Origin of the sequence: Micromonospora sp. DT227 (assembly GCF_049841835.1) — a bacterium.
Taxonomy (GTDB): domain Bacteria; phylum Actinomycetota; class Actinomycetes; order Mycobacteriales; family Micromonosporaceae; genus Micromonospora.
Genome location: NZ_JBNCLA010000001.1, coordinates 583119 through 639242 on the forward strand (window position 1 = coordinate 583119; position 56124 = coordinate 639242).

The following is a 56124-nucleotide window of genomic DNA, read 5'->3' on the forward strand; positions in this document are numbered from 1 at the left end:
CCGGCGACGGGCCCAGCGGGCGGCCTCGAACAGGCCGGTGACCGCCACCGAGATGCCGATGCCGGCGAGCAGCCCGGTGACCGGGTTGTGCTCGAACGCCAGCCCGCCGAAGTAGCCGAGCAGCCCGCAGTAGATCCCCCAGGTGCCGCACGCCAACGCGTCGTAGAGCAGGAACGAGCGCAGCGGATAGCGGACCGCGCCCATGGTGAGCGTGACCGCGGTGCGGCCGCCGGGCACGTAGCGCGCGGTCGTCAGGATCATCCCGCCGCGCCTGTCGACCGCCCGGCGGGCCCACTCGGAACTCGCCCGCCGCCGGCTGTCGGCGGGCAACCGGGCCAGCCGGTGCGCGCCCCCGCCGCGCCCGATGGCGTACGAGACGTGGTCGCCGACCAGTGCGCCGAGCGCGGCGGTCACGATCACCGCCACCAGGTGCGGCTCGCCGCTCGCCGCGAACACGCCGGCGGTGATCACCACGGTTTCACCCGGTACCGCCGGGAAGAACGCGTCGACCGCGGTGACCGCGACGATCACCAGGTACACCCACGGCGAGGTCACCGTCTGGTGCAGCAGGTCGAGCACGTCCCCCATGCCCCCATGCTCGACGCTGGGCGTTAAGCGGGGGCCCTTCCTATACAAAATGCGTTAACAAGGGGCCCCTCCTTCTCCTCAGCGGTGGGGCCGTGCGACGTCAGCAGCACGGGGGCGCGGAGCGCCTCCGACACGGCTGCCGGCCAGTCGGTGGGCGACTCGTCCAGCACCGGCCGGGCAAGCATCAGCCGGGCGGTCAACGCCGCCTGCCGGTCCAGGTCCCCGGGTGGGCCGGGCACGAGTCGGTCGAGCCCGTCCGCGTACCGCCGGCACATGCGCAGGTGAGGGCCGGCCAGGTCGAGGTGGGTCAGCGCCAGCCCGTCCACGCCGCCCGCCACGTCGAGGGCGTACCGGTGGGCGACGGCGTCGAAGTGCCCGAACCGGAACCGGCCCTGCCATTCGTTCGTCGGGTTGCGCGGGTCGGTGAACGGCAGCGCCGGGTCCTCGGTGACGAGCGGGCCGGGGCCGTGCCGGGTGGTGGTCACCCGCAGCACCCCGAGCCGCTGCGCGGTCCCGGCCATCCCGGCCTCGGCGAGCAGCGTCTCGGCGTTGGCGAACGTCGTGGTGCTCCACGTCGTGTACGGGTGGAAGCCGTGCCACTCGTCCAGCAGTACGCCCTGCGCGCCCTCGAACACGCAGGTGCCGGCGCGCAGCGCCCCGGCGAGCCAGCTCCGGTCGACGATCGCCACCCGGTCGGCGAACGCCGCGTACGCGGGCAGGCAGTCGTCGACCGGCGGCGCGTCCAGCGCTCCCAGTTCGGCGGTGAGCCGGTCGCGCAGCGCGGTGAGCCGGCGGCGCAGCACCGCCGGCCGGCGGCAGTCCGCGACCCGGGGCGCCTCGTCGGGGTGGGCGAGGCCGTACGCGACCGCCTCGCCCACCCCGAGCCCGCAGGAGCCGTGCCGGTCGGCTCCCCGGGCGATCTCCCGGGCCCGGTTGGCGGCCCGGTGGTACGGCGTGGCCAGCAACGCCTCCCCGTCCACGGTCAGCCGGTCGAACGCGTCGGGCACGCCGACCGACGCGAGGTGGTCGGCCTCGGCGGCCAACGCCAGCGGGTCGACCACCACGTGCCGCGCCAGGTGCGTCCGCACCCCGGGACGGAACGTGCCGGCACCGAACTGCGCGAACGTGTGCGCCCGCCCGTCGCGCAGCACCACGTTGTGCGCCGCCTGTGCGCCGCCGTTGAAGCGGACCACGGTGTGCACCGGCCGGGTCGCGCAGAGCGCGTCGACGACGGTGCCCTTGCCGGCGTCGCCGTAGCCGAGGTCGACCACCAGCACGTGGTTCACAGCCGGGTGACCCCGTTCCCGCCGTCGGTCGGGGCGAACGGCAGCGCCGCGACCGCGCGCCGGCCACCGCCGAGCCCGGCGAGTGCCCGGGAGACGGTCCGGGCGGCGGTCGAGCCGGCCCGGTCCAGGTCGCTGAGCCCGGCGTCCAGGTCGATGGCCTGTTCGCCGAGGCCGACGGTGAGCGCGATGGTCTCGCAGACCGCGTCCAGGTCGTCCAGCTCGACCGCGTTCTGCCCGAGCAGGCCGCGCCAGAAGTCGAGCACCTTGCGGTTGCCGGCGTAGTGGCTGCCGGCCGGGAGCAGGTAGTAGGTGTCCCACCGCGCGGTCACCTCGTCCACCACCTGCCGGATCGGCAGGTCCTCGGCCAGGCCACCGCCGATCAGCCGGGTCACCTCACGCGCCTTCACCCGGGGGTACGCCAGCTCGTCGCCGATGATGAACAGGTAGCCGCGTCGGCCCCGCTTCTCCCAACTGTCGGTGGCCGTGTGCCGGGCCATGAAGTGCAGCGCCAGCTCGTACGACTCCATCATCTGGCCGCCCCCGCCGCCTTCCAGCACGATCCGGCCGAGGTCGTCGTCCATCCGGTTGTCGGACTCGAACTGCCCGATCTGGAGCGGCACCCGGTCGCAGGTGGCGTCGCCGATCGCGCCGAACAGCACCTGCGGGTCGCGGGCGTACCCCTGGCGGAGCAGCAGGCCGAGCAGTTGCGGCAGCTTGCGTTGGAGCACCCGGGGCACGTGTCCCATCGAGCCGGTGACGTCGAAGAGCACCGCGATCGGCGTCGACTGCGGGTGTTCGGCGGAGTCGCGGCTCTCCCGCGTCGCGTCGCGCGGGTCGAGTGCGGGGTGCACCTGCCGGGCCCCGCTGTCGCTGTAGGAGAACGCGCTCTTGCCGGTCCGGCGCCGGTAACGGTCGGCGGCGTCGTACACGTCGGTGGACCAGATTCCGCTGCCCATGGCAGCCTCCCTAGGGGTTGAGGGTGAAGGGTCGGAAGGTGCGCGGCCCGTAGAGCCGCTCCAGCACCTCGTCGAGTTCGCGGAGCAGCCGCCAGGCGTCGTCCGGCCGGGCGGTCAGCGCGGGTTGCCGGCAGCCGGCCGCGAACGCGCGCAGCTCGCGTGGCGCGCGGTCGGCCATCAGCCAGTCCAGGCAGCGGGCCGCCAGCGCGATGTCGGTACCGGGGCCGCAGGGCCGCTTCCCGGTGACCTCCGGCGGGTACCAGTCGGCCATGCCGGTGACCAGGGCCGGCACCAGCCCGCCGGGCTCGGTGGAGAAGCACCAGTCGACGAGCACCAGGCCGTGCGCGTCCGGCTCGATCAGCACGTTCCGGGGGAGCACCGCGCCGTGCACCACGCCGGCCCGGTGGGCCAGGCCGAGCGCGACCAGCAGCCGTCGCCACATCCAGGCCGCGTCGCGGGGGTCGACCCCATCGGGGTACGCCCGGCGCACGTCCTCCAGGCTGTGCAGCCCGGGGACCGTCTCCAACTCGTTGACCAGCAGTTCCGCGCCGGTCGCCGGGTCACGCACCGGGTAGGAGTCGACCAGCCGGGGCACGTACGCCAGGTGGCGGGCGTCGCCCCGCGCGGCGATCCGTCGCAGCGCGCGTGCCTCGCGGGCCATCAGGTCGTTGTCGCTCGGATGCTGCGGCGCCTTGAGCTGCCGGTGATAAGCGGGGGCCCCGCCTCTACCGGAGGCGTTAAGCGGGGGCCCCTCCTTGCACCTCATCGGATGGATTCCTCGCGGGCGGGGCGCAGCAGGGCGGGGTGCAGGAGGCGGGCGTCGCCGGGGCGGTAGAGCTTGGCGCGCGGGCCGCCGCGTGCGCCGCCGCGCTCGGTGCTGGCGCCGGTGCTCTCCACGAAGCCCGGCACGGAGAGCACCTTGCGGTGGAAGTTGCCGGCGTGCAGCGGGTGTCCCCAGACCGTCTCGTAGACCGCGCGCAGCTCGGTGACGGTGAACTCGGGGGCGAGGAACCGGGTGGCCAGCGGCGTGTACTCCAGCTTGGACCGGGCCCGCTCCAAGCCGTCGTCGATGATCCGGCCGTGGTCGAAGGCGAGCTGCCGGCTGGTCAGCGCCGTGACCGGCAGCCAGATCGCCTCGTCGGCGTCGCTGTCGGCGACCGGGTCGGGCAGGTCGGGCGCGAACGCCAGGTGGGCGACGGAGACCACCCGCATGCGCGGGTCCCGGTCGGGTGCGCCGTAGCTGCCGAGCTGCTCCAGGTGCACCCGGCGCAGCCGTTCGCCGCCGAGCCCGGTCTCCTCGGCCAGCTCGCGTCGCGCGCCGGCGGCCAGGTCCTCGTCGGGGTGGACGAAGCCGCCGGGCAGCGCCCAGTGCCCCTCGTACGGCGGCGCGCCCCGGCGGATCAGCAGCAGGTGGAGCGCGTCCTCGCGGATGGTCAGCGCCACCACGTCGACGGTGACCGCGACCGCCGGGTAGTCGCGGGGGTCGTATCCGGCGAGGAAGTCCTGCTCGTTCACGGCGCTCACTCTCTCAGGTTGAGAACAACTCAATCTGAGAACAACTTAACGCACGAGAGAGGGGGCCGGCAAGCCCCCTCTCCTCAGCGGACGGTGCCGACCAGGTGCGGTCGTCCGTCCCGTGCGCCGTGCAGCCCGAAGTCCCAACCCGCGCCGTCGGCGGCGGCCCGGAACGCCACCGTGGACGGCAGCGGCACCGGCAGCTTGAACGCCACGTCCACGGTGTATGCATCCGGCAGCCGGGCCTCCAACGCGGCCAGGCAACGCGCCTTGCTCCACATGCCGTGCGCGATCGGGCGCGGGAAGCCGAACAGCCGGGCACCCAGCTTCGAGGTGTGGATCGGGTTGTGGTCGCCGGAGACCCGCGCGTAGTCCGTACCGACCCGCGGCGTCACCCGCCACTGCGCCGTGGTGGCCGGCGGCGTCGGGCGGTCACCACGGTCGCGCCGCGGGCCACCGCCGGCCGCACGCTCCTTCCCGAGGTACGTCGACACGCCGCGCCACACCTCCTCCCCGCCGATCGAGCCGACCAGCACCACGTCGAGCTGCCGGCCCCGCTCGTGCGGACGCAGGTTCTCCGCGTACGTGTGGAAGTCGACGGTCTCGCCGACCCGGGCCGGTCGGTGCACGGTGATCCGATTGGCCACGTGCACCACGCCGGTGAGCGGGATCGGGAAGTCGGCGGCGGTCATCAGCCGCAGCGACACCGGGAACCCGAGCACGTGCAGGTACGTGGCCGGCAGCCGGTCGGCCAGCCGGAACCCGCAGACCCGGTCGTAGGCGGCCAGGTGCGCCGCATCCACCGGCACCCCGGCGACGGTCAGCTCGACGGCCGGCAGCTCCCGCCCCCGCCCCCGCCGCCCGCCCAGACCGGGCACCGCCCCCAGCAGCGCCCGCCGGTACAGCCCGCCGGCCGCCGGCAGCCGCCCCAGCACCTCCTGACGTCGCCCACCCGGCCCCCCACCCGGCTCCCCACCCGGCCCCCCACCCGCCCCGCCCGGTTGATCATGAAGTTGGCTGCCTTGTGGATCTCCTGAAGTGCCGTCAACTTCATGATCGTCGGAGTGGGCCAGCGCGGCGGCGCGGGCCGAAGTGAGGTCCCGGGTGGGGCCCTCGATCAGGTCGGGGAGGGTCAGGTCCTCGCGGTCGTGGTCGTGGGGTGCCATCACGCCCCCAGCAGGCTCTGGCCGCAGACCCGGACCACGTTGCCGCTGACCGCGCCGGTCGCCGGCCAGGAGAGCCAGCCGATCGTCTCGGCCACGTCCACCGGCAGGCCGCCCTGGGCCATGCTGTTCATCCGGCGTCCCGCCTCCCGGATGGTCAGTGGGATGCGCGCGGTCAACCGGGTCTCGATGAACCCGGGCGCGACCGCGTTCAGGCTGATCCCGCGCTCACGCAGCACCGGGGCCAGCGAGTCGACCAGACCGATCACGCCGGCCTTGCTGGTCGCGTAGTTGGTCTGCCCCCGGTTGCCGGCGATCCCGGCGATCGAGGAGACCGCGACGATCCGCCCGCCGGTCGGGATCAGGTCGCGTTCCAGCAGCACGTCGTTGATCCGTTCCTGACTGGACAGGTTCACGTCGATCACCGAGTCCCAGCGGTCGGCGTCCATCCGGCCGAGCGTCCTGTCCCGGGTGATGCCCGCGTTGTGCACCACCACGTCGACCCGGCCGTGCCGGGACGCCAGGTGCTCGGCCAGCCGGGCCGGCGCGTCCGGCGCGGTCAGGTCGAGCTGCACGGCGCTGCCGCCGACGTCGTTGGCCACCGCGGCCAGCTCGTCGCCGGCCGCCGGCACGTCGAGTGCCACCACCTGCGCGCCGTCGCGGGCCAGCACCTTCGCCAGCGCCGCGCCGATGCCCCGGGCCGCGCCGGTGACCAGCACCACCTGCCCGTCCAGCGGCCGGTTCCAGTCGGCCGGCACGACGGCGGTGCCGGTGCCGACCCGGACGACCTGCCCAGAGACGTACGCGGAGCGACCGGAGAGCAGGAAGCGCAGCGTGGACTCCAGGCTCACCGGGGTGCTGGGGTCGCGGTGCCGGGTGACGTACACGAGCTGGGCGGTGACACCCCGGCCGAACTCCTTGCCGATGCTGCGGGTCAGCCCCTCCAGCGCGCGCTGGGCGGTCGCCTCCCGGGGCGAGTCGCACTCGGCCGGCGGCGTGCCGAGCACGATCACCCGACCGCTGGGCAGCAGCGACCGGGCCTGCGGATGGAAGAAGTCGTAGAGCTGGCGCAGCCCGGTGGAGTCGGTGACGCCGCTGGCGTCGTACACCAGGGCGGCGAAGCGGCTGTCGGCGGCGGTGGCGGCCGGGTCGGCCAGCTCGACCCCGGCGGCGGCCAGGCGTTGGCGGACCGGCTCGGTGAGCTGGCCGCCGGTCGAGGAGCCGAGCAGGACCGGCCCGGGGGCGAGCGGGTCGCCCGGCGTGTGCCGGCGCAGTCGGGGCGGGTCGGGCAGCCCGAGGCGCTTGACCAGCGCGCGACCGGCCCCTGTCTGGACGAAGCTCGCGTACCTGTCGGTCATAGGCGTAGCCTACTGGCGAGTAGGGTTCGGCGACAGCTTCGAGGAGGCCGATCGTGCAGAGTGTCCGGCGGGTCGCAGTGGTCGGCGGCAACCGCATCCCCTTCGCCCGGTCCAACTCGCGCTACGCGCACGCGTCCAACGCCGACATGCTCGGCGCGGCGCTCGACGGGCTGGTCGCCCGGTTCGGGCTGGCCGGCGAGCGGCTCGGCGAGGTGGCGGCCGGTGCGGTGCTGAAGCACTCCCGGGACTTCAACCTCACTCGTGAGGTGGTGCTCGGCTCCCGGCTCGACCCGCACACCCCGGCGTACGACGTCCAGCAGGCGTGCGGCACCGGGCTGGAGGCCGCCATCGGTGTCGCCAACAAGATCGCCCTCGGGCAGATCGACGTCGGCGTGGCCGGCGGCGTGGACACCACCTCGGACGCGCCGCTGGCGGTCAACGAGGACCTGCGCCGCACGCTGATCCAGCTCAACTCCGCCCGGACCCTCGGCGAGCGGCTCAAGCTGGCCACGAAGCTGCGCCCGCTCCAGCCGTTCAAGCCGGAGATCCCGCGCAACGCCGAGCCGCGTACCGGGCTGTCCATGGGCGAGCACGCCGCCCGGAGCGCGCTGCGCTGGAACATCGACCGGGCCGCCCAGGACGAGTTGGCGCTCCGCTCGCACCAGCGGCTCGCCGCCGCGTACGAGGACGGGTTCTTCGACGACCTGATCACCCCCTACCTGGGGTTGACCCGCGACCAGAACCTCCGCCCGGACACCTCCCTGGAGAAGCTCGGCTCGCTCAAGCCGATCTTCGGCACCACCGGCCCGGACGCCGACCGGGCGACCATGACCGCCGGTAACTCCTCGCCGCTCACCGACGGCGCGTCGACCGTGCTGCTGGCCTCGGAGGAGTGGGCGCGGGCGCACAACCTGCCGGTGCTCGCCTGGTTCGCCTGGTCCGAGACGGCCGCAGTCGACTTCGTGCACGGCGACGAGGGGCTGCTGATGGCCCCCGCGTACGCGGTGCCCCGGATGCTGTCGCGGGCCGGCCTCACGCTCCAGGACTTCGACTTCTACGAGATCCACGAGGCGTTCGCCTCGCAGGTGCTGGCCACCCTGGCCGCCTGGGAGTCGCCGGAGTTCTGCAAGGAACGCCTCGGCCTGGACGCGCCGCTCGGCCCGATCGATCGGGACAGGGTGAACGTCAACGGCTCCTCGCTGGCCGCCGGGCACCCGTTCGCCGCCACCGGTGGCCGGATCGTCGCGTCGCTGGCCAAGCTGCTCGACCGGAAGGGGAGCGGACGCGGCCTGATCTCCATCTGCGCGGCCGGTGGGCAGGGCGTGACCGCCATCCTGGAGCGCTAGCTCGATCAGGTAGCTAAACGGACAAGTCCTCATATTAATGCCGAGAACCTCTCAGGATGGATCGTACTGATCCAGCCTAATTTGGAGGTTTTCGGTGAAAACACGCCGTTGGTTGCTCGCCCTCGTCTCCGGGGCGGCATTCGTTCTCGCACCCGGCGCCGCCCAACCGGTCGGTGCGGTCGCCGCCACCACGCTCGCCGCCCGGACGGTCGCCCTCGCCCCGGCCGGCGACGCGTCCGAACGGCCGCAACCCCCACCCACCCAGAGCCTCTGCCGGCCGGGCACCCCGCCCACCGCGCCGCCGACCACCGAGTTCTACGACAACAACCCGATGCTCGGCCCGGCCACGCTGCCCACCGCCTCGCCGGTCGGGCCGCTGCTCGCCGGCTACCAGCGGTTCGGGGCGCTGACCGAGAGCGAGTTCCTGGCGCAGTACACCACCGGGACCCCGGCGGCGTACGTCTACCCGCCGGCCAACGGGTTCGTCATCGCCCCCGACGGCCGCCCGCTCAAGCAGGCGCAGAGCCTGCTGGCCGGCTACCGGCTCGACCGCTTCGGCTTCACCGGTGGCGCGTTCCTCGCACCGCTCGGCACGCCGTTCAGCTCGCGCGCGCTCACCCCGCAGAGCCTGAACACACCGGCGAACGCGCCGCTGGCCAACTACCACGTCTACTGCGTGGTCAAGCCGTTCACGGTCGACTCCGGCCCGATCGCGTCGTGGTTCGCCCAGCCCGGCATGGGCACCCAGTTCCAGCTCAACCCCGCGTACCTGCCGCAGGCCGGGGCCACGCTGACCGTGCAGTGGCTGCTCGACAACGGTTTCCTGGTGGAAGAGGATCTGACCGCCGGGGTGTGAGCACAGGCCACGGCCTTGACACGAGACGGGAGGTCGGGCGTGGACCGGCACCAGGTACGCGCCGCGCTGCTGGCGGCCGGGCTGTCCCCGGACGCGTTCGCGCTGGAGGGCGTGCACGAACACGTGCCGGTCCCGCCCGACTTCTGGTTCCTGCGCCGGGCCCGCGCCGGCGGCTGGGAGATCGGTGCCTACGAGCGCGGGACGTACGACGTCCGGCAGCGCTTCGACACCGAGGAGGAGGCGGGCGACGGGCTCTGGCGCGCACTCACCGGCCGGCCCGCGCCGTGAGCCGTCCGGGGCGCACTGATGCGGCATCCGTGAGCCGGGCAACCTGATCGGTCCCGGCTTCCGTCCCCTGGGCATGAGGCGAGCGACGGGTGCTGTTCCGTGACCGGGCGCGACGACGAGTTCCGCGACTACGTGTCCGCCCGGCTGGAGCCGTTGCGCCGTACCGCGTACCTGCTCTGCCGGGACTGGCACACGGCGGACGACCTGGTGTCGATCACGTTGAGCAAGCTCTACCGGAACTGGCGGCGGGCCCGCGACGCGGACAACCTCGACGCGTACGTCCGGGGGATGCTCACCAACGCCTGGCTGGACGAGCGGCGACGGCCGTGGCGGCGCGAGCGCAGCACCGACGACGTGCCGGACCGGGCGGACCTGGCTGCCGGGGAGCCGGACGTCGGTGAGCGGGAGGTGCTGCTCGACCTGCTCGGGCGGCTCGCCCCGCGGCGACGCGCGGTGGTGGTGCTCCGGTTCTACTGCGACCTCTCGGTCGAGGAGACCGCCCAGGTGCTCGGCGTCAGCAGCGGGACCGTGAAGAGTCAGGCCGCCCGGGCGCTGGAGACGCTCCGCCTGCTCGCCTCGAAGGACTCGGCAGTGGAGAGCGGGAGGCAGAGATGACGTACCGGCAGATCTTCGACGAGGCGATCGGCGCGGCACCACCGACGGCAGTGGACGTCGACACCCTGGTGACCCGGGAGGGCCGACGGCGCCGACGGCGCACCACCGCGTACACGGCCTCGGCGGCGACCGCGGTGCTGGCGCTGGCGCTCGGCGCCGGCACACTGGTCGGGCCGGGCTCGGCCACCGGGCCCGCCCCCGCCTACTCGGCGGCGTCCGCCACGGCGGTGGACCCCGCGGGGCGCCTCCGCTCCGCGATGCTGGCCGCGCTCGACCGGGAGGCGCCGGACCTGCGGTGGGTACGCGGTGCCGGTCCGGTCACCGACGGGGCCACCTGGGGCGGCCCGCTCACCGGCACGCCCCAGTGGTCGGTGCAGCCGTTCCAGTGGGAGTCCATGACCGGCTGGTCCGGGGTCGGCGTGGCGGCGCGCGGCGACGTCCGCTCCTACCTGGGCGTCTTCGTGGGTCGACCCCGGCCCGGCCAGACCGCCGGTCCGCAGCGCTGCACCCCTGGCCCGCTGAAGTGCCGATCCTTCACCGGCCCCGACGGCGAGCGGGTGGTCGTGGCGGACTTCGAGGGCCGGCGCACCGTGCCGGGGCCCGTCGTCCGAATCGTCGAACGGTTCGTGACAGTCGTGCGCACGGACGGGACCTGGGTGCAGGTCGAGACGCACCCGGCCGCCGACCGGCACCTGCTGACGGCCGAGGAGATGATCGGCGTCGCGCTGGACCCGGCGATCCGGCTGTAGTCGACCGCCCGCCCCGGCCCGTTCATCCGGGCCGGGGCGGCTCTCGTGAGGCCAGCGCGAAGGATCGTATTGTTCCAGGTGGAGGTGCGCCGGAGTCCCTCAGGCACGGGGCGGCGGCACCTCCGGTGGGACGAGTCGGATGACGGCGCCTTCGGGCAGGCCGACCGAAGGCGGTACGTGCCACTCGTCGAAGCCCTGGAAGCCGAGTTCGTCGAGTCGTCGCGACACCCCTGCCGGGTTGAGCCCGGTCGCCTCGGCGGCGAGCACGAGGCGACCGAGAGAGAGCGGCGCAGCCGGGTCCACCCACGGTGGCTCGCTGGCAAGGGACTCGCTGACGAGCACGACGTCCTCGGCCGAGACGTAGTCCGGCAGGGAGTGCTCGGGCGGCGTGTGGCCGAGTTCCCGGAGCCGCTCCGCCACCCGGGTCGGGGTGAGGCCCGTGCGGTGCGCCGCGGCGACGAGGTGGCCGACCGGCACCGTGCTCTCCACGGCGAGCCAGGGAGGATCGCCGTCCAGCACGAGACTGAGGATGATCAGATCCGCCGACGTGGTGTCGTCGGGCGGAAGGTCGGCCCGGGTGGTGAGTCCGAAGCGCTGAAGTCGTACGTACACCTGGGCCGGGGTGAGCCCGGTCCGTCGCGCGCCGAGCAGGATGTGTCCGGGCGGGACGACGGCTTCTTCGTCCAGCCAGGGCGCGTTCCCGTCCAGGTCCCGACTGAGCAGGGCGAGATCCGTGAGGGTGATGGCGTCCGGGAGCGACCGTGCCGAGATCGAGTAGCCGTACTCCGCCAGCCGCGCTGCCGCCTGCGCGGGAGTCAGCCCGACGGCGCGGGCCGCGACGAGGAGATGAGAGGACGGGACGGCGGTGTCCTGATCCCGCCACGCCCGCTGCCGGTCGCGGTCCCGGCTGAGGAGACGGAGATCGTCCGCGGCCACGGCGTCGGGAAATCTCCAGCCCACTATCTGGTAGCCGAGCTCCCGTAACCGTTCGGCGGCCCGGCGCGGGCTCAGCCTGCTACGCAATGCGCCCCCGACGAGCGCATACGAGCTGACAGGCTCGGACACGTCCAGTAGCGAGGCACCGGCGTACCGGCGATAGCGCCAGTCGATTCCGGCAGGGAGAAGTCCCTTCGACTCCTCCGCCTCGTCCCAGCGGCGCCGCGGGACGTCGGCGGAGGAAAGTAGTCTCATCTCCACATCGGCAGGCAGGTCGCTGGGAGGTGGCACCGCCGCGACATACCCGAGCCGTCGCAGCCGATCGACGACGTTCTCGGCGGGAATGCCGGCCACACTCGCAGCGACGAGGACGTGTCCACCGGAAGCTGTCTGGCCTGGCCGGAGCCACGGACGCTGACCATTCACGTGCAGGCTGGCGAGGAGAAGGTCGATCTGATCGAGTCCGCCCGGCGGTACGGCGCGAACGGCGAAGCCGAGCTGGCGGAGCCGGCCCGCAGCGGAGTCGACGTCGATGTCCGCCTTCGCCGCCACCGTCGCGACATGCCCGACCGGAAGTTCGTCGTCCTGGCTCAACCAGGGCGCCCTCCCGTCGAGGTCCTGACTCAACAGCACCCGATCGGTCGGATTCGTCAGGTCGGGCAACTCGTAGTGGGGCGCCGGATAGCCGAGCGCGACGAGTCGTTCGACGATGGTTTCCAGGGGGAGGCCGTACTCGTCGGCCACCGCGATGAGGTGACCGATAGGCACCGGTCGGGTTGGATCGAGCCAGGAGCTTCCGTCGTCGTTGGAGTGGGTGAGGATCGCGTCACTCGGCCTCGCCCGGACGATTCGCGCGGCGGACACCTGCAACTCGGTGCCGTGGAAGCCTGCGGCTATCCAGGCGACCAGCCGCCAGGTATCCACTGGATGGCTGAGCGTCGTGCTGTCGGGCTCCAGCCCTTGGTCCTTCGGGCTGATCGGGAAAATGTCCCATCTGGTATCGCCCGGGTAGCAGCCGACGGTGAGCAGTTCGTTCGCCAATGTGCTCCCTGGCCAGGTCGTCCGGCCGGCGTCGAGCGCCAACTCGAACACCGCATCCGCCACCGCCGGCTGGTGCGTGGCCAACTCCGCGATCCAACCGTGGTCGAACAGCGGGCTGTCGGCCGCGCCCGCGGCGGTGGCCGCCTCGTGGAGGAGCGCAATCACCGCCTTCGACTCGTCGTCGAGTATCTGGGTGCGGTTGACCGAGAGTCGCGGCGACTGTCTGCCGGACAGGTTGACCACGGCGGTGACGTCCGCCCCCTGCAGCCAGATGCCGTCCACCAGGACTGCACCCGACCGATCACACCACCACACCGGATGCGGCTCCGCGCTGACCACGACCGGATCCGGGTTCGCCCGGCGTGGTTCGCTGGCCACCTCCAACGGCGCACCGCTGCCCAGCGGAGCGGTCGTCGACAGGGCGCGCGGTTCCCACATCGCGACCTCACTGCCGTGCGTCACGGTGGTCCGGAACTCCGCCACCCAGAGGAGCCGTCGGAGGAAGTCCAACGCGGAAAGCTCCTCGGTGTCCTTCCGAAGGTAGAGACGGACTCTCGTACCGGCGCTCCGGCCGGGCCCGAGCTCCCGGATCCGGAACAGGTTGCCCGGTCCGGCGATGGATACCCATAGGCGGCTGCCGGGACGCCCCTCCTGACCGAATCGGCAGGTCTCCACCGTGATCTCGTCGGCGAGCATGAAGTAGCTCAGCACGCCGACCCCGAAGCGGCTGTTCGGGAAGAACTCGATCGGCGGTGCCAGGCGTGCCCACCGCGACTGTTCCTCCACGAACTCGGACGTCTCGACGAAGCGGGTGCCGGCTTGTGAGAACACGTCGGTCAGCTCCCGGACCCCCATCCCCACGCCGTTGTCCGTGCACTCCAGGTAGGCGCGGCCCTGCTCGTCCCGGCCCTGGACGAAGTCGATCCGGCCCTCCCACGGCGGCAAGGCCCCGTCGGTACGCCTGAGGTACTCGTTCCGGGCGGCTCGGTAGCGGCACGCGTCGAGCGCGTTCTGGTAGAGCTCCCTGATGGCCAGCAGCGGATCACCGTAGAGCTGCTCACCCATGAGCAGTTCCTGGATGCGGTCCTCGGCGAGGTGGAACCGCACCCCGGCGGACTGGTAGGCCCGTCCGTCCGGTCCCTCGCTCGGGCGGACCTGGTCCGCGGAGGCGTGTGCCGGCAGGGCCGAGAGCGGGTGGAGGTGGGTGTCCTCGGCGGCGGCGTCCTGGATCTCGACCAGGAGCGTGTCGAAGAACTCGACGTGGGCCCGCAGGGCGATCTCGATGGCCGGGTGGGCGCAGGTGGTGCGCAGTACCCGCACTGGCCCGCGGGATTCCCACTCCACTGCGTCGATGGAGGCGTGCAGTTCGTCAGGTGACACCGGGTCGCTGATCCCCATGTGCTCGACGACCACCTCGGGTAGCGCGGGGGCCTCGATGGCCATGGCGCGTCCCGCGGCCAGGAGGTAGGCGACCAGGCGCTCCCGTACCGGTTGCTCGTCGGCGGTTCCCGCGCCGACCGTGCGGCGGCTCCGGAGCCGTCCGGGCCGGTCGGTGCGGGTGAGGAAGCCCGGACCACCGCGCAGGCTCCGGATCAGCTCGATCACCCGGGGTTTCTCGAAGACCCGCGCGGACAGGTGCAGTGACGCGACGCCGAGCGGAATCAACTCGGCGACGTCGTCGTCCGACGAGTGGGTCAGGGACTGCCGGGCGATCCAGCGGTGCAGCAGCCACCAGCCGATCTGCCCGGCGACGTCCGGGTGCTGCGCCTGGCTGTTCAGGCGGCGCGACAGCCGCGGAAAGCTCTGTGCGAAGCGCCGGTAGGAGTCGCTGTCGGGATCGGGCTGCTCGGGCGCGGGCCAGGTGGCCGGATCGACGTGGGCGGCTCGGGCGGCGCGCAGCGCCCACCACGTGTCGTACAGGTACGGGCCGGCGACCAGCAGCGCGGCCTCGGCCGCGGACAGGTGCAGCTCGCCGTCGGGGGTCGCGCCGGGAAACGCGAGAAGGCTCGTCAGGAACTCGACCCGACGACTGATGCGCGTGGCGAGGTCCGGCTCGTGCCACGGATCACGCGTCAACTCCCGGGCGGCGTCCCGGCGCAGGCGTACCACGTGCTCGACCAGGCTGACGGTGGAGGCGCGAAGCTCCTCGTTGACCAGCGACGGGGTGACCAGTTCCCAGGCCCGGTGGGACTGCGCCTGGGCCACCCAGTCGAACGAACGCCGCGTCGACCGGCGCGACGAGATCGGGAAGGGGGTGATCTCCACGCCGGCCGGCTCGACGTGGGCGGTCTGGACCCGCCGGCCGTGGGCCGCCGCCAGCTCCCGCATCTGCTCGTTGAGCGCGGCGACGAGGTCGTCAAGGGTGTGGCCGGTCTGACCGTTGACCAGGATCTGTTGCCACGCCCGGGAGAAGACGCTGAAGGAGTCGGCGGTACCGGGAACGAACTGGGCCTTCTCCCCGGGCCCGCAGGCGAACAGGAAGGCGATCCGCTGCTGCGCCACGTGGTCGATTCGCCCGGTGCTCCACCGCTGTAGCTCCACCGCCATGGACTGCTGGTCGAACCCCTCCCGGCAGGCGTCCACCACGAAGAGCACCTGCCCGGCGCGGCTGCGCTCCAGCGCACCGGCCCAGTAGTTGAGCGGGACCATCGACTCCCGCAGCGGGATCCGCAGGTCCGCCTCGGACGGCACCAGGTAGTCGACGCCCTCGGTGTGGGCGCCGTGCCCGCTGAGATAGACGAGCAGGCTGTCGTTCGGGCGGGCGTCGCCGAGAAACTGGCCCACCTCGGCGCAGATCTTCGGCCGGCTGAGCCGGCCACCGTCGAGCGTTCGGACGCGGTATCCGGTCTCCTCCAAGGCCACGCTCAGCGCGCCGATGTCGTTCGGGACGAAGGGCAGCGGCACGATCTGCGGGTCGTCGTACTCCGCGACGCCGAGCAGGAGAGCGCGGAAGGCGGCCACGACGGCTACTCCCGGAACGTCAGCGTGACCGTGCCCTTGGAGCCGATCTCGGTGGTGCCGACCAGGTTCAGGCCGCCCTTGGCCGACACCTCGAAGCTGAACTGCGCCTCGGCGAGCCGGAGCCGCCCGGTCTCCTCGGTCACCTCGTCGAAGACCGTGCGCAGCGCGGCCACCGTGTGCCGGACGCTCTCCCGGAGCACGGCGATCGGGATGTTCCGGACCGCCACCTCGCGTTCGCCCTTGCGGAACAACCCCATGGTGTCCGGGTCGTCCGACACGTCCACGGACACCAGAAAGGGCAGAGTGTCGACATCGGTTACGGGTTGGGACATCGGGGACGCCTTCCCGGATCGAGGATCATTGACGGAGGGCGGACAGCATATCCGTGGAATTCGCGCCGGAGCGTGACTGTCGCATCGTCGACATCCCGTCGGAACGGCCGCCGGGACCGGCCTGATGGCCAGCCGTCCGGGGCGTACGAAAGAATGCGGTACGTGACGACGATCCCGAACGTGCTCGCGAACCGTTACGCCTCGCCCGAGCTGGTCGCCCTCTGGTCGCCGGAGGAGAAGGTGCGGATGGAGCGCCGGCTCTGGCTGGCGGTGCTCCGGGCCCAGCGGGACCTCGGCGTGCCGGTGCCGGACGGGGTGGTCGAGGCGTACGAGCGGGTGGTCGACGAGGTCGACCTGGCCTCGATCGCCGCTCGGGAGCGGGTCACCCGGCACGACGTGAAGGCCCGGATCGAGGAGTTCAGCGCGCTCGCCGGGCACGAGCACGTGCACAAGGGGATGACCTCCCGGGACCTCACCGAGAACGTCGAGCAGCTCCAGATCCGGGCGTCGCTGGAGCTGATCCGGGACCGGGTGGTCGCCACGCTGACGCGGCTGGCCTGGCACGCGGGTGAATACTCCGGCCTGGTGCTGACCGGCCGGTCGCACAACGTCGCCGCGCAGGCCACCACGCTGGGCAAGCGCTTCGCGTCCGCCGCGGAGGAGTTGCTGATCGCGTACGAGCGGTTGACGGACCTGATCGACCGCTACCCGCTGCGCGGGATCAAGGGGCCGGTGGGCACGGCCGCCGACCAGCTCGACCTCTTCGACGGCGACGCCGACAAGGTGGCCGAGCTGGAGCGTCGGGTGGCCGGGCACCTGGGGTTCGCCCGGGTGCTGGACAGCGTCGGGCAGGTCTACCCGCGTTCGCTGGACTTCGACGTGCTCTCCGCGCTGGCGCAGGTGGCCGCCGCGCCGTCGTCGCTGGCCACCACGATCCGGCTGATGGTCGGGCAGGAGCTGGTCACCGAGGGTTTCAAGCCGGGGCAGGTCGGCTCCAGCGCGATGCCGCACAAGATGAACACCCGCTCCTCGGAGCGGGTGAACGGCTTCGCCGTGATCATCCGGGGTTACCTGTCGATGGTCGGCGAGCTGGCCGGTGACCAGTGGAACGAGGGCGACGTCTCCTGTTCCGTGGTGCGGCGGGTGGCGCTGCCGGACGCGTTCTTCGCCGCCGACGGCCTGTTCCAGACGTTCCTGACCGTGCTGGACGAGTTCGGCCCGTACCCGGCCGTGATCAACCGGGAGCTGGAGCGCTTCCTGCCGTTCCTGGCCACCACGAAGATCCTGGTCGCCGCCGTGCGTCGGGGCGTCGGCCGGGAGGTCGCACACGAGGTGATCAAGGAGCACGCGGTGGCCGTGGCGCTGGCCATGCGGGAGCAGGGCGCGGCCGGGAACGACCTGTTCGACCGCCTGGCCGCCGACGGCCGCCTGAACCTGACCCGCGCGGACATCGACGCGCTGGTCACCGACCGCAACACCTTCACCGGCGCCGCCGAGACCCAGGTGTCCCACCTGGTCGCCCGCGTCACCAAGATCGTCCAGGCCCACCCCGAGGCCGCCGCCTACTCCCCACCCCCCATCCTCTGACCCACCCTTCTCCGGTGCCCGCTGATTCACGGAAAGAGTGGCTGTTTCGCGCTCGATGGCCGCACTTTCCGTGAATCAGCAGCGGCGAGACGGCGGCGAGACGCACGGCGGCGAGACGCGCGGCGGGGAGACGCGGGGTCAGGGGCCGGTGGGGGTTTCGGCGGCCGTCGACAGGTTGGGGGCGCTGGCCGGCTCGGCGATGCCGCCGGGGGCGCTGGCGATCTCCGGGTCGTGGGCCGTTTCGGCCGCGATCATCGGCTGGTCGGGCGGCATGACGTCGGGTGTCTTCGGCGCGACGATCACGGCGGTGCCGTAGGCGCAGATCTCCATCCACATCTCGCCGCAGTCGCGGCTGTCGAAACGCATCCCGATCACCGCGTTCGCGCCGAGCCGCTGGGCCTCCTCACCCAGTCGGGCCACCGAGTCGGTCCGCCACCGGGTGAGGTTGTCCGGGGCCATCGGGTCGTAGGCGCCACCGCGCAGATTCTTGACCCCCTCGCGGTACGGGTTGCGGGTCCTCGCCATCGAGGAGACCACTTCGCCGAGGATCTGGCGGATCTCGTAGCCGGGCAGTTGATCCGTCGTCACGACCAGCACGGTTTCGATGCTGTCAGCCACCGGCGGAGGCGTTCGGGTGCCGTGGGCACCCGATCGGATGCTGCAAAACGGCGCGGCGCGGACGGCCGGGCGGGACCCGGCCATCCGCGCCGCTTCGACGCCAACCGTCAGACACCGGCCACGGAGGTGATCCAGGACCGGTTGTACGCGACACTGCCGTAGTTCTGGATGCTGGAGCCGTCGGCGGTGGAGGCCACGCCCACCTGCCGGCCGTTGTAGAACTGCGGGCCGCCCGAGTCGCCCCGCCACGCGTTGCCGTTGATCCGGGTGCTCCGGATCGCCTGGCCGCCGTACGCGTCGGTGACGTTGGTGCTGGTCACCTGGACGTTGGCGGTCTTGAGCTGGGGCGACGCGCCGCAGCCGCTGTAGCAGGTCATGCCCCAGCCGTAGATCGAGTTGGTGGAGCCGACCGGCGGGTTGCTGCTGGCCAGCGACACGGCGGAGGTGCTGACCGTGCTGGAGAGGCGGAGCAGCGCCAGGTCGTTGCGGGTGTAGGAGGCGCTCACGCTGCGGGTGACGCCGCCCGAGGCGGAGTAGACGCTGCCGACCCGGACCGACATGGTGCCGGTGACGCAGTGCCGGGCGGTGAGCACCCACTGGGACGCGATGACGCTGCCGGAGCAGGTGAACGAGCCGTTGCTGAAGACGGCCGCGGCCCACGGCGCGGACGAGACGGTGCTGCCGCCGATGATCGGCTGCGGACCGGCCGGTGCGGCACCGGCGCCGGACGCGGTGGCCAGCACGCCGGCGAGCGCGGTGGTCAGCACCGCGAGCAGGGGACGGAGGCGCATGTCGGGGCTCCTTCTGCGCGACACCCGGGATCCCCGGGCGCGGATCGGTACCCGCCGGGCGGGGTGGGCCGGCGGGAGACATCGATCACTAGCATCGACATCTGACGATGCATGCTACGGTCGGGGCGAGTCCCGTCACAAGATATCAATCGAGTTGAATCGATGTGTGGGGCGCGCCGGCCCGCTGTCGGAAGTCGGCCCTGTCGGCCCGGCGGTGGGACGTGAAACGCCTGGTGAGAGCCATTGCCCGGGCCTCTGGGGGGATGCGCTGCGCAACGAATACGTATCGACGCCGCAACGAACGCGCAACGGTCTCCCCGGTCCCGCCGTCCACTGTTCGAACTGGCCCCGGCCGGTGCGGGTCGGGCGGTATCTGCCAGGTAGGCTGGCTGCGCTCGGCCGTTTGTGGGCCGGCACCCAACTGCGTACACAGTCAGGAGTGCCCAGTGCCTCGCGTCGTCGTCGACGTCATGCTCAAGCCCGAGATCCTCGATCCGCAGGGCCAGGCCGTCGCAAACGCACTGCCCCGGCTCGGCGTCGGTGACGTCGCCTCGGTCCGGATCGGCAGGCGGATCGAGATCGAGTTCACCGGCGAACCGGACCTGGACCGGGCCCGCGAGATCGCCGACAAGCTGCTCGCCAACCCGGTCATCGAGGACTTCACGGTCCGCGTGGTCGAGGCCGACGAGACCGCGGGCGCGCACTCGTGACCGCCCGGGTCGGTGTGGTGACCTTCCCCGGCTCGCTCGACGACGGGGACGCGGCCCGGGCCGTCCGGATCGCCGGCGCCGAGCCGGTCCGGCTCTGGCACGGCGACCCGGACCTGCACGGCGTGGACGCCGTCGTCCTGCCCGGTGGTTTCTCCTACGGCGACTACCTGCGCTGTGGCGCCATCGCCCGGTTCGCGCCGGTGATGGAGACGATCGTGGACGCCGCCCGTGGCGGCCTGCCGGTGCTGGGCATCTGCAACGGCTTCCAGATCCTCTGCGAGGCGCATCTGTTGCCCGGGGCGCTCACCCGCAACCAGCACCTGCACTTCCGCAACCGGGACCAGGTCCTCCGGATCGAGGCCACCGGCACCGCCTGGACCAACACGTTCCAGCCGGGCCAGGAGGTGCTCGTCCCGGTCAAGAACGGCGAGGGCTGCTACGTCGCCGACACCGCCACGCTGGACCGGCTGGAGGCCGAGGGTCGCGTCGTGGCCCGGTACGTCGGTGGCAACCCCAACGGATCACAGCGCGACATCGCCGCGATCACCAACGAGGCCGGCAACGTCGTCGGCATCATGCCGCACCCCGAGCACGCGGTGGAGGCGCTCACCGGCCCCTCCCTGGACGGCCTCGGCTTCTTCACCTCGGTGCTCAAGCACCTGGTGGGGGCCCCGGCGTGACCATCGGTCGGCTCACCCGCCGTCCCGACGGCGAGCGCAGCAAGGAGACGTCATGACCACCCATCCGGATCCGGGCCTGCGGGCGCCGCAGGGCGTGTCGCCGCAGGCCGGCCCGACCGACGACTGGGCGCCGGGCGTGGACACCGTGCCGCAGGCCGCCGGCACGCCGGAGGAGCTTCAGCCGTACGCCGAACTCGGCCTGCGTGACGACGAGTACGACCGGATCCGGCAGATCCTCGGCCGCCGGCCGACCCAGGCCGAGCTGGCCATGTACTCGATCATGTGGAGCGAGCACTGCTCCTACAAGTCGAGCAAGGTGCACCTGCGTCAGTTCGGGGAGAAGGCGCCGCCGAGCGACCGGCTGCTCGCCGGCATCGGGGAGAACGCCGGCGTGGTCCGGGTCTCCGACGAGCTGGCGGTGACCTTCAAGGTCGAGTCGCACAACCACCCGAGCTTCGTCGAGCCGTACCAGGGCGCGGCGACCGGTGTCGGCGGCATCGTCCGCGACATCCTCGCCATGGGCGCCCGCCCGGTGGCCGTGATGGACCCGCTGCGCTTCGGCGCGGCCGACCACCCGGACACCGCCCGCGTGCTGCCCGGCGTGGTGGCCGGCGTCGGCGGCTACGGCAACTGCCTCGGCCTGCCCAACATCGGCGGCGAGGTGGTCTTCGACCCCTGCTACCAGGGCAACCCCCTGGTCAACGCGCTCTGCCTGGGCGTGCTGCCGGTCGACCGGCTCCAGAAGAAGGACGCCACCGGTCCCGGCAACGTGGTGGTGCTGATGGGCGCCCGGACCGGCCGCGACGGCATCGGCGGCGTGTCCGTGCTGGCCAGCGCCACCTTCGACGAGGGCAGCGAGCAGCGCCGCCCGTCCGTGCAGGTGGGCGACCCGTTCATGGAGAAGCTGCTCATCGAGGCGTGCCTGGAGCTGTACGACGCCGAGCTGGTCGTCGGCATCCAGGACCTCGGCGGCGCCGGCCTGACCTGCGCGCTGACCGAGACCGCCGCCTCCGCCGGCACCGGCATGCGGGTGTGGCTGGAGCGGGTGCCGCTGCGCGAGCCCTCGATGGAGCCGCACGAGATCCTGGCCAGCGAGTCCCAGGAGCGGATGCTGCTGGTCGTCACGCCGGAGAAGCTGGAGGCGGTGCTCAAGACCGCCGAGAAGTGGGGCGTCTGGGCCACCGCCATCGGCGAGGTCACCGCGCCGTCGCCGGACGGCCGGCCGGGCCGGCTCGTCATCACCTGGCGCGACCAGCTCGTGGTGGACGTGCCGCCGGGCTCGCTCGTCGACGACGGGCCGGTCTACGCCCGCCCGATGCGGGAGCCGGCCGACCTGATCCTGCTCCAGGCCGACCGGGCCGAGACGCTGCCCCGCCCGAGCACCCCGGACGCGCTCCGGGAGACCGTGCTGCGCATGATCGCGTCGCCCAACCTGGCCGACAAGACCTGGGTGACCGAGCAGTACGACAGGTACGTGCTCGGCAACACCGTGCTCGCCCAGCCGGAGGACTCCGGCGTGATCCGGATCGACGAGCGCAGCGGCCTCGGCGTCGCGCTCTCCGTCGACGGCAACGGCCGGTACGCGCGCCTCGACCCGTACCACGGGACGAAGCTGGCGCTGGCCGAGGCGTACCGGAACGTGGCGGTGACCGGCGCGAAGCCGATCGCGGTGACCAACTGCCTCAACTTCGGCTCGCCGGAGGACCCGGGCGTGATGTGGCAGTTCGCCGAGGCCGTACGCGGCCTGGCGGACGGCTGCCTGGAGCTGGGCATCCCGGTGACCGGCGGCAACGTCAGCTTCTACAACCAGACCGGCGCGGCGGCCATCCACCCGACCCCGGTGGTCGGCGTGCTGGGCATCCTCGACGACGTCGCCGCGCGGGTGCCGATGGGCTTCGTGCCGCGGCCGGCCGGCGACCACGACCAGCTCTTCCTGCTGGGCGAGACGCACGTCGAGCTGTCCGGCTCGGAGTGGGCCTGGGTGACCCACGAGCACCTGGGCGGCATCCCGCCGCAGGTGGACCTGGCCCGCGAGCGGCAGCTCGGCGAGCTGCTGGCCGAGGCGGCCCGGGTGGGGCACGTCAGCTCGGCGCACGACCTCTCCGACGGCGGCCTGGCGCAGAGCCTGGTCGAGTCCAGCCTGCGTCGCGGCGTCGGCGCCCGGATCACCCTGCCGGAGCACTTCGCCGACGGCTCGATGCCGTTCGTGTTCCTGTTCAGCGAGTCCGCCGGCCGGGTGCTGGTGTCGGTGCCGCGCGGGCACGAGAAGGCGTTCACCGCCCTCTGCGCCGAGCGTGGGGTGCCGTGGGAGTACATCGGCGTGACCGACCCGGCCGGTGGCGCGCTGGAGGTGCGCGGCCAGTTCCGGATCGGCCTGGACGAGCTGCGTGAGGCGCACGGCGCGACGCTGCCGCGCCTGTTCGGCGACGCCGAGGCGCCGCGGGTGGAGGTGGCGGCGACCCGTACCGGCACCACCACCGTGCTGCCGGCCACCGCCGAGCAGCCGGTGGGGGTGGATCCCGCCCGGGTCGACGCGGAGCCCATCGCCCGGACGGCCCCGGACGCGGAAGCGCCGGCACCGTCGGGCGGCCCGACGCGGGCGGACGCGGGCACCGGGTCCGCCCCGGCCCGGGAGGTCTCGCCCGAGGCCGGAGCCGGCTCGCCCGAAGCGGGAGCCGGCTCGCCCGAAGCCGGGGACGCGCCGACCGGTCCGACCGCGACGGCGGCCGGCACCGACTCCGCCGACCCGTCGCGGGGCGACACCGGGTCCTCTGGGTCGCTTCCGGCGCGGGCCGAGGCGCAGTCCGGCGGGTCCGCTCCGGCGCGCGTCGACGACGAACCGGCCGGGCCGGCCACGGCACGGGCCGAGGCGTCCCCGGCGGAGGTCACCGGGCCGCCGTCCGGCTCCACCCCGGGCGATGCCCGCCCGGCTGCCGGTGAGCCGGGCCAGCGCTGAGGTCACGAACGTGGGCGTCTTCACGCAGCCCGGCGCCGGCGCCCGATTCGACTGGGGCCTGACCGGAGCGGCGGAACTCGGCCGGGTCTGCGCCGTCCTGGTGGTGGTGGACGTCCTGTCGTTCACCACCGCCGTGGAGGTGGCGGTGAGCCGGGGCTCACGGGTGCACCCGTTCCCGTGGGGCGAGCAGGCGGCCGAGTACGCCCGCCGGGTCGGTGCCGTCGCCGCGGTGGGCCGCCGGCAGACGACCCCGGAGCATCCGTGGTCGCTCTCCCCGGCGGCCCTGCGGACCGCACCCGTGGTCGCCGACCTGGTGCTGCCGTCGCCCAACGGCTCGGCGATCAGCGCCGCGGCGAGCGCCACCGGGATGCCGGTGGTGGCGGCGTGCCTGCGTAACGCACGCGCCGTCGGGCGATGGCTCCGCCACCAGGGGTACGGCACGAACGACGCCGCCGTGGGCGTGGTGGCCGCCGGTGAGCGCTGGCCGGACGGGTCGTTGCGCCCCAGCGTGGAGGACCAGCTCGGGGCCGCCTGCGTGCTGGACGCCCTGGCCGGCGTGCCGGGTGGCCTCTCGGTGGAGGCGGCCATGGCGCTGGCGGCACTCGCCAGCACGCCTGACGTGCCGGCGGCGGTGCGGGGTTGCGTCTCCGGCCGGGAGCTGGCCGAGGGCGGGTTCGCCGAGGATGTCGAGGTCGCCGCCGAGATCGGTGTCTCCGACGTGGTGCCGGTGCTGCGCCACGGCTACTTCGCCCCCGCCTGACAGTTTCCTCGCCTTCGGCGACCTTCGCGCTTCTCGGATCAGCACCCCGCTGTTCGGGACGACTGAAGATCTTGGTACGAGACCGCCCCCGGAGGGGCCGTGCCGTACCAAGATCTTGGGCCGATGGACCGGCGCTCTGGTGACCTGACGAGCGTGGCCGCCCGGCGGGTGCCGGACGGCCACGGGTGGCGCGGAGAACGCGGGTCAGTCGTCCAGCCAGTCGAGGCGTCGCCCGCCCCGTTCCGGCGTACCGTCCGCACGGCCTCGACCGGACTGCGCCGGATCGTCGGGGTAGCCGGCCTGGTTGTCGTAGCCGGGACCGCGCTGCTGCGGCGGCTCCTGACCGTATCCGCCCTGCTGGCCGTAACCGCCGCGCTGGTCGTAGCCGCCCTGCTGGTCGTAGCCGCCCTGCTGGTGACCGCCGTCGTAACCACCGGGGGCGTTGCCGTAGGCCGCGCCGGCCGTGCCGCTGTCGTAGCCGCCCGGCTGCCGGCCGTCGTAGCCGCCACCCTGGTGGCTGCCGTAGCCGCCGGTCGGGGCGTCGCCGTAGCCGCCCTGCTGCCGGCCGCCGTCGTAACCGCCGGCGGGCGCGTCGCCGTAGCCGCCACCCGGCCGGCTGTCGCCGTATCCCGAGCCCGGGGCGTCGCCGTAGCCGCCGGCGGGGGCGTTGTCGTAGCCACCCCCCGTCGGCGCACCGCCGTAGCCGCCGGTGGGCGCGTCACCGTACCCGCCACCCGGCCGGCTGTCGCCGTATCCCGGGGCGTCGCCGTAGCCGCCCGGCTGCCGGCCGCCGTCGTAGCCACCGGCGGGGTTGCCGTCGTAGCCGCCCGACGCGGCCCCGTAGCCACCGCCGGCGCCGTAGCCGTCGGCCTGCTCCGCGCCCCGGCCGTACTGACCCGGGCCGGGCTGGTCGTAGCCCCGACCCTGCTCCGGCTGGTAGGTGCTGGTCGGGTACGGGTCGGCCGCCGGCGCGTACTGGGTGCTGTCGCCGGTGTAGCGGCCGGTGGGCTCGTCGAAACGTTCGTTGGCGTACCCGCCGCCGCCCTGGGCCGCGGCGTAGCCGGCCGCGCCGGCCGCACCGGCCGCGTAGTCGGGGCTGCCGTAGCCGGCGCCGGAGGACGGGCCGTTGCCGTAGCCGCTGCCCGAGGAAGGCGCGTTGCCGTAGCCGCTGCCCGAGGAGGGCGCGTTGCCGTAGCCGTAGCCGCCCTGACCGGGCGCGTCGTCGCCGTAGCCGTAGCCGGCCTGCCCCGCCCCGACGCCGTACGCGGGCCCGGGGGGCGCGCCGTACGGGTCCGGCGGGACGTCGTCCACCACCGGACGCTGGAGCATGGTCGGCGCCTCGCTCATCGCGGCACCCCCGACCATGGTCGGCGCCGGCCCGGCGCCCATGCCGTTGACCACCCGGGTCTGGTCGTCCACGCCCCGGTAGGCACCGTGGGCCGCGGGGACCGCGCCCGCCGCGCCGCCGCCGGGACCGCCCGGACCGACCGGCCCGCCGGGACCGTCGCCGTCGCCCTCGTCGTTCTTGCGGCGCATGTAGAGCAGCACGATGGTGCCCACGCCGACGGCGACGAAGAGCCCGCCGAGCAGGATCAGCAGCCAGTTGCCGAAGCCGCCGGAGTCCTCGCTGGCCCCGGTCGGCTGCTGGGCGGCCGGGGCCTCGGTCGCCGGGCCGTCGGTGGCCTCCTCCTCGGTGACCTCCTCGGACGGCGGAGCGGACTCGCTGGCCGACGGCGTCGCGCTCGGGCTGGCCGACGCCTTGAGCGCCACGTTGAGCCGGACGCCGGTCACGGACTGGCCGGCGGCGGCGTTGATCGACTTGGCGCTCGGGGTCGCGCCGTCCGCGGAGGCGCCCAGGTCGATCCGGCCCGGCGCGATCGGGTTGTCGGCGGAGCCGCCGAAACTGAAGTTGCCACTGCCGTTCGTGTTCGTCCGGCGTTCCTTGCCGGCGCTGTCGCGCAGCATGACGAGCGCGCCGGAGATCGGCTCACCGTTGGAGTCGACCACCTTGCCGGAGACCGTCTTGACGGTCTGCGGCTGCTGCGGCGGCGGCGGCGCGGCCTTGCCCTTGACGGTGAGGTTGAAGTTGCCGGTCGCCGCGTCGGACTTGTCCGGCTGCACCTGCACGGTCACCGAGCCGTTGGCGTCCCCGGCGTTGTCGTTCGCGCGGATGGTGAGCAGCTGCGTCTTGGGCATCGGGTTGCCCGGCGCGAAGTTGACCTGGCCGCAGCCGGAGACGCAACTGACGCCGGAGGGCAGGCCGGTGATGCCGATCTGCGCGTTCTGGTCGCCCTCGCCGGGGGTGACCCGGACGGTCACTGTGGTGTCGCTGCCGGCGTTGAGCGTGACCGAGCCCGGCGAGACGCTGACGTCGGCCGCGAGGGCGGGTGTGGCGGGGACGGTGAGCAGGGCGCCGAAGACCAGCGCTACGACCACACCGGCCCGATGCTGCCAGGCACGTCGGTGTGTGGACACGTCCACCGCCTTCCGGGTCTGATCTTCCCGCCGGCCGGTCCGGCCGGGTTGATCACTCACGGTACGAATTACGCCGTCGGCAACTATGCCTTGTCTGACCGGATCATCTCTACCCAGGGCCGGCGTCGGGCCGCCTTCTGCCGGGTCGTATCGTCCCGTCGTGTCCTCTCCGCACGCTTATTCCGACTCGGTGCTCACCGCTCTGGCGGCACTGGACGAGGGGCGTACGCCCGAACGGCCGGTGCTCCGGGAAGCGGTCCGGATGCTCTTGACCGCCCTCACGGAGCGCGCTCCCGGCCGATCGGTGGAGGTGCGCGTCCCACCCTACGGCGCGGTGCAGTGCGTGGCCGGGCCGCGACACACCCGGGGCACCCCGCCGAACGTGGTGGAGATGGACCCGGGCACCTGGCTGTCGATCGCCACCGGCCGGCTCGGCTGGGTGGAGGCGGTCACCGAGGGTCGCGTCCGGGTCTCCGGCAACCGCGCCGACCTCTCCGCGTACCTCCCGATTTAACCGCCCGGCACCGGCGTTCCGAACCACGCTCAGCGGACGCTTCGTGACTGTCGGTGGCGACGCGGGTTCGCGTACACTGGTGGCCGACGACGGTCCCGGCCCACGGTGCGGAGCTGCCCCCCGACTCCGCCAGGCCAGTCCAGACCCCCCAGCACGAGGGAGCGGCAGGTGCCCCGAGGCGATGGCCGGCTGAGCCACGACCTTGACCCCCAGCGACCCGGCCCCCAGGACGCGTGCGGCGTCTTCGGTGTCTGGGCGCCCGGCGAGGAAGTCGCGAACCTTACCTATTTCGGGCTCTACGCCCTCCAGCACCGCGGCCAGGAGGCCGCGGGCATCGCGGTCAGCGACGGCTCCGGCGTGGTGGTCTACAAGGATCTCGGCCTGGTCGCCCAGGTGTTCGACGAGCCGACGCTGGCCAGCCTGCGCGGGCACGTCGCGATCGGGCACGCGCGCTACTCGACCACGGGCGGCTCGACCTGGGAGAACGCCCAGCCGACGATCCGGGCCACCAGCGCCGGCACCACGATCGCGCTGGCCCACAACGGCAACCTGGTCAACACCGCCGAGTTGCAGCGCGAGGTGTCCGCCCGCGGTCTGGACTCCGACGGGTCGAGCAACGACACGTCGCTCGTCACCATGCTGCTGGCCAGCCGGCCCGACCTCTCGGTCGAGGCGGCCGCGCTGGAGGTGCTGCCGCAGTTGCGCGGCGCGTTCAGCTTCGTCTTCATGGACGAGTCGACGCTCTACGCGGCGCGTGACCCGCACGGCGTGCGCCCGCTGGTGCTCGGCCGGCTGGAGCGCGGCTGGGTGGTGGCGAGCGAGACCGCCGCGCTGGACATCGTCGGCGCGAGCGTGGTCCGCGAGGTGGAGCCGGGCGAGCTGATCGCCGTCGACGAGGACGGGCTGCGTTCCAGCCGGTTCGCCGCGCCGGAGCCCAAGGGCTGCCTCTTCGAGTACGTCTACATCGCCCGGCCGGACGCCACCATCGCCGGCCGGAACGTGCACGCGGCGCGGGTGCAGATCGGCCGCCAGCTCGCCAAGGAGCACCCGGTCGAGGCGGATCTGGTGATCCCGGTGCCGGAGTCCGGCACCCCGGCGGCCATCGGCTACGCCGAGGAGTCCGGCATCACCTACGGCCAGGGCCTGATGAAGAACCCGTACGTCGGGCGCACGTTCATCCAGCCCTCGCAGACGCTGCGCGCGCTCGGCGTACGGCTCAAGCTGAACCCGCTGCGGCAGAACGTCCGCGGCAAGCGGCTGGTGGTGGTGGACGACTCGATCGTCCGGGGCACCACCCAGCGGGCCATCGTCCGGCTGCTGCGCGAGGCGGGCGCGCTGGAGGTGCACGTGCGGATCTCCTCGCCGCCGGTCAGCTGGCCCTGCTTCTACGGCATCGACTTCGCCACCCGGGCCGAGCTGCTGGCCAACGGGTTGGACAACGATGGCATCCGGCGGTCGATCGGCGCCGACACGCTGGGCTACGTCTCGCTGCCCGGTCTCATCGCGGCGACCGAGCAGCCGAAGACCCGACTCTGCCGGGCGTGCTTCGATGGGGAGTACCCGATCGAACTGCCGGCCGGGAACCTGATCGGCAAGCACGTGCTCGAAGGAGTGGGCCGCCGGGTCGTCGCCGAGGCGGCCGAGCCCACCGGCCCGCTCGTCGCCACACCGACCCATCACCCGTAGCACCACCGACGCGGGTCCGGCGTTCCGGCCCCGCGGAACCACAAAGGGGAGAACCGTGACGCACGTGTCCGAGCGCAGCGGCGCAGGATCCAGCCCGACGGGCGCCGGCGGCGACCGCCAGCCCTGGTCGGCGGGGTCCGGCCGCACGCAGCGCAAACGCTCGGTCTCGTACGCCGACGCCGGGGTGTCGATCGAGGCGGGCGACCGCGCGGTCGAGCTGCTCAAGTCCAAGGTCCGGGAGACCCGGCGCCCGGAGGTCATGGGTGACCTGGGTGGCTTCGCCGGCCTGTTCCGGCTGGACACGAAGAAGTACAAGAGCCCGATCCTGGCCTCCTCCACCGACGGGGTGGGCACCAAGCTGGTGATCGCCCAGCAGCTCGACATCCACGACACGGTCGGCATCGACCTGGTCGCCATGGTCGTCGACGACCTGGTCGCCTGCGGCGCCGAGCCGCTGTTCCTGCTCGACTACATCGCCACCGGCGAGGTCGTCCCGGACCGGGTCGCCGAGATCGGCGCCGGCATCGCCGACGGCTGCCGGTACGCCGGCTGTGCGTTGCTGGGTGGCGAGACCGCCGAGCACCCCGGCGTGCTGCGCCCGGACGAGTACGACATCTCGGCCACCGGCGTCGGCGTGGTGGAGGAGAGCGAGATCCTCCGCCCGGAGCGGGTCGAGGTGGGCGACGTGGTGATCGCCATGCGTTCCTCCGGCCTGCACTCCAACGGCTACTCGCTGGTCCGGCACGTGCTGCTGGGCGCCGGCCGGATGCGGCTGGACGTGGTGATCGAGGACTTCGGCCGCCAGCGCACGCTGGGCGAGGAGCTGCTCACCCCGACCAAGATCTACGCGCAGGACTGCCTCAAGCTGATCGCCGAGGCCGAGGTGCGGGCGCTGGCCCACGTGACCGGCGGCGGCATCCCGGGCAACCTGGTCCGGGTGCTGCCGGAGCACGTCGACGCGGTGGTCAACCGGTCGACCTGGAAGCCGCAGCCGATCTTCGACCTGATCCAGTCCAAGGGCCGGATCGAGGACCCGGAGATGGAGTCGACGTTCAACATGGGCGTCGGCATGTTCGCCATCGTCGCCGCGGAGGACGCCGACCGGGCGCTGGCCACCCTGACCGGTCGCGGTGTCGACGCGTGGCAGGCCGGCGAGATCATCGAGGGCTCCGGCAACGTGCAGATGGTCGGGCAGCACACCCGGGGCTGATCGCGCTGGTCACCCTGTGCTGATCAGCCGGGCACCTGATCGGGGGTTCACCCGAGTGGCCGCCTCCGCCTAGCCTGAAGGTTCGGTTTTTCGGCGCGCGGGGGAGGTTCGATGGCTGCACGCACGCCCGGAGGGATGCGCGGCATCGCCGCCGTCCCCTCGTACGTGGTGATGCAGCCGACCACGTTGTGCAACCTCGACTGCGCCTACTGCTACCTGCCGCTGCGCGCGGCGGACCGGCGGATGGCGGTGGCGGTGGCCGAGGCGGTGGCGGCGTCGGTGAACCGGTGGGCGGTCCAGGGGCGGTGCTCGGTGGTCTGGCACGGCGGGGAGCCGCTCGCGGCCGGCCGGGAGCACCTGGCCGCGCTGCTGGCCCCGTTCGGGGCGGAGGTCGAGCACCACGTGCAGACCAACGCCACGCTGATCGACGACGCCTGGTGCGCGTTCTTCGCCGAGCACCGGGTGCGGGTGAGTGTGAGCGTGGACGGCCCGCGGGCGCGCAACGCCGAGCGGGTGACCCGGGGCGGCCGGCCGGCGTACGACCGGATCGTGGCCGGGGTGGCGGCGTTGCGCCGGCACGGGCTGCCGTTCTCGGCCCTGGCGGTGGTCTCCCGACCGGAGCCGGGCCTGGCGGCCGAGCTGTACGCCTACTTCCTCGACCTGGGCTGCGAGGTGCTGGGCGTGAACATCGAGGAGACCGAGGGGGTCAACACCCGCTCGAACGCCCGGGACGGCGCCTCGGTCACCGGGTTCTGGGCCGAGCTGGTCGCCGCCTGGCGTCGGGATCCCCGGATCCACCTGCGCGAGGTGGAGTGGTCGCTGCGGTACGCCGGCGCGGTGCTGGCCGGTGCCGCGGACGATCTGCTGCCCCGTCGGCTCGACCCGATCCCGACGGTCGGCCACGACGGCTCGGTGGTGGTGCTCTCGCCGGAGCTGGCCGGCTTCACCGATCCCCGGTACGGCGACTTCGGCAGCGGAAACGTGCTGGTCACCCCGTTGGGCGAGATCCTCGCCGGTGCCGGGCGGACGCCCTGGGTCGGTGAGTTCCTCACCGGCGTGGAGGCGTGCCGGGCGTCCTGTCCGTACTTCGGTTTCTGCGGCGGGGGCCACGCCGCCAACCGCTACTTCGAGCAGGGGCGGTTCGACGGCACGGAGACCGAGCACTGCCGCAACAGCAAGATCCGCCTACTGGAGGGAGTGTTGGAGCATGCCCGAGATCACCAGTGACACCGACCGGGAAACGGTCGCCGGCCGGGTGCGGGACGCCGCCGCGGGGCTGACCGCGCTGCTCCACGAGGCGGAGGCGGCGCGTCTGCTGCGGGCGGAGGTGCCGGGCGACGGCGGCACCGCGGTGTGCGCGTGGAACCACTTCGAGAACATTCCGACGTTCTACAACTGGAACAACCGGCCGCGCTGAGTGCCGGGTCCGCGATCAAGGACCTGCCGGCGCAGCCGGGGAGGCGTCCCGGGTGCGGCAGGTCCCTGATCGTCGGTGCTCCGTCGGCTCCGGCTGAGCACATACGTGAGCACGCGGGGGCTACCGCGTGCTCAGATGTGACCGGAGGTCAGCGGGTCGGACGGGCCCAGGGGTCCGGATCGTCGTCCGCGTGGTCCTCGTCATCGTCGTCGACATACTCTTTGTAGTCGTCGTCGAAGTTGTGCTCAGACTTACCACTACCCGCCAGTTCACGCTGCAAGGCGGTTAGGTCGGTGTTCGGGGAGTGATACTTCAACTCCCGGGCCACCTTCGTCTGCTTGGCCTTAGCACGGCCGCGCCCCATGGCTCGACCCCCTCGCACAGAATGCGGGGCAGCCCGAAGGCGGGCCCCGATGACGTCAGGCATCTCTCGTGGCTCTTACGGTACATGGGGATGCCACCGTTCGGCACCTCGGGTCACCGTCGACCGGCCCTGCGCGTCGCAGTGTTCCGGCCGTCACACAGTGTACCCGGTAAGGAGTGAATGCCGGGGCCGGCCGTGACAGCGGACGAACTGCTACGTAAACACCAAAAACAGCTTAACGCCCAACTCGGGCCCGGGTGCGGCCCGGGGGTGGACCGACGCCCGCCCCCGGGCACCGGTTCACCGCAGGTGGATGGTGCGCAGGCGGCCGACCTCGGCCATCCGCCGCTCGGCGAGCCGGTCCGCGGCCACCGCCGGCGGAACGCCCTCGTCGTCGGCGAGCCGCAGGATCTCCCGGGTGGTGTCGAAGATCCGGGTGGCACGCAGCTTGGCCCGCTCGAAGTTGAAGCCCTCGATCTCGTCGGCGACCTGGATCACGCCGCCGGCGTTGACCACGTAGTCCGGCGTGTAGAGGATGCCCCGGTCGGCGAGCACCTTCTCGATGCCCGGGTGGGCGAGCTGGTTGTTCGCCGCGCCGCTGACCACCTTGGCCCGCAGCACCGGCACGGTCTCGTCGTTCAGTGCGCCGCCCAGCGCGCACGGGGCGTACACGTCGATGTCGGAAGCGACCAGCGCGGCGGTGTCGTCGACCAGGGTGACCTGCGGGTGGGTGGCGTGCACCCACTCCCGGGCACGCGGGTTGACGTCGGTCGCCACGACCTCCGCACCGTCGGACAACAGGTGCGCGGTCAGGTACTTGCCGACCTTGCCCAGACCGGCCACGCCGACCCGGCGGCCGGCCAGCGTCGGGCTGCCCCACACGTGCTCGGCGGCGGCCCGCATGCCCTGGTAGACGCCCCAGGCGGTGAGGACGGAGGAGTCCCCCGCGCCGCCGTGCGCCACGCTGCGGCCGGTGACGTAGCGGGTCTCCCGGGCGATCATGTCCATGTCGCTGACGTCGGTGCCGACGTCGCACGCGGTGTAGTACCGGCCGTTGAGCGACTCCACGAAGCGGCCGTACGCGCGCAGCAGCGCCTCGCTCTTGAGCTGCTCCGGGTCGCCCCAGATGACCGCCTTGCCGCCGCCCAGGTCCAGGTTCGCCAGGGCGCTCTTGTACGCCATCCCCCGCGACAGGTCGAGCACGTCGGCGAGGGCGTCGGCCTCACTGGCGTACGGGTAGAACCGGGTGCCACCGAGGGCGGGGCCCAGCGCGGTGGAGTAGATCCCGATGATCGCCTTCAGGCCGGACTGCTTGTCCTGGCAGAACACGACCTGTTCGTGACCCGAGGATGACGGGTCGTCGGTGCTGGCGAATACGCCCATGGCTGACTCCTGTGTCGGTGTGCGCCCTTGTGGGGCGCGGAACCTTCGGTGGCACGCCGGCGGGATGGTGCCGGTGCCATTGAGCCTAATATCGGCCGGAACCGTGCTGTCGCGCACGTCACGCCGCCGGTGTGACGGCGGCGACGGACGGCCCTGTCTCGTGGGAGGATCGCGCCGTGCCGTCGCTCTTCGCTTCATACCTGCGCGTGTACGAGCCGCTGACCGCTTTCGACCGGGACCGGCAGTCGTACTGGCGCCGGTACGTCAGCGAGGGCCGGGCGATCGCCCCGCTGGACGGGCCGGGCCGGCAGCGCACCTCGGTGATCGAGGCGCTCGGCGCGGGCTGGACCCGGCTGCCTGACCTGCCCGACGAGGCGTACGTGCTGGAATCCGACGACGCGCTGCTGGTCTGCCCCTGGAATTTGCGGATCCGGGTCGCCGAGGCGGCGTTGAGCGCCCGCGACGGGGTGCCGTCGGTGCTCGCCGACGCGTTCGTGCCGCCGGTCCTGGCCGGTCAGGCCAAGGCGGTGGTGGAGGACTGGCGCAGCGGGGCGCGCGTGCTGGAGCACGGGGTGCCCCGGGTCCACGAGCAGGTCGCCACGTGGGGCGTGCCGCTGCGCTGGTTCGTGCTGTTCGAGGCCGGTGAGCGGCACCTGGTCACCGAGCCGGAACGACGCGCGTTGCGCTACCGCACGGAGATCTCCAAGGCCCGCCGCCGCTCGTCCCGGGCGCTGTCCGTGCTGCGCAAGTCGGTCGGCGAGGCGCCGATCACCGAGGCGGTCGAGGAGGCCGCCCGCTGGCTGGAGGAGTTCCATCCGCGTTCGGTGGTGGAGCTGGACTACGGCGGTCTGGTGCAGTTGCTGCCGGACGAGACGCTGGCGGCCGACGACTCGACCGAGCTGGTCGCGGCGGGCCTCGCCGGGTTGTCCCGGGGCGAGGCCGAGGAGGCCTCGGCGGCGTACGACAAGCTGGTCGCCCGCTGGCGTGCGGTGCAGCTTCTGGAGCGCTGCAACTGACACGCCCGGTTTGTCCCCTTCCCTGGCGGGCACTACGAGAGTGTCTCGTAATTGACGCATCACGAACCGTGATCATGAGTCCTAATAAGGTGGTTTCTGCGGTGTAAAAGTCGTAAAAATCGGGCATGGTTCATCCGTCCGTCTAGGGACCTTCAGCCGTTCGGCCCATGTCGGACATCGGGGACTAGCCGGACCATGGGAGACGCGTCGGCCGGCGGGACCCCGGCCGATGTCTATACATGTGGAGGAGTGACCCCGATGGCATCGCGAACGCACGAACCCGAGCCGCTACTCACACCGGCCGAGGTGGCGTCGATGTTCCGTGTCGACCCGAAGACGGTGACCCGGTGGGCCAAGGCTGGCAAGCTCAGCGCCATCCGGACCCTGGGCGGCCACCGCCGTTACCGCGAGTCGGAGGTTCGGGCCCTGCTGCAGGGGCAGATCCCCCAGCAGCGTCAGGGGGACTGACGACCCGGACGATCTCTCAGGCGTTCCGATCAGGGGCGGTGGGACGTCGCGACAGCGACGATCCGCCGCCCTCAATCGTGTCCGGAGGTCGGCGCGTCCAGCACGATCCGCAGCCCCACCGTGCCGCCCTCGCCCCGCCGCAACCGGCTGCCCAGCAGGCTCAACCGGCCGATCAGCCGGTACTTGCGCTTGAGCAGCTCACGGACCCGGCGCGTGCTCTCCGGGTCGTCGATCGTCGCGTGCCCCGGCACCGCCTCGCCGTGCGGCCGGCCCCGCACGTCGCACGGCGCCACCGTGACCCGGCCGTCCCGCCGGATCCGTTTCACCTTGCCGGAGTCGGACACCGTCCACACCGCCAACGCGTCGCCGTCGCGCACGGCCCACACCGGCGTCGGCACCGCCCGGCCGTCCTTGCGGAACGTGGTGAGCAGGACGTACTTCTCCGCCGCCAGGCGGTCCAGGTCGGTCACGCCGCCCAGGATACGGCTGCGACGGCGGAACCGAGCCCGGATAGCGTGCACCCATGACCGGGGAGCCCACGATCGGCGACGTGTTCGGCGAGATGATCCGCGACGCGTACGCGGTGGCCACCGGCGTCGGCCCCCGGCCGATGGCCGGTGGACGGCTGCCACGGCCGGTCATCGAGATCATCGAACGGGACGACGGGCTGGTCAACGGCGCGCCCGCCGGGCACTACCTGGACCCGCCGCAGCAGTGGCAGCCGCACGACCACCGGGCGGTCGACCGGGTGCACGGGCACGTGCTCGACGTCGGCGTCGGCGCCGGCCGGATCGCGCTGCACCTCCAGGAGCGCGGCGTGCCGGTCACCGGGCTGGACACCTCGCTCGGCGCGTTGCGCGTCAGCCGCCACCGGGGCGTCCGCGAGCTGGTGCACGGCACCGTCGACGAGCACGTCGCGGACGGCCGGCGCTACGACACGTTCCTGCTGCTCGGCAACAACCTCGGCCTGTTCGAGGGGCGCGAGCGCGCACCCGCGCTGCTGGCCGCGCTCGCCGCGCTGGCCCGTCCCGGCGCGCGGGTGATCGCGCACGGCACCGACCCGTACGGCACCACCGATCCGGTGCACACCGGCTACCACGAGGCGAACCGGCGGCGCGGCCGGCTCGGCGGGCAGCTCCGGCTGCGGCTGCGCTACCGGCTGCTCGGCACCGAATGGTTCGACTACCTGGTGTGCTCGCCCGACGAGTTCGCCGAGCTGGTCCACGGCTCCCCGTGGCGACTGACCGACGTGGACGACACCGACCGTCCGTACTACCTCGCCACGCTGGCGCTGCGCCGTTGAGAAGGGGCCCCTGCTATCGCCTACGCGATAAGAAGGGGCCCCTCCTTGTATCTCAGACCTGGACGGTGGGCGTGGTCTCCTCGGGCGGGAGGCCGCCGTCGCCGTCGACCACCTCGTCCGGCGTGCCGTCCTCGTCGATGTCGACCATGGTGATGTCCACCTTGCCGTCGCCGTCGGTGTCGAACTGGAACAGGTCGGCCTTGCCGTCGCCGTCGGTGTCCACCACCCACACGTCGGTCTTGCCGTCGTTGTTGGTGTCCGCACGAAGCAGGTCCACCCGCTCGTCACCGCGCGTCTCGACCGTCTCGGTGCGCTCCGCGCTCTCCGGTGCCTGGCTCATCTCGTTCCTTCCTTCGGCGTTGACGCCGGTCTTTACCCCATCCGGCCGGCCCCCACGCATGCCCGGCGGGCTCGTCCTGCATAGGGTCGCATGCAGGGACGAGCGAGCGGCCGGCCCGGCGCGGCGGAGACCCCGCGCGCCACCGCCGCGGCGAGGGGACACGATGAGTGGTCGTTTTGTGGTCGTCGGGGCCGGCACCATGGGCCTCGGCATCGCGTACGTGGCGGCCGGCGCCGGGTACGCGGTCGAACTGGTCGAGGTGGACCCCGACCGGGGGGCCGACGCGGTCCGGCGGCTCGGCGAGCTGTGGGACCGTGCCGTGCAGCGGGGCAAGCTGACCGCCGAGGCGGCCACCGCCAACCGGGTCCGGGTGACCCTGCGGGCCGGGCTGGCCGAGGTGGCCGAGGGACCGGACGTGATCGTGGAGGCGGTCCCGGAGCGCCTCGACCTCAAGCGGGCCGTGCTCCGCCAGGCCGAGGGCCGCCGGCCGGCGCTGCTGGGCAGCAACACCTCCAGCATCCCGATCGCCGAGCTGGCCGACGGGCTGGACCGCCCGGCGGACTTCCTCGGGCTGCACTTCTTCAACCCGGTCTGGGCGATGGCGCTGCTGGAGGTCGTGGTCGGCGCGGCCACCGCCCCGGAGACCACCGAAGCGGCCGTCGCGCTTGCCGCCCGGCTCGGCAAGGACCCCGTCGTGGTACGCGACATGCCCGGCTTCGCCACCTCCCGGCTCGGCGTCACGCTCGGCCTGGAGGCGATCCGGATGGTGGCCGACGGGGTGGCCGCCCCGGCCGACATCGACAAGGCGATGGTGCTCGGCTACCGGCACCCGGTGGGCCCGCTGGAGCTGACCGACCTGGTCGGGCTGGACGTCCGACTCGACATCGCGCGGACGCTCCAGGCCGCGTACGGCGACCGCTTCGCACCGCCGCCGCTGCTGGCGGAGATGGTCGCCGCCGGCAAACTGGGCAAGAAGTCCGGGCAGGGCTTCTACACCTGGGAAGGCGGCGTCAAACAATGAGCGGGCTGCGGATCGAGGAACTGCCGGACCGGCTCGTGGTCACGCTGGACCGGCCGGAGAAACGCAACGCGATCGACGCCGACCTGGTCGGCGAGCTGCACGCGGTCTGCGCCGAGTTGGAGGCACGCCCCCGGCTGATGCTGCTCACCGGCGGGGCGGCGGGCATCTTCGCCGGCGGCGCCGACATCGGGCAGCTCCGCGAACGCGGCCGGCTGGACGCGCTGGCCGCCATCAACCAGGGCGTCTTCGCGCGCATCCGGGCGCTGCCGATGCCCACCGTGGCGGCCGTCGACGGCCCGGCGCTGGGCGGCGGCGCCGAGCTGGCGTACGCCTGCGATCTTCGGGTGTGCACGGGCCGGGCGGTCTTCGGCCAGCCCGAGGTGCGGCTGGGCATCCTGGCCGGCGCCGGCGCGACCTACCGGCTGCCGGCGTTGATCGGCGAGGCCCGGGCCAAGGAGCTGCTCTTCACCGGCCGTCGGGTGGACGCCGACGAGGCGCTGCGGATCGGCCTGGTGAACCGGGTGGTGGACGACCCGGCGGAGCTGCTGCCCACCGCGCACGGCCTGCTCGACGAGATGGCCAAGGGCTCGGCGTTGGCGCTGCGGCTGACCAAGCTGGCGGTGGACGCGCCGCCGGCCGCGCACCCGCAGCTCGACCTGCTGAGCCAGGCGGTGCTCTTCGAGGACGAGGAGAAGCACCGGCGGATGACCGAGTTCCTGGAGCGGCGCCGGGCGCGCTGAACCGCGAACGCCGAGGGCCGCACCGGAAGTCCCGGCGCGGCCCTCGATGCTCGTCGGGCTCAGTTCCGGATCTGCACCCCGGCGTCGGCCAGCGCGGTGATCGCGGTCGCCGACTCGCCGAATCCGATCACCAGCACGGCCTCCGGGCCGAAGCTCTTGATGTCCCCGGCGATGCCGGTGAAGTCGACGGGCGTCTTCGGGTCGTCCGGCGGCGTGTAGGTCAGCAGCTTGACCCGGTCCGCCCCGACCCCGGCCTTCTCCAGCTCGGCCCGGACGTTCTCCTGGAGGCCCTCGCCGTAGGAGTCCTTACGGGCCAGCAGCACGATCTTGCGGGGACCGTCCCGCAGCATCACGTCGGCCAGCGCGCGGCCCTGGAGGCTGTCCGGCGGGGCGGTGCGGAAGTAGAGCCCCTTGTCGTCCACGGTGCTCAAGCCCGCGTCCGTGTTCGACGGCGAGAAGAGGATCCGCCCGGCGGCCACCACGTCCGGCAGCACCGCCCGGGAGATGCCGGACGCGCCGGCGCCGATGATGACCGGGATGCCCTGGGCGACGTGCGTGGCCACGGTCGCCTTCGCCACCGCCGGGTTGGTGCCGTCGTCGCCCTCGACGAACTTCACCGGCTCGCCGAGCACCCCACCGCCGGCGTTGATCTCGTTGACCGCGAGCGTGACCGCGGCGGCCATCGGCGGGTACGCCAACGCCAGGTCACCGGTCTTCGGCAGCAGGCCGCCGAGCACCAGCGGCGCGTCCTTCGCCTTGCCGGCGCGGGGCTTACGGCCGCGCGGCGGGGACTTGGTGCTCGCCCCGGACTCCTCGCCGGCGCCGACGAACTCGGTCTTCGCGTCGTCGAGCTGCTGGTTGTCGAAGTGCAGCGTGCCGTAGCTCGCGGTGGCCGGCTCACCGTTGTCGGTGAAACCGGCCCGGGTCAGCGACACCCCCCGGTACTCCAGGTCCTGGCCGGCACGGGCGAGCTGGAGGCAGACGGCCACCTCGTCGCAGCGCTGGCCGCCGGTGGTCACGCCGACGATCTGCTTGGCGATCTCGGCCGGCGCGGTGGTGCCGGCGAGCTGGGCCGCCAGCGCGCTGATCACCACGGCGTCGTACGACTCGGCGGAGTAGAGGTAGTCCGTCAGCTTCGGATTGACGTTACGTAGCCGCTCCTTGAAGCTCTCCGGCAGCGGCGTGAGCGGGGTGGTGCCCTTCATGCCGTTGAGGAGATTCGCCCGGTCCTTGAGTTCCGCGGCGAAGGAGTTCTGCATGTTGCCGTCGGTGCCGTAGAGGCGGACCTGGGTGGTGCCCGCGTCCTTCGGCTCGTCACTCCCGCAGGCGCTGGTAGCGAGCAGGAGCGCCGCGCAGGCCATGGACAGGGCCGCGCGCGACGTGCGATTTCCAAGCATGGTCGTCCTTCCTCCGGCGAAGGTCCGCTGCGCACATTAGCGTGCCGGCGCGGCACGCGGGACTGTGGACCGGGCTCCGTCGGCACCCCGACTGCGGGTATCACTCTCGGTGATCGACATGCTGGTTCCGGGTCACCGCTTGACCCCCGACGTTACTGTTCCGCAGGTGACCGATGACGCACAGCAGACGCTGGACGACGCCACCGCCGTGCTCCGTTCGGCGTTGGCCGGCGACGGCGCCGGCGTGGTCGGCGCCTTCGACGCGGTGGTGGACCGCTCCGGGCTGGCCGGTGCGTACGGGGTGGCCTGGTGCCTGGCCGCCACCATGCTCGGCGACGACGCCCCGGCGGGCGCCGCCGCGCTCGACTTCCCCGACATCGACCAGGCCGACTACGACACCCGCTGGGTGGCCCGGTTCGTCAGCGCGTACGCCAACGACGACGCCGACACCGGCGAGGCGCTGTTCGGTGCGGCAGCCGCCGACGGGTTGCTGCCCGACTGCCTGCTCACGCTCGCCGGCTCGACCATCGCCACGCTGCGCAGCCGGGCGGACTGACCAGCCGTCGCCTCGTTGTGGTAACCCTGACTGATGTCCGAGGCGATGCTCAGCAAGGTGCGCAAGCTGCTCGCCCAGGCCGAGGACCCGGCCTGCACGCCCGCCGAGGCGGCCACGTTCATGGCCAAGGCCACCGAGCTGATCGCCCGGTACGGCGTCGACCGGGCGCTGCTCGCCGCCCGGGACCCGGCCGTCGACCCGGTCGGTGACCGGACGGTCGAGGTGGTCGCCCCGTACGCCCGGGACAAGGCCGGCCTGCTCGCCGCCGTCGCCGACCCGCTGCGCTGCCGCTGCGTCCGCCGCCGCCACGGCAACGGCTTCGCCATGCACCTGTTCGGCTTCGCCAGCGACCTGGAGCGGGTCGAGCTGCTCTTCACCTCGCTGCTGGTCCAGGCGGCGCACGGGCTGGCCGGGGCCGCCGTGCCGGTCGGGGAACACCCGGCCGCGTTCCGGCGCACCTGGCTGGCCGGCTTCGCCCAGGTGATCGCCGAGCGGCTCCGCGCGGCCGAGGCCGGCGCCGCCGCCGAGGCCGGCGTGCCGTCGGTGGCGCTGGTGCTCGCCGACCGCTCCGACCGCGTCCAGCGCCGGCTCGCCGAGACGTACCCGCGACTGCGTACCGCCCCGCGCCGCCGGCTCGCCGGGGGTGGCTTCGGCTCGGGCGCCGCCGCGGGCCGCCGGGCCGACCTGGGCGACACCGGACTGACCGGCAGCGGCGCGAGCCGGGGCATCGCCGGCTGAGCCGCGGTCGCGTGGCGGTCGGTCAGTCGGTGGTCCGGGTGACCGTCGCCAGGTAGCGGCAGAGCAGCTCGTGCCAGCCGGCGGTGAGCGCCTCGCGGTAGCCCTCGGCGGCCGAGCCGTGCCGGTCGAAGTAACGGTGCTCGACGTCCACCCGGGTCGAGTCGGGGCCCTCCGGGTGGAAGAGCACCTCCACCTCGCTGGCCCGGGCCGGGTCCGGCACCGGCACCCGGTCCGGCCCGATCTGCCAGGTGAAGACCAGCCGGCGGGGCGGATCCCAGGTCAGCACGCGGCCCCAGTCGTTGCGGAAGCCGTACGGGCCGATCTCGTAGAGCATGCCGCCGGCCCTCGGCTCGACCCCGAGCCCGGCCAGCGCCTCCGGCCCGGACCAGGTGTATTCGCGCACCCACCAGTCGGCCAGCGCGCCGGTGAAGACGGCGTACGCCCGCTCGCCGGATGCCGGGACGAGGATGCTGCTGCGGAGGTAGAAGCGGTCGGATTCCTGCCGGACCTCATCCGGATCGGCCATCTCCTGTCCCATAAGCCCGGACCATACCGGCTGATGTCTCGCTGTGCAGCTTTGCTTTCGGCTGCTTCCGGACAGCGGGAACGCCGGTTCCCGACCGTGAACCGCCCGGCGGATGTCGTATCCGAAAGCGGGTAACCGCCGCTGGCCCGGAGCGACCGATGGGGGAGCGGAGCATGAGCGACAGCGGAGCCACCGAACGGGCCCGGGAGCCGACCGCCTCCCGGGCTGCGGCCGAACCGGAGCCGGACGTCCTGCTCGACGTGCCGGAGTTGTCGGTCGACGAGATCCGGCTCACGGTCGACGGGCTCGACGCGGACCTCTCGCTGCGTGCCCGGCTGGCCAACCTGCTCCAACTCGACGCGGGCGTGCGGGTGCACCTGGAAGGCGTCGAGTTGGACATCACCGGGGTCCGGGCCGAGGCCCTGCTCAAGGTACGGCTGGAGAAGCTGGTGCAGATCCTGGACCGGGCGCTGACCACGATCGACCGCAACCCGCAGCTGATCGACGCGCTGGCCCGTTCCGTCGGGGTGACGGTCGACGACGTGCACCGGGCGGCCGGTCAGGTCGTGGACCGGACCGGTCAGCAGGTGACCGACGTCGGTGAGGTGGTTGACCGGGCCGGCCGGCCGGTGGCCGGTCGGGTCGAGCCACCCGTCACCGCCGGGATGCAGACGCGCGAACCGTCCGGAGAAGCGTCGTCCGGGAAGGAGGCCCTGGCCGAGAGGACCGGCGGTCCCGGGCTGGGCGGCGGCCCGGGTCCGGGCGGTGATGCCGCGCGTGCTGCTGCCGGGTCGGGCGGCGACGCTGGATCTGCCGGCGACGCCGGATCCGGTCGGGGCGCCGAGTCCGCCGGGGACGCCACGCCAGGTGGTGGGGCCGGGGTCGGGGGCGCCGGAACAGCTCTGTCCTCCGGGGCCGGGGCGGCGCAGGTTGCCGGGCAGGCCGGGGAGACGCTGCGGCAGGCCGGCCGGAGCGTCTGGGAGGCGATTCAGAGCGGCATGAGCCAGCGCCGTCAGCAGCGGCCGGGACGGTGACCGGAACGGATGGTCAGGTGCTGTTCGGGGTGCGACTGCGGTAGGCCTCGCTCTGCCCGAGGTGCCGCTCCACGTCGGTGCGGGACTGTTCGACGCGGGCGGCGCGCAGCGCGGTCGGGTCTTCCGACGCCGCGCTCCGGCCCCGGTCGCGTCGACCGACAAAGATCGCCACCGCGAGCGCCAGCAGCACCGCCACCAGGAGGGACACCACCACAGTCGTCATGACCCGACGGTAGGGCAATGACTCCAGTCGTCGGAGTAGACGGCGCCGAGCACCTGCCGCGCCTTATCCGACACGGTGGCGAGTCCCTCGACCGACCCGGTCTGGTCGAATAGCGCGGTGACACCGCACCGTATTCTCGCCGTCGCCCTGTTCGTGCTGGCCTTCCTGGCCCTGGCCGCGACGCGTGCCTTCCCGTTCGTCGCTGATCTCTCCGGCGTGGTGAAGTCCGCCGTCGCCGTCGTCGGCGCCGCGTGTCTGCTGGTAGGCGTCGCACTCTGGACGCGCAGGCCGCCGGAGCAGCGGTAGCTGGAGACCTGCCGTCAGGGCCTGTGTCACAAGGGCGGTCGCGTCGAGGCGGGCGCGACGTGGCACCTACAGCAAGATCCCCACCGGCGTTTCCGCTGGTGGGGATCTTTGTAGCCCGGCGAAAGGCTATGTGGCCAGGGGCGGGGTCGAACCGCCGACCTTCCGATTTTCAGTCTGCGCTTGCCAACGTCATGACGAGCATCTAAACCAATTTGTCACTTTATCGCCTGTATCAAAGTTTACGGAGTGTGACGTTAAACCGCATCTACTTCCCCCTCATGCGCCCATGGGCTCATGAGGGGGAAGTAGATGCAGAGGCGCACAAGCGAAGATCGAACCCGGACCGGGCGGCACCGGGTGTCGCGGCCCTCGCGATCCTCGCCGCCGTGACGCCAATCGCGGGCTCCGCATAGGTCTCCCAAGCTCGTTGGCCCGGTAGGGCGCTCCACGCTGGCTCGTCCGCGAAGGCTGAACAATCTGGCGACCGTCCGAGGAGTTTCGGCAGGCGATGATGACCACTATGGTTTAAGGACCTCGAGCAGGGCTGGGAAGGGTAAGGATGCTTGAACTTACGCTCACCGAGAACGCCTATAACTTCCTCAACGAATCGATGCGCAACGCGCGACGTGCCGAGGAGGAGGATGACATCCATTGGACCTTCGCGATCGTGAACGCAGCCCAAGCTATTGAGCTGCTACTCAAAGAGCGGCTGCGTCGAGAGCATCACGTGTTGGTCTTTTCGAACATCGACAAGTCCGGAACAAACACTGTAAGTCTGGACGGCGCTCTTACGCGGCTCCAGCGCTGCGGCGTGGTGCTCGATCCCGAAGACATAACCCGCCTACAGGCAGCCAAGAAGCTTCGGAACGAGGTCGTGCACTACTAGGTTTCGGTCGCCCCGGACCAGATTCAAGACGCCTTCATCGACCTCTTCGAGATTGCTCACTCTTTTCACTTCAAGGAGCTTGGCGAAGAGCTCCACCCGCACCTTGACTCTGACCTGTGGGAACTTGAGGCCGAGCTTATGGAAAAATTTCGGTCGCAGGTCGTCATGTACGAAGGCGATGCGAAACTCAACGCGCTTCCATTGCTAATCATACGTGCACAGGGGATGCGGTATTACAAAGGCCGGAAGGGGATAGTTGAGCGGATCCCCTACGGCAGTGAGTCCTGGTTTGACTCTTCCTATCCAGAAAATTGTCCAGAGTGTTCGGTGCTATTCAATCAACTGCACCTGCCGTGTTGTCACCACGAGCAGTGCCCGCACTGTGATGGCGGTACGGCTACCTGCGGCTGCGAGCTGGACGAGCGCCCTGAGCCTTACCCGAACATCTATGACGGCATGGGAATTTCCTTTACCCGACAGCGCAAACCCATCGTGACAAGGCTCCAGGAGCAGACTACTTAGGGTCATTACCGGATTCGTTTCACCGTGCCCCGCTGCTTAGCAGTTAACCAGAAATCCTGGCCGGTTCACCGCTCAGCAGAGCCACCTTCGATTTCTAGCGGGCCACCCTCAGTCGTAGAGGGAGGCAGGGGCTGAACAAAAAACTCTCGCTCCCCAATCGCGCCGTACGGTGCGCCGATTCCGATCAGCCGATAAGTTTTGGTCACTTCGTCACTAAAGTTCGACAGCTGTAGCTGAACAAGGATATCCGCGGAGTAGAGATGGTCGAACCCGGTCGGGAGGCCGGAAATCTGGTCTCTAGCTTCTGGCTCCATGTAGCCCGAATACTTGGCTGAGTTGACGGGGTCATAGAGTTCGAAGCTTCCGGTCCGGAGATTGACTCCGACCAGGTTCACCCGCTCCAGGTGTTCGGCCATTACGTCCTGACCAACCTCTCGGAGCAAATTCAAGCTGGCGCGCACCTGATTTGGCTGCAATCCCGCTTGATACGTGTCGCCAAAACCAGTTGCGATGTAGGCAGAGATACCACTTCCTTCATCCACCAGCGATTCCAGGAGCGCTCGGTACTTGGCACGGACCCGAACACCGTAACGGCCGACTAGGTCTCTAAGGCGGTCCGGCTCACTACCCTGCTGTAATAGCTCCACCAGTCGCCGGCATGAGTTGGTCAAAACGCTTGACTCAATCAAGCGGTTGTCCTGGCCGCCGGAACTCGCCAGGATAACGAACGACGCGGCTTGGCTGCCACGGAAAACCATCTCGGTTTCCCTTAACACCTCATTAGGGATGATGCCGCGCGGAGTAGGTCTTCCTGCCTCTTCCTGACCCAGTGCGTCAACCGTGTCCTGAAGGCTTCCGACTATTCTTGAAAGGGACCGTAGGGGAATCTCAGTCCGAAGCATCCCGGCAGGCTCAACCTCTAGCGCAAGTAGCGTCCGGCGTTCACGCCCTGACTTCTCAGCGAGGCTTTCAGGCTGGAAAGCGCGCTGGGTTTCGGTAGGAAGATCAAGCAGTGCTCGTTCAGTCGGGAGTAATTCGTCAGGCAGGTCCGCGCCGCGGACATGCTCCAACCTGCTGCCGCCCTGACTGTAGTCCGCAACAACGTCGAAGACTAGGCCGTCCTCCGGCTCGCTGAATGCCCGCTTCAGATTGATGCCGCCGCTGCGAATAAGTCGGAAGCGTTCGTCAGATACCGGCAAATAGAGATAGCGTTCCCAGTCATCGCCCTCATCGACCATCAGAGCAAGGTAACGCCTCCCGCTTCGCGACGAGACCGCAAAGAATTTCGGCCCATCGTGTTCGAAGTACACCTCATCGATTCGCAAGAGGCCGAGGAATGTGTCCTGCGGTGGAACCAGATTCATGACGCACCCGCTACAACAACCGCATCCGGGACCTGTGCAGGATGCGTGGGCCACCACGAGTGGTGCGATTTGCCCATGCCGGCTGAAGGAGTGTGGCAAATGAGGCCATCTTCGGCCGTAAGAGTCACGCGAGCGATTGCGCAGCGTCGTGCCCAGGGCACGGCCTCTCTCGCTGCGTGGAGATCCCTGATATCGGCCATGATCGAGTGCGCATGACACTGGCATACATCCGACTTGCCGACGCAAACACCACGAGGCTTCCTGTACGGAAGGACCCAGTCGTCTGCCCCTGGCACACCACCCATGGGGAGATTCTTGCTCACCAACCGGTAAAAGTCGCCCGTTGGCGGTTTCGCGTCGGGCGGTGGGCAGTTCTCTGGTAGCAGGGGGAGATCCACCATGGACTGAGGGTAGCGAGTGCTCTCCATGATCACTGCACCCGCCTGTGTCCAAGATCCGACAAGTCGGCCGGGTCAAGGTCGTTGGGCCGAAGGAGCCGGTGCGCCTCGCCCAGCAGCGAAGTGGCCGGCGCCGCGCCAACTCGGCCGACAACCACCCTCACCGGCTGCCCGGCTGCATCGGGACACGTGTTGAGTCTGCTGCCCGTGGAGCCGTCACCCGACGGCATAGTGTCCCAACTGCCTCGCCCAGCCTCTCCGAGGGAGCCAGCAGACTGACTGGTCTGGCGTGCTTCGGCGATTGAAGGAGAATGTGGAAACGTTCTACCCGGCTCATTGGTCATGCTGCCGAGGCAGCCTGAAACTTTCGCCGACACGGTGACGCTCGACTTCTATAGGCTGAGCGCCCAGCCTCCACGCCTGCTGAGCAACTAATATCCACGGCCATGCGTCGATTCGCCGCGCTCGGGGCGGTACTGCTGGCCTCCGCTGGGTCTTGGTGGCTCTGGAACCGGTTCGGGTGGCCGCGCGGCGAGGACGCAGGCCAACAGGGACTGCGCAACGACACCGCGATCTTCTTCGCCACGCTGCTGAGCGCGGTGGGCCTCGCGGGTCTCGCCGGACTCCTTGCCCGTTCGCGCCGAAGCCTCGTCAGTGCGGGGGACGGGGCACCATGGATGGTGGAGACCGCCGAGCAACCTTTCGTGCCCCGCCCCGATCTGGTGTCGGCCGTGGTCAGAAGCCTTCCGGGAACCGTAGCGCTGGTCGGCGCGGGTGGGTTCGGCAAGACCACCCTCGCACAGGCGATCTGCCGCCTGCCGGAAATCCGCGAGAGGTTCCGTGGCGGCGTGCTGTGGGTGACGGTTGGCGAGAACCCTTCGGCCGCCGATCTCACCGGCCACCTGGAGTTCCTGGCACAGGTGATCTCCGGTGAGCGGCAGGAGTTCAGCGACCCGGGTCGGGCTTCCTTCCGGTTAGGCCAGCTCCTCGATGCCCGACCGTCGGTACTGCTGGTGATTGACGACGTCTGGACTGCCGAGCATCTCGCCCCGTTCCTTCAGGGTGGCCGGAAGTGCTCCCGGCTGGTGACCACCCGTGTGCCCCGGTTACTGCCGACCGGCACTCAGCAGATTGAGGTCGGTGAGATGTCGACGGTTCAGGCGGAGCGGTTGCTCGGGCACTGGATCGGCTCAGGCGACGCAGCAGTGGGCCCGCTGATCCAGAGCGCCGCCCGATGGCCCTTGTTGCTGTCACTGATCGGCGCCGCGGTCGCAGACGTGGTCGGGCAGGGAACAGCCGTCCGTGACGCGGTTAAAGCCCACTGCAGTCTCCTGCAGGAGTTCGGGCCTACCGGCTTGGACGAGATGTCGCGGGACGCGTTCCGGGGCCGGCTCGTCGCCGGAACGATGGAGGCCAGTCTGGGGCGCCTCGATCTGGAGCACCGGCAGCGGTGCCGCGAGCTGAGTATCTTTCGCGAGGACGACCGCGTCCCCCTCGCCGTCATTCGTATGCTGTGGGCCGGATCGGCTGGGCTGAGCGCCGCCGCGAGCGGTGCCATTCTTAGCCGGCTTGCAGCGCTCTCGCTGCTGTCCATACATGAAGGTACCTATGTACGCCTCCACGACGTCGTCCGGTCGTACCTGCGCCAGCAGTTGACGGACGATGCCGAGCCCGCGCTACACGCCGGCCTGCTGGAACAGGCCCGCGTCGGCGAGGAGGCTGACGAGGGCTGGTGGCAGCTTCCGGACGACCACGACTATCTGCGCCGCAATTTGACCTATCACCTCGCGGCGGCCGGCGCCGTCGACGAGCTGAGCGCGCTGGTGCAGGATCTGCGGTGGGTCCGATTTCGGGTACGCCTGGACGGGCCGGTCGCGGCGGAGAGCGACCTGCGGACCATCCCGGCACCGGCGACCGAGTCGATCGCCCGTGCCCTCGCCGCGCGGGCGCATCTGGCCATACCGCTGTCGAACTGTGCAGACACCACCTCGCCCCTGCTGAACGTCCTGGAGCCCGGCACGGACACGGCGTCCCTAATCCGGGATCGGGAGGCCGGTTGTCTGATGCCCCTCTGGCCATCGCCGGCTGATGGATCGTCCTCCACGAGAACTCTTGTCGGTCACACCGCGATCATTTCCGCGCTCGTCATGGCCGCCGACGGCAAATGGTTCGCCTCCGCTGACCACGACTCCATGGTCCGGGTCTGGGACACCGAGACCGGCGCGCCACGGCTGGCGCTGACCGGCGATACCCACTACCTCCAGGACGTCGCGATATCCCCGGACGGCGACTGGATCGCGAGCGGCGGATACGACCGGAACCTACGCGTCTGGGACGCGACCCTGGGCACCGTCCGGCAAGTTCTGCGCGGGCACAAGGAGACGATTTCGGCGATTCATGCACTTCCGGATGGCCGTGTGCTCACGGGGAGCGATGACGGCACGGTACGTGCCTGGCATCCGCCCTCCGGATCGAGTGCGGGCATCTACCGTGAATACGGGCGACTCGATCAGATTCTGCGGAGGCTGGCCCGGCTCAGAGGGAAGAGGTTGCCGTCGAGGGCGGTCAACGCGTTGGCGGTGGCACCGGGCGGCGGCTGGATCGCTGTCGGCAGCTGGTATTCCCACATCCATATCGTCGACCTCCGTGACCATCGGGTCAGGGGCACGTTCACTGACCATTCGCGGCTCAAGCGCCACGGACCCTGGGGGGAAAGTTGGGCCGGCCCGGTCGAGGCTGTCGCGATCTCGCCGTGCGGGGGTTGGGCGGCGAGCTGCACCGGCAACGTCGGCGTCATCCTGATCTGGGACACGGTGACGTTACGAACGACGCGTCGGATCTACCACGGAGAGCAGGGAATTAATTGCGTCGCGATCTCCCCGGACGGCAGCCTGATCATCACCGGAGGCCGGGACAACATTGCCAAGATTTGGGACGCGGCGACAGGCGCCCTGCGGCACACACTTGACGGGCACACCAGCGGTGTCACCTGCGCCGCCTTTCTTCCGGACGGACAGCGTGTAGTGACCGGAAGCGCCGACCGGACACTCCGCATTTGGAATCTGACCGCAACCGGGACGGCCCGGGACGACAGCGGCGACGGCGGGTACGCGCTCGGCGTGCATCCTCGCGGCGACTGGGTGGCGGCCGGCGACGTCATCCGGCTGCGCGATGTCACGACCGGTGCCGTCCTGCGGCAGCTGAACGGCGCCGGTGGTGAGCTGCGCCCGGTCGCGGTGTGGGGCCAGGGCCAGCGACTAGGCGCCGTGGGTCCGGGCTGCGTCGCCGACGTCTGGAACACGGACACCGGTCGCCACCTCGGCACCCTCCGACCGGAGATCGAGTCGCTGGCCGCCACCGACCAAGTGATCATCACCGGTGGCTTCGACGGCTACCTACGGCTGTGGGATCCGCAGCGGCTCACGGAAACCCGCGCTTGGCAGGGGCACCAGGACCGGATCGGCTCCCTAGCCCTCGCGCCCGATGGCAGCTGGTTCGCCAGTTCTGGCCATGATTCCCAGGTTCGAGTCTGGGATACCGGTACTGGAGCCCCGCTGGCCACCTACACCGGCCATACCAAATGGGTGGGCGCGCTGGTCGTCGCCTCCGCCGCTCGTTGGCTCGCCAGCTCGGACGACGAAGGCGTGATCCGGCTGTGGCGAATGCCCTCGGGAGGGGCCTGGCACGTGCTACGGGGGCACACCAGCATGGTCCGTACCCTCGCAATCACCCAGGACGACGGGCTCATCGTGTCGGGGAGCTGGGACCACACTGCCCGCGTCTGGGACGTCGCGACAGGCGCCACGGTGCATGTGCTCACCGGCCATACCGAACCGATCGAGGTGGTCGCGATCTCGCCAGACGGGTCCTTGGTCGCGACCGGCGGCTGGGACCACACCGTACGAGTCTGGGAGCTGCGCACCGGCCGTTGCGTAGCGGGTGTCACGGTCAACGAACGGGTGACTGGGTGCGCCTGGGTCCCCGAGAGATCCGCGCTCGCCGCGACCACGCCCTCCGCCACCTACTTGTGGTCGTACCTGCCCCCGCTGGAGTGATCGCAAGCCGACATCCCGGTCAAGGCCGACTGGGAGCATGCGCCGACGCGTGTCCCGCGCCGGCAAGAATCCTCGCCTAGCAGCCCCAGACGAGAGATCAGGGGTATCAGAGACAACGCGGGCAGCCGGCCTTCGTGAGGAGCCAGAGAGCAGGGGCCCAATTACTCAAAGTCATCTACCTGGAATCTTAGTGACGTCATGCGCCCACGGGCGCAGCGTGGGCGCACGAGCATGGGAACCCTTATCGATGAAATAGCTCGCCAATGCAAAGGGCGGCGACCGCGTTTCCGCTGGTCACCGCCCTGCTAGCCCGGCGAAAGGCTATGTGGCCAGGGGCGGGGTCGAACCGCCGACCTTCCGATTTTCAGTCGGACGCTCGTACCAACTGAGCTACCTGGCCGTGGTGCTCGGCACATGCTACCGCACAGCCGATACGCAGAACGCCGCGCATGAGTTGCGCGGCGTCAGCGCTTGCGGTCCTGACGGGACTTGAACCCGCGACCTCCGCCTTGACAGGGCGGCGAGCACTCCAACTGCTCCACAGGACCTTGCTGATGTTGCATCCGGCGCGAGCCGGACCGTGCCCCCAACGGGATTCGAACCCGTGCTACCGCCTTGAAAGGGCGGCGTCCTGGGCCGCTAGACGATGAGGGCGGCCCCGCCATCATTGCACACTCGCAACTTCAAGCGGACTTGCTCCCATCCGGCCCCGCCGGAGGCAGGAGAAGCATATGCCATCCCTCCTCGGACGACCAAACCGGTATGGCCGCCCACACACCGGCGAGCGAAGCCGCAGCTCAGCGGTGTTGTCACCGGAGCCGGACGATGCCGTACCGCCGCTTGAGATCGGGGATCAGGCGCCGGCACGCGGCCATGGTCTGGGTTCGGTCGCCGCCCGCGTCGTGCATCAGCACGACCGAACCGTGATGAGCTGCCGACTCCACCCGCGCGATGATCTTCTTCGCCGGCGGGTGGTCCCAGTCCTGCGGATCGACGCTCCAGTGCAGCGGACGCAGGCCCAGTTGCCGGGCGACGGTCAGCTCCTCGGCGGTCCACCGGCCGCCCGGCTGGCGGAACCAGGTGATCGGCGCATCGGGTACGGCGGCGCGGATGGCCCGGTTCGTCCGTTCCAGGTCGGCCTGGATCTCGGCCGCCGGCCGCCGGCCGAGGTCCACGTCGTGCCGCCAACTGTGGTTGCAGAGCTGGTGCCCCTCGCGGACGATCTGGGCCACCAGGTGCGGGTAACGCTTGGCCTGCTTACCGACCAGACAGAACGTGGCGGTGACGTGGGCCGCCCGGAGCTGGGCCAGGATCTGCGGCGTGTAGCGGGGGTCCGGCCCGTCGTCGAACGTGAGCGCCACGCCCGGGCTCCCGCTGCGCCGGTGCAGCCCGGTCGGGAGCTTCTTGGGCAGCGGGCGCAGCGTCGGCTTCGGCTTCGGGGTGGTGCGGCTCGGCTGGGGCTTCGGACTGGGTGTCGGCGTCGACGGCGGCGCGGCCGGGACGGACGGCTGGGCGGTGACCCGTTGGGGGGTCTTGCCCGGGCCGCCGCAGCCGGTGACGATGAGCACCAGGCCGAGGGCGAACGCCAACAGGGTGCGTCGAGGCATCTGTCGCTCCCGGAGGGGGTCGGGTCAGACGGACTTTCCGACCGTAGTGGACGCCACCCCCGGAGCGGGAGTGGGGCCTCAGCCCGCCGTCGACTGATCCAGCGAATCCCGTACGGCCACGGCCAGCGAGAGCGCCTCGGCCAGGTCGACCGGGCGGACCACTCCGGCCGGTAGCGAGTCGGCCCGCCAGCCCGGCCCGGCGGCCAGCACCAGCAGCGGCCGGCGCGGGGCGGCCAGCAGCGCGATGAGCTGGTGCGGATCGGCGGTGGCGCGGATGTGCGACCAGACCACCACGGCCGCCGGCCCGGTCCGGTTGACGGCCTCGACCAGGGCGGGCGTCGGCACCCGGGCCCCGAGCATGCGATAGCTCACACCGATCTCGGCCAGCGCGGCGGCCAGCGCCTCCAGGGGTAGCGAGTGCTGCTCCTCGTCCGCGCAGGAGAGCAGGATCCGAGGCGTTCCGACGGCCGGGTGCGCGCGCGCCACCGAGGCGAACGCCTCGGAGACGCACCGGGACATCAGGTGCTCCACCTCGATCAGACCGGCGGTGGCGGCGTGCCGCTCCCCGATGCCGGCGAGCACCGGCCGGAGCAGCCCCTCCCAGGTCGCCACCACGCCGTCCGCGGCGAGCGAGTCCGCGATGGTGCGGCCGATCGCCACCGAGTCCAGCCGCATGGCGGCCCGGGCCAGGCCACGGGCGACTGGTCCGGCCCGCCCGACCGGGATGGTGGACCCGCCGCCGTCCCGGGCGGTGCTGACGCCGGCCTTCAGGCCGACCCGTTCCGGCGGCGGCACGGCCGGCGCCTGCCGGGCCCAGCGGGCCGCCTCGGCGGGCGACACCCCCTCCACGGTGAGCCGCCGCATGATCTCCAGCCGGGCCAGGTCGGCGGGCGTGTAGCGCCGGTGGTGGCCGGGCACGTGCTCACTGGGGCCGAGACCGTACCGCTGGTGCCAGGTGCGCAGCGTGGTGACCGCCACGCCCAACCGGCGCGCGACGGCCCCCGCGCTCAGCGCCTCATCGGCCACCCGACCGCTCCGGTGCCTCGACGGCGGGCGCGCCCGACCGGGACGATTCGACGGGCCCGCCCGACCGGGCCGGGTCGGCCGGGTGCAGGAGCCGGTTCACCACGCCGCCCAGCCAGGGCGCGTACGACCGGGGGTCGGCGTCGAGGTCGGCGATCACCGCGACCGGATCCACCCAACGCAACTCGGCCACCTCGTCCGGGTCGGGTCGGGTGGGCAGGTCGGCGGGCACGTCGGCGCGCAGCACGTGGTCGTACTCGAACTCGACCCGGCCGGTGGCCGGATCCTCGGCGTAGTAGAGGTACGTCCCCACCTCGGTCAGGCCGACCGGATCGACGCCCAACTCCTCACCGAGCCGGCGGTTGGCGGCGTCGGTCAGCGACTGGCCGGGCAGTGGGTGCCCGCAGCAGGAGTTCGCCCAGCGCAGCGGGAACCGGGTCTTGACCGCGGCCCGCCGCTGGAGCAGGACCCGCCCGGCGGGGTCGACGAGCAGCACCGAGAAGGCCCGGTGCAGCCGGCCGGGCGGCTGGTGGGCGGTGGCGACGGTGGTCTCGCCGATCACCCGGCCACCGTCGTCGACCAGCTCGACCAGGTGCTTCTCCCGCCCGGTCATCGTGTCCGCCTTTCGTTCGCGACTGCGGGGCTCCGCTTCGCTGCGCTCCTCGCGCTCACCGGGACTGCCCGGTGATTCGCGCGGCGGCCAGCTTGCCGCTGATCAGCACCATCGGCACCCCCACGCCGGGCTGAGTCCCGGAGCCGACGAAGACCACGTTGCCCAGCGTGCGGTGCAGGTTCGACGGCCGGAACGGGCCGGTCTGGAAGAGGCTGTGCGCGGCGGCGAACGGGGTGCCGGCGGCCATGCCCTGCGCGGCCCAGTCGGCCGGTGTGACGGTGCGCAACACCTCGATGCCGTCGCCGAAACCGACGTAGCCGCGCTCCTCCAGCGTGGCCACGAGCTGGTCGGCGTAGCGCCCGGTGAGGTCACCGGCCCAGTCGAACGGCGCCCGGTCGAGGTTCGGCACCGGGGCCAGCACGTAGTAGGTGTGCCTGCCGGCCGGGGCCACCGACGGGTCGGTGCGGCTCGGGTTCGTCACCAGCAGCGACGGGTCGGTCATCAGCTCGCCTCGCCGGATCACCTCGTCGAACGTGCCCTTCCAGGCGCGTCCGAAGTGGATGTTGTGGTGGGCGATCTTGCCATAGCCCTGCGTCGAACCGACGTGCAGGACCACACAGGACGGCGAGTAGGTGAGCTTGCGCTGCCGGCTCTCCGGCAGCAGTTCCTGGTAGGCGACGGGCAGGTCCGGGTTGAGTACCACCACGTCGGCCGGGACGAACTCGCCGTCCGAGGTGATCACGCCGGTGGCCCGGCCGTGGGCGGTCTCGACCCGGGTCACCGTGGTGCCGTACCGGATCTGCACGCCGTGCTTCTCGGCCGCGCCGGCCATGCCGCGGGAGACCGCGTGGATGCCGCCGCGCGGGAAGCTGACCCCGGCCACCGAGTCGAGGTACGCGATGACCGTGTAGATGGCCAGCGCGTCGTGCGGCGACAGGCCGGCGTACATCGCCTGGAAGGAGAAGATCCGCTGGGTACGCGGGTCGCGGAAGAACTGGTTGATCTTCGTCTGGAGTCGCCGGAACGCGCCGTTGGCGAACAGCTTCAGCAGGTTGCCGGTGAGCAGGTCGGTCGGCGCGTCGAGGTTGCGCTCGATGAAGTCGGCCCGCTCCCACTTCCACAGGTTGCGCGCGTAGTCGACGAAGCGCAGGTAGCCGTCCGCCTCCCGGGGGCCGCAGACCTTGGCGATCTCGGCGGCCATCCGGGTGGTGTCGGTGATGACGTCGAGCGTCGACCCGTCCGGGTAGTAGGCACGGTAGGCCGGGTCGAGCGGGGTCAGGTCGAGCCAGTCGCCCAGCTCCTCGCCCACCGCGCCCAGCGCCTCGGCGATCAGGTCGGGCATGGTGAGCACGGTCGGCCCGGTGTCGAACTCGTACCCGTCGACGCTGAGCCGGCCGGCGCGCCCGCCGGGCACCGGCTCGCGTTCCAGCACGGTCACCTGACGGCCGCTGCCGGCCAGGTGCAGCGCGCAGGCCAGCCCACCCAGCCCGGCGCCGACCACGACCACCCGGTCGGTCCGTCCGTTCACGGTGCGCATTCCGGCTCCCTTGCTCGTGCTCACGAAGGTGTTCATCAGGACCGCCGCGCGGTGGCGGCGGTGGCGAGGCCGGTCAGCGCGGTGCGCGCGGTCTCGTCGATAGGTGCGGTGTCGAGCGCGGCCAGCGCCTCGGTCACCCGTTCGGCGATCATCCGTTCCACCCCGGCCGCGGCCCCGGTGTCCCGGACCACGTCGGCCAGCCGGCTCACCTCGTGGTCGCCGGTGACCGTGCCGGCCCGGTCCAGGGCGCGGCGCTGGGCCGGGTCGGCGAGCTGCCGGGCCAGCATCAGCAGTGCGGTCGGCTTGCCGGTGCGCAGGTCGTCCCCGGCCGGCTTGCCGGTGGCCGCCGGGTCGCCGTAGACGCCGAGCAGGTCGTCGCGGAGCTGGAACGCCTCACCGACGGCCAGCCCGTAGCGGGTGTACGCGGCGATCAGCGGGCCGTCCGCGTCCGCGCCGCCCAGGCAGGCGCCGAAGAGCAGCGGTCGCTGGACGGTGTAGCTGGCGGTCTTGTAACGGGCCACCCGCAGCGCCCGGTCGACCGACCAGCTCGCCGCGTCGTTCTCGCCGAGCACGTCGAGGAACTGCCCGGCGACCGTCTCCACCCGCATCTGGTCGTAGCAGCGGCGCACGTCGAGCAGCCGGTCCGCGGGCACGGTGGCGTGGGCCATCAGCCGGTCGGCCCAGACCATGCAGAGGTCGCCGATGAGCACGGCCACCGCCTCGCCGTACCGGTCGGGATCGCCGGTGTGCCCGGCGGCCCGGTGCCGCGCGGCGGCGGCGCGGTGTGCGGTGGGCCGGCCGCGCCGGGTGTCGGAGGCGTCCATCACGTCGTCGTGCACCAGCGCGAACGCGTGCAGCAGCTCCAGCGCGGACAGGGCGGGCAGCACCGTGCCGAGCGGCGCGTCGCCGCCGACCACCCCGCGCCAGCCCCAGTACGCGAACGTGGGGCGCACCCGCTTGCCACCGGCCAGCACGCAGTCGCGTGCGGTCGCGGCGAAACCACCCATGGCTGCGTCGATCTCGGTCAGTGAGTCGACTTCGGCGGCCAGGAACGCCGTCAACGTGTCGTCAACGCCCCTGACCAGGTCTTTCGTGAACGCGGCCAGTACGCCGCGGACCGGATCGTCCGTCGCTTCCGGCTGTGCCGGCGCGACGCGGAGCGCATTACCCGCAACTGCGTCGTTGGCCATGTGAGGGAGCGTACCCTAGGGTTACGAGTTGCGTCGATTGCTGCGTCGAAACCGAGGAGGGCCGGTGGACACGGATCTCACCGCTGCCTATGACCGTTGCCGCGAGCTGCACCGGCGTCA

Annotated in this window: 51 protein-coding genes, 3 tRNA genes and 1 pseudogene (2 of these 55 running past the window's edge); 27 read left to right on the forward strand and 28 right to left on the reverse strand. The window is 71.7% G+C overall.

The annotated features are described in order from the left end of the window. The 7 genes from ACLQ2W_RS02910 to ACLQ2W_RS02940 form a co-directional block, all read right to left on the reverse strand. Positions 1-588: the 5' portion of a DedA family protein gene (locus ACLQ2W_RS02910; RefSeq protein WP_425785115.1), read on the reverse strand. 36 nt of this gene lie to the left of the window's left edge; only the first 588 of its 624 coding nucleotides appear in the window; the start codon lies at positions 586-588; the stop codon falls past the left edge of the window. Positions 589-611: 23 nt separating this feature from the next. Continuing rightward, complete coding sequence (locus ACLQ2W_RS02915; protein ID WP_425785116.1) at positions 612-1874, reverse strand: adenylosuccinate synthetase; 1263 nt, start codon at positions 1872-1874, stop codon at positions 612-614. After that, a complete protein-coding gene (locus ACLQ2W_RS02920; RefSeq protein WP_281933589.1) occupies positions 1871-2830 on the reverse strand; it encodes a hypothetical protein in 960 nt (319 codons plus the stop codon). The genes ACLQ2W_RS02915 and ACLQ2W_RS02920 overlap by 4 nt, the downstream gene beginning before the upstream one ends. A 10-nt stretch (positions 2831-2840) precedes the next feature. Continuing rightward, on the reverse strand, positions 2841-3596 hold the full coding sequence (locus tag ACLQ2W_RS02925) for a serine/threonine protein kinase (RefSeq protein ID WP_425785117.1): 756 nt from the start codon (positions 3594-3596) through the stop codon (positions 2841-2843). After that, the gene (locus tag ACLQ2W_RS02930) at positions 3593-4345 is read right to left on the reverse strand and encodes an NUDIX hydrolase (protein WP_107158027.1); all 753 of its coding nucleotides are present in this window, start codon (positions 4343-4345) and stop codon (positions 3593-3595) included. Before ACLQ2W_RS02930 ends, ACLQ2W_RS02925 begins: the two co-directional genes overlap by 4 nt. A gap of 83 nt (positions 4346-4428) precedes the next feature. Beyond that, entirely contained in the window at positions 4429-5511 is a 1083-nt protein-coding gene (locus ACLQ2W_RS02935) for a MaoC/PaaZ C-terminal domain-containing protein (RefSeq protein WP_425785998.1), read from the reverse strand. Then, entirely contained in the window at positions 5511-6866 is a 1356-nt protein-coding gene (locus ACLQ2W_RS02940) for a 3-oxoacyl-ACP reductase (RefSeq protein ID WP_425785118.1), read from the reverse strand. Before ACLQ2W_RS02940 ends, ACLQ2W_RS02935 begins: the two co-directional genes overlap by 1 nt. Before the next feature lie 53 nt (positions 6867-6919). Between ACLQ2W_RS02940 and ACLQ2W_RS02945 the strand changes: the two genes are divergently transcribed. The 5 genes from ACLQ2W_RS02945 to ACLQ2W_RS02965 all read left to right on the forward strand — a co-directional run bounded on the left by ACLQ2W_RS02945 (position 6920) and on the right by ACLQ2W_RS02965 (position 10720). Beyond that, the gene (locus tag ACLQ2W_RS02945; protein WP_425785119.1) at positions 6920-8212 is read left to right on the forward strand and encodes an acetyl-CoA C-acetyltransferase; all 1293 of its coding nucleotides are present in this window, start codon (positions 6920-6922) and stop codon (positions 8210-8212) included. A gap of 94 nt (positions 8213-8306) precedes the next feature. Continuing rightward, entirely contained in the window at positions 8307-9068 is a 762-nt protein-coding gene (locus ACLQ2W_RS02950; RefSeq protein WP_425785120.1) for a TNT domain-containing protein, read from the forward strand. 39 nt (positions 9069-9107) lie between these two features. Further along, the gene (locus ACLQ2W_RS02955; RefSeq protein ID WP_405091910.1) at positions 9108-9356 is read left to right on the forward strand and encodes a hypothetical protein; all 249 of its coding nucleotides are present in this window, start codon (positions 9108-9110) and stop codon (positions 9354-9356) included. Positions 9357-9455: 99 nt separating this feature from the next. Continuing rightward, positions 9456-9971, forward strand: coding sequence for a SigE family RNA polymerase sigma factor (locus tag ACLQ2W_RS02960; RefSeq protein ID WP_425785121.1), 516 nt, complete (start codon positions 9456-9458; stop codon positions 9969-9971). After that, the gene (locus ACLQ2W_RS02965; RefSeq protein ID WP_425785122.1) at positions 9968-10720 is read left to right on the forward strand and encodes a hypothetical protein; all 753 of its coding nucleotides are present in this window, start codon (positions 9968-9970) and stop codon (positions 10718-10720) included. Before ACLQ2W_RS02960 ends, ACLQ2W_RS02965 begins: the two co-directional genes overlap by 4 nt. A 99-nt stretch (positions 10721-10819) precedes the next feature. Here ACLQ2W_RS02965 and ACLQ2W_RS02970 read toward each other — a convergent pair whose 3' ends face one another. Both ACLQ2W_RS02970 and ACLQ2W_RS02975 read right to left on the reverse strand, forming a co-directional pair. Beyond that, complete coding sequence (locus tag ACLQ2W_RS02970) at positions 10820-15658, reverse strand: HD domain-containing protein (protein ID WP_425785123.1); 4839 nt, start codon at positions 15656-15658, stop codon at positions 10820-10822. A gap of 5 nt (positions 15659-15663) precedes the next feature. After that, positions 15664-15990 carry a Pepco domain-containing protein gene (locus ACLQ2W_RS02975; protein ID WP_405091914.1) on the reverse strand — a complete coding sequence of 109 codons (327 nt, stop codon included), beginning with the start codon at positions 15988-15990 and terminating at the stop codon, positions 15664-15666. A gap of 162 nt (positions 15991-16152) precedes the next feature. Between ACLQ2W_RS02975 and purB the strand changes: the two genes are divergently transcribed. Beyond that, on the forward strand, positions 16153-17577 hold the full coding sequence (gene purB, locus ACLQ2W_RS02980) for an adenylosuccinate lyase (RefSeq protein ID WP_425785124.1): 1425 nt from the start codon (positions 16153-16155) through the stop codon (positions 17575-17577). A 138-nt stretch (positions 17578-17715) separates the two neighbouring features. Here purB and ACLQ2W_RS02985 read toward each other — a convergent pair whose 3' ends face one another. Together ACLQ2W_RS02985 and ACLQ2W_RS02990 are read right to left on the reverse strand one after the other, a co-directional pair. Further along, a complete protein-coding gene (locus tag ACLQ2W_RS02985) occupies positions 17716-18279 on the reverse strand; it encodes a YbjQ family protein (protein ID WP_425785125.1) in 564 nt (187 codons plus the stop codon). Between the two features lie 23 nt (positions 18280-18302). Further along, on the reverse strand, positions 18303-18986 hold the full coding sequence (locus tag ACLQ2W_RS02990; RefSeq protein WP_425785126.1) for a S1 family peptidase: 684 nt from the start codon (positions 18984-18986) through the stop codon (positions 18303-18305). Between the two features lie 446 nt (positions 18987-19432). Between ACLQ2W_RS02990 and purS the strand changes: the two genes are divergently transcribed. From purS to ACLQ2W_RS03010, 4 genes and pseudogenes are all read left to right on the forward strand, one after another. Next, the gene (gene purS, locus ACLQ2W_RS02995; protein ID WP_281933568.1) at positions 19433-19696 is read left to right on the forward strand and encodes a phosphoribosylformylglycinamidine synthase subunit PurS; all 264 of its coding nucleotides are present in this window, start codon (positions 19433-19435) and stop codon (positions 19694-19696) included. Then, positions 19693-20376 carry a phosphoribosylformylglycinamidine synthase subunit PurQ gene (gene purQ, locus ACLQ2W_RS03000; protein WP_425785127.1) on the forward strand — a complete coding sequence of 228 codons (684 nt, stop codon included), beginning with the start codon at positions 19693-19695 and terminating at the stop codon, positions 20374-20376. Before purS ends, purQ begins: the two co-directional genes overlap by 4 nt. Before the next feature lie 52 nt (positions 20377-20428). Continuing rightward, a pseudogene (gene purL / locus ACLQ2W_RS03005) lies at positions 20429-22810 on the forward strand (phosphoribosylformylglycinamidine synthase subunit PurL); the annotation flags it as partial. A 484-nt stretch (positions 22811-23294) separates the two neighbouring features. Beyond that, positions 23295-24092: a 2-phosphosulfolactate phosphatase gene (locus tag ACLQ2W_RS03010; RefSeq protein ID WP_425785128.1), complete on the forward strand. Its 798-nt coding sequence runs from the start codon at positions 23295-23297 to the stop codon at positions 24090-24092. 204 nt (positions 24093-24296) lie between these two features. On the opposite strand, the gene ACLQ2W_RS03015 is transcribed toward ACLQ2W_RS03010, so the two are convergent. Further along, the gene (locus ACLQ2W_RS03015) at positions 24297-26567 is read right to left on the reverse strand and encodes a carboxypeptidase regulatory-like domain-containing protein (protein WP_425785129.1); all 2271 of its coding nucleotides are present in this window, start codon (positions 26565-26567) and stop codon (positions 24297-24299) included. Between the two features lie 190 nt (positions 26568-26757). On the opposite strand from ACLQ2W_RS03015, the gene ACLQ2W_RS03020 reads away from it, so the two are divergent. The 5 genes from ACLQ2W_RS03020 to amcA all read left to right on the forward strand — a co-directional run bounded on the left by ACLQ2W_RS03020 (position 26758) and on the right by amcA (position 31394). Beyond that, a complete protein-coding gene (locus tag ACLQ2W_RS03020; protein ID WP_425785999.1) occupies positions 26758-27081 on the forward strand; it encodes a sterol carrier family protein in 324 nt (107 codons plus the stop codon). Between the two features lie 168 nt (positions 27082-27249). After that, entirely contained in the window at positions 27250-28767 is a 1518-nt protein-coding gene (purF, locus tag ACLQ2W_RS03025) for an amidophosphoribosyltransferase (protein ID WP_343444139.1), read from the forward strand. A 55-nt stretch (positions 28768-28822) separates the two neighbouring features. Further along, positions 28823-29977: a phosphoribosylformylglycinamidine cyclo-ligase gene (purM, locus tag ACLQ2W_RS03030; protein ID WP_281933554.1), complete on the forward strand. Its 1155-nt coding sequence runs from the start codon at positions 28823-28825 to the stop codon at positions 29975-29977. A 135-nt stretch (positions 29978-30112) separates the two neighbouring features. After that, positions 30113-31204, forward strand: a complete 1092-nt coding sequence (gene amcB / locus ACLQ2W_RS03035; protein WP_425786000.1) for a cyclophane-forming radical SAM peptide maturase AmcB — start codon at positions 30113-30115, stop codon at positions 31202-31204. Continuing rightward, entirely contained in the window at positions 31185-31394 is a 210-nt protein-coding gene (amcA, locus tag ACLQ2W_RS03040) for a multiple cyclophane-containing RiPP AmcA (protein WP_425785130.1), read from the forward strand. Before amcB ends, amcA begins: the two co-directional genes overlap by 20 nt. A gap of 148 nt (positions 31395-31542) precedes the next feature. Here the strand turns inward: amcA and ACLQ2W_RS03045 are convergent, their stop codons facing one another. Beyond that, on the reverse strand, positions 31543-31758 hold the full coding sequence (locus ACLQ2W_RS03045) for a DUF3073 domain-containing protein (RefSeq protein ID WP_107157984.1): 216 nt from the start codon (positions 31756-31758) through the stop codon (positions 31543-31545). Positions 31759-32058: 300 nt separating this feature from the next. Further along, a complete protein-coding gene (locus ACLQ2W_RS03050) occupies positions 32059-33141 on the reverse strand; it encodes a Glu/Leu/Phe/Val family dehydrogenase (protein WP_405091921.1) in 1083 nt (360 codons plus the stop codon). Between the two features lie 176 nt (positions 33142-33317). Here ACLQ2W_RS03050 and ACLQ2W_RS03055 point away from each other — a divergent pair, with 176 nt between their 5' ends. Further along, a complete protein-coding gene (locus ACLQ2W_RS03055) occupies positions 33318-34157 on the forward strand; it encodes a hypothetical protein (protein ID WP_107157982.1) in 840 nt (279 codons plus the stop codon). Between the two features lie 258 nt (positions 34158-34415). Next, the gene (locus ACLQ2W_RS03060) at positions 34416-34625 is read left to right on the forward strand and encodes a BldC family transcriptional regulator (protein WP_007073996.1); all 210 of its coding nucleotides are present in this window, start codon (positions 34416-34418) and stop codon (positions 34623-34625) included. A gap of 71 nt (positions 34626-34696) precedes the next feature. Here ACLQ2W_RS03060 and ACLQ2W_RS03065 read toward each other — a convergent pair whose 3' ends face one another. Continuing rightward, positions 34697-35095: a PPOX class F420-dependent oxidoreductase gene (locus tag ACLQ2W_RS03065; RefSeq protein ID WP_425785131.1), complete on the reverse strand. Its 399-nt coding sequence runs from the start codon at positions 35093-35095 to the stop codon at positions 34697-34699. Positions 35096-35148: 53 nt separating this feature from the next. On the opposite strand from ACLQ2W_RS03065, the gene ACLQ2W_RS03070 reads away from it, so the two are divergent. After that, positions 35149-35928 carry a class I SAM-dependent methyltransferase gene (locus tag ACLQ2W_RS03070; RefSeq protein WP_405091923.1) on the forward strand — a complete coding sequence of 260 codons (780 nt, stop codon included), beginning with the start codon at positions 35149-35151 and terminating at the stop codon, positions 35926-35928. A gap of 52 nt (positions 35929-35980) precedes the next feature. On the opposite strand, the gene ACLQ2W_RS03075 is transcribed toward ACLQ2W_RS03070, so the two are convergent. Further along, positions 35981-36268 (reverse strand): hypothetical protein, encoded by a 288-nt coding sequence (locus tag ACLQ2W_RS03075; protein WP_107157979.1) that lies wholly within the window; start codon positions 36266-36268, stop codon positions 35981-35983. Between the two features lie 163 nt (positions 36269-36431). Between ACLQ2W_RS03075 and ACLQ2W_RS03080 the strand changes: the two genes are divergently transcribed. Both ACLQ2W_RS03080 and ACLQ2W_RS03085 read left to right on the forward strand, forming a co-directional pair. After that, positions 36432-37289 (forward strand): 3-hydroxyacyl-CoA dehydrogenase family protein, encoded by an 858-nt coding sequence (locus tag ACLQ2W_RS03080; protein ID WP_425785132.1) that lies wholly within the window; start codon positions 36432-36434, stop codon positions 37287-37289. After that, positions 37286-38029, forward strand: coding sequence for an enoyl-CoA hydratase/isomerase family protein (locus ACLQ2W_RS03085; protein WP_425785133.1), 744 nt, complete (start codon positions 37286-37288; stop codon positions 38027-38029). Before ACLQ2W_RS03080 ends, ACLQ2W_RS03085 begins: the two co-directional genes overlap by 4 nt. A gap of 59 nt (positions 38030-38088) precedes the next feature. On the opposite strand, the gene ACLQ2W_RS03090 is transcribed toward ACLQ2W_RS03085, so the two are convergent. Then, on the reverse strand, positions 38089-39426 hold the full coding sequence (locus ACLQ2W_RS03090) for an ABC transporter substrate-binding protein (protein WP_405091926.1): 1338 nt from the start codon (positions 39424-39426) through the stop codon (positions 38089-38091). 166 nt (positions 39427-39592) lie between these two features. Between ACLQ2W_RS03090 and ACLQ2W_RS03095 the strand changes: the two genes are divergently transcribed. Together ACLQ2W_RS03095 and ACLQ2W_RS03100 are read left to right on the forward strand one after the other, a co-directional pair. After that, positions 39593-39982 carry a hypothetical protein gene (locus ACLQ2W_RS03095; RefSeq protein ID WP_425785134.1) on the forward strand — a complete coding sequence of 130 codons (390 nt, stop codon included), beginning with the start codon at positions 39593-39595 and terminating at the stop codon, positions 39980-39982. A gap of 33 nt (positions 39983-40015) precedes the next feature. Then, positions 40016-40720 carry a DUF2786 domain-containing protein gene (locus ACLQ2W_RS03100; protein ID WP_405091928.1) on the forward strand — a complete coding sequence of 235 codons (705 nt, stop codon included), beginning with the start codon at positions 40016-40018 and terminating at the stop codon, positions 40718-40720. Between the two features lie 22 nt (positions 40721-40742). Here ACLQ2W_RS03100 and ACLQ2W_RS03105 read toward each other — a convergent pair whose 3' ends face one another. After that, positions 40743-41258, reverse strand: coding sequence for an SRPBCC family protein (locus ACLQ2W_RS03105; protein WP_281933532.1), 516 nt, complete (start codon positions 41256-41258; stop codon positions 40743-40745). Between the two features lie 161 nt (positions 41259-41419). Between ACLQ2W_RS03105 and ACLQ2W_RS03110 the strand changes: the two genes are divergently transcribed. Further along, on the forward strand, positions 41420-42280 hold the full coding sequence (locus ACLQ2W_RS03110; RefSeq protein ID WP_425785135.1) for a hypothetical protein: 861 nt from the start codon (positions 41420-41422) through the stop codon (positions 42278-42280). A 13-nt stretch (positions 42281-42293) separates the two neighbouring features. Here the strand turns inward: ACLQ2W_RS03110 and ACLQ2W_RS03115 are convergent, their stop codons facing one another. Continuing rightward, entirely contained in the window at positions 42294-42503 is a 210-nt protein-coding gene (locus ACLQ2W_RS03115) for a hypothetical protein (RefSeq protein WP_425785136.1), read from the reverse strand. A 117-nt stretch (positions 42504-42620) separates the two neighbouring features. Here ACLQ2W_RS03115 and ACLQ2W_RS03120 point away from each other — a divergent pair, with 117 nt between their 5' ends. Both ACLQ2W_RS03120 and ACLQ2W_RS03125 read left to right on the forward strand, forming a co-directional pair. Beyond that, on the forward strand, positions 42621-42809 hold the full coding sequence (locus ACLQ2W_RS03120) for a hypothetical protein (RefSeq protein WP_425785137.1): 189 nt from the start codon (positions 42621-42623) through the stop codon (positions 42807-42809). Between the two features lie 559 nt (positions 42810-43368). Further along, a complete protein-coding gene (locus ACLQ2W_RS03125; protein ID WP_425785138.1) occupies positions 43369-43695 on the forward strand; it encodes a hypothetical protein in 327 nt (108 codons plus the stop codon). 587 nt (positions 43696-44282) lie between these two features. Here the strand turns inward: ACLQ2W_RS03125 and ACLQ2W_RS03130 are convergent. Further along, complete coding sequence (locus ACLQ2W_RS03130) at positions 44283-45581, reverse strand: DUF6575 domain-containing protein (protein WP_425785139.1); 1299 nt, start codon at positions 45579-45581, stop codon at positions 44283-44285. Between the two features lie 844 nt (positions 45582-46425). Between ACLQ2W_RS03130 and ACLQ2W_RS03135 the strand changes: the two genes are divergently transcribed. After that, complete coding sequence (locus tag ACLQ2W_RS03135; RefSeq protein ID WP_425785140.1) at positions 46426-50034, forward strand: NB-ARC domain-containing protein; 3609 nt, start codon at positions 46426-46428, stop codon at positions 50032-50034. Positions 50035-50360: 326 nt separating this feature from the next. On the opposite strand, the gene ACLQ2W_RS03140 is transcribed toward ACLQ2W_RS03135, so the two are convergent. The 8 genes from ACLQ2W_RS03140 to ACLQ2W_RS03175 all read right to left on the reverse strand — a co-directional run bounded on the left by ACLQ2W_RS03140 (position 50361) and on the right by ACLQ2W_RS03175 (position 56004). Beyond that, positions 50361-50434 (reverse strand) — tRNA-Phe (locus ACLQ2W_RS03140). Between the two features lie 74 nt (positions 50435-50508). Beyond that, positions 50509-50582 (reverse strand) — tRNA-Asp (locus ACLQ2W_RS03145). A 33-nt stretch (positions 50583-50615) separates the two neighbouring features. Further along, a tRNA-Glu gene (locus ACLQ2W_RS03150) sits at positions 50616-50688 on the reverse strand. A 155-nt stretch (positions 50689-50843) separates the two neighbouring features. Beyond that, positions 50844-51641: a polysaccharide deacetylase family protein gene (locus ACLQ2W_RS03155; protein ID WP_425785141.1), complete on the reverse strand. Its 798-nt coding sequence runs from the start codon at positions 51639-51641 to the stop codon at positions 50844-50846. Between the two features lie 78 nt (positions 51642-51719). Beyond that, a complete protein-coding gene (locus ACLQ2W_RS03160) occupies positions 51720-52667 on the reverse strand; it encodes a MerR family transcriptional regulator (protein ID WP_425785142.1) in 948 nt (315 codons plus the stop codon). After that, positions 52657-53277, reverse strand: a complete 621-nt coding sequence (idi, locus tag ACLQ2W_RS03165; RefSeq protein WP_425785143.1) for an isopentenyl-diphosphate Delta-isomerase — start codon at positions 53275-53277, stop codon at positions 52657-52659. Before idi ends, ACLQ2W_RS03160 begins: the two co-directional genes overlap by 11 nt. 55 nt (positions 53278-53332) lie before the next feature. Then, positions 53333-54814 (reverse strand): phytoene desaturase family protein, encoded by a 1482-nt coding sequence (gene crtI, locus ACLQ2W_RS03170; RefSeq protein ID WP_281933521.1) that lies wholly within the window; start codon positions 54812-54814, stop codon positions 53333-53335. Positions 54815-54849: 35 nt separating this feature from the next. Beyond that, entirely contained in the window at positions 54850-56004 is a 1155-nt protein-coding gene (locus tag ACLQ2W_RS03175) for a polyprenyl synthetase family protein (RefSeq protein ID WP_425785144.1), read from the reverse strand. A gap of 64 nt (positions 56005-56068) precedes the next feature. On the opposite strand from ACLQ2W_RS03175, the gene ACLQ2W_RS03180 reads away from it, so the two are divergent. Next, on the forward strand, positions 56069-56124 hold the 5' end (the start) of the coding sequence (locus ACLQ2W_RS03180; protein ID WP_425785145.1) for a phytoene/squalene synthase family protein. Its footprint extends 871 nt past the window's final position; 56 of the gene's 927 nt are visible here — the first part of the coding sequence; the start codon lies at positions 56069-56071; the stop codon falls past the right edge of the window.

What these genes read in the sequence shown, in the direction of transcription:
- ACLQ2W_RS02925 (WP_425785117.1), bottom strand. Translation starts at nt 3,596, where the DNA reads ATGAGGTGCAAGGAGGGGCCCCCGCTTAACGCCTCCGGTAGAGGCGGG.
- ACLQ2W_RS03085 (WP_425785133.1), top strand. Translation starts at nt 37,286, where the DNA reads ATGAGCGGGCTGCGGATCGAGGAACTGCCGGACCGGCTCGTGGTCACG.
- ACLQ2W_RS03100 (WP_405091928.1), top strand. Translation starts at nt 40,016, where the DNA reads ATGTCCGAGGCGATGCTCAGCAAGGTGCGCAAGCTGCTCGCCCAGGCC.
- ACLQ2W_RS03115 (WP_425785136.1), bottom strand. Translation starts at nt 42,503, where the DNA reads ATGACGACTGTGGTGGTGTCCCTCCTGGTGGCGGTGCTGCTGGCGCTC.
- ACLQ2W_RS03135 (WP_425785140.1), top strand. Translation starts at nt 46,426, where the DNA reads ATGCGTCGATTCGCCGCGCTCGGGGCGGTACTGCTGGCCTCCGCTGGG.
- ACLQ2W_RS03075 (WP_107157979.1), bottom strand. Translation starts at nt 36,268, where the DNA reads ATGAGCCAGGCACCGGAGAGCGCGGAGCGCACCGAGACGGTCGAGACG.
- ACLQ2W_RS03050 (WP_405091921.1), bottom strand. Translation starts at nt 33,141, where the DNA reads ATGGGCGTATTCGCCAGCACCGACGACCCGTCATCCTCGGGTCACGAA.
- ACLQ2W_RS03060 (WP_007073996.1), top strand. Translation starts at nt 34,416, where the DNA reads ATGGCATCGCGAACGCACGAACCCGAGCCGCTACTCACACCGGCCGAG.
- ACLQ2W_RS02975 (WP_405091914.1), bottom strand. Translation starts at nt 15,990, where the DNA reads ATGTCCCAACCCGTAACCGATGTCGACACTCTGCCCTTTCTGGTGTCC.
- ACLQ2W_RS02965 (WP_425785122.1), top strand. Translation starts at nt 9,968, where the DNA reads ATGACGTACCGGCAGATCTTCGACGAGGCGATCGGCGCGGCACCACCG.
- ACLQ2W_RS03155 (WP_425785141.1), bottom strand. Translation starts at nt 51,641, where the DNA reads ATGCCTCGACGCACCCTGTTGGCGTTCGCCCTCGGCCTGGTGCTCATC.
- ACLQ2W_RS02935 (WP_425785998.1), bottom strand. Translation starts at nt 5,511, where the DNA reads ATGGCACCCCACGACCACGACCGCGAGGACCTGACCCTCCCCGACCTG.
- ACLQ2W_RS03070 (WP_405091923.1), top strand. Translation starts at nt 35,149, where the DNA reads ATGACCGGGGAGCCCACGATCGGCGACGTGTTCGGCGAGATGATCCGC.
- ACLQ2W_RS03175 (WP_425785144.1), bottom strand. Translation starts at nt 56,004, where the DNA reads ATGGCCAACGACGCAGTTGCGGGTAATGCGCTCCGCGTCGCGCCGGCA.
- ACLQ2W_RS02940 (WP_425785118.1), bottom strand. Translation starts at nt 6,866, where the DNA reads ATGACCGACAGGTACGCGAGCTTCGTCCAGACAGGGGCCGGTCGCGCG.
- ACLQ2W_RS03045 (WP_107157984.1), bottom strand. Translation starts at nt 31,758, where the DNA reads ATGGGGCGCGGCCGTGCTAAGGCCAAGCAGACGAAGGTGGCCCGGGAG.
- ACLQ2W_RS03105 (WP_281933532.1), bottom strand. Translation starts at nt 41,258, where the DNA reads ATGGGACAGGAGATGGCCGATCCGGATGAGGTCCGGCAGGAATCCGAC.
- ACLQ2W_RS02985 (WP_425785125.1), bottom strand. Translation starts at nt 18,279, where the DNA reads ATGGCCGGGTCCCGCCCGGCCGTCCGCGCCGCGCCGTTTTGCAGCATC.
- amcA (WP_425785130.1), top strand. Translation starts at nt 31,185, where the DNA reads ATGCCCGAGATCACCAGTGACACCGACCGGGAAACGGTCGCCGGCCGG.
- ACLQ2W_RS03110 (WP_425785135.1), top strand. Translation starts at nt 41,420, where the DNA reads ATGAGCGACAGCGGAGCCACCGAACGGGCCCGGGAGCCGACCGCCTCC.
- ACLQ2W_RS03125 (WP_425785138.1), top strand. Translation starts at nt 43,369, where the DNA reads ATGCTTGAACTTACGCTCACCGAGAACGCCTATAACTTCCTCAACGAA.
- ACLQ2W_RS03090 (WP_405091926.1), bottom strand. Translation starts at nt 39,426, where the DNA reads ATGCTTGGAAATCGCACGTCGCGCGCGGCCCTGTCCATGGCCTGCGCG.
- amcB (WP_425786000.1), top strand. Translation starts at nt 30,113, where the DNA reads ATGCGCGGCATCGCCGCCGTCCCCTCGTACGTGGTGATGCAGCCGACC.
- ACLQ2W_RS03130 (WP_425785139.1), bottom strand. Translation starts at nt 45,581, where the DNA reads ATGAATCTGGTTCCACCGCAGGACACATTCCTCGGCCTCTTGCGAATC.
- crtI (WP_281933521.1), bottom strand. Translation starts at nt 54,814, where the DNA reads ATGCGCACCGTGAACGGACGGACCGACCGGGTGGTCGTGGTCGGCGCC.
- ACLQ2W_RS02920 (WP_281933589.1), bottom strand. Translation starts at nt 2,830, where the DNA reads ATGGGCAGCGGAATCTGGTCCACCGACGTGTACGACGCCGCCGACCGT.
- idi (WP_425785143.1), bottom strand. Translation starts at nt 53,277, where the DNA reads ATGACCGGGCGGGAGAAGCACCTGGTCGAGCTGGTCGACGACGGTGGC.
- ACLQ2W_RS03080 (WP_425785132.1), top strand. Translation starts at nt 36,432, where the DNA reads ATGAGTGGTCGTTTTGTGGTCGTCGGGGCCGGCACCATGGGCCTCGGC.
- ACLQ2W_RS02990 (WP_425785126.1), bottom strand. Translation starts at nt 18,986, where the DNA reads ATGCGCCTCCGTCCCCTGCTCGCGGTGCTGACCACCGCGCTCGCCGGC.
- ACLQ2W_RS03010 (WP_425785128.1), top strand. Translation starts at nt 23,295, where the DNA reads ATGCCCGCCCGGCTGCCGGTGAGCCGGGCCAGCGCTGAGGTCACGAAC.